The sequence below is a fragment of the Vibrio sp. DNB22_10_4 genome, assembly GCF_052879755.1.
This window is the reverse complement of sequence record NZ_JBNNXW010000002.1, coordinates 57672-115342: the sequence shown is the minus strand read 5'-3', so window position 1 is coordinate 115342 and position 57671 is coordinate 57672. Positions and strand designations below refer to the sequence as shown.

The following is a 57671-nucleotide window of genomic DNA, read 5'->3' as shown; positions in this document are numbered from 1 at the left end:
AAAGACTACCAACTTGGCACTGCGGTTGGGGTTGGGTTTAAAGCCACTAGCATCGACTGGCCAGAGGTATCCAAAAACCTCGACCTTATGTTTGCGATGACGTATGACTATTTGGGCGGCTGGGGCACACAAACAGGACACTTTACCAACTTGTTTGCGACTGACAACGGCTGGTGGGGAATGGGCACAGACGCTTTCATCAAGCAAATGCTCGACCTTGGAATGCCTGCAGATAAGATTGTCGTAGGTGCAGCGTTCTATGGCCGTGGCTGGGAGGGCACGAAGAACTTTGATGGCAAAACCTTACCGGCTGAGTTTACTTCAGCGAAAGGTGCATCATTTGGTACAGTCGAGCCAGCCTCATTCCAGTTCTGGGATCTAGTGCGTAACTACACCAGTAAAGAAGGATATGTGGCAGGTTACGATGAAAACGCTCATGCTCCCTACCTTTGGAATGCGGAAAAGCAGGTCTTCATTAGTTACGACAACGAACAATCCATTAAAGCCAAAGCCGATTGGGTGAAGCAAAACAAACATGCAGGTTTATTTGTATGGGAGTTGTCGGGGGATAACAATGGGGAGCTGACGAAAACGATGTCTGAGGCGCTCAGGAAATAGCCATCATAGATGATAAATTAAACCGGCCCAAGAGGTCGGTTTTTTAAAACCTCAATTTGAAAATCAATATGCTCCGTTATCACAGCTGCTTATATCGCGATGGTTTTCGTGTTATTTGTTCACAAAGCACGGTTGCTTATATTGGCTTGATGAATCTAAATCGATAAACTTCGCGCATGATAGGTGGATGTTCACGATAAGGAAGCTGTATTGAAATACCTAGGAACTGCCGCGCTTTGTTTATTTTCAACCATGGTGCAATCAAACGATTTATGTATGACCGAGGAACAGCGTGTTGCTGGCTGTGAATTGAGAAACGGTAAATCGGTCAGCTTTTGCAAGGCCAGCAATGGCATTACAACCTATCGATACGGGCGCGAGAGTAAGCTTGAACTGGAAATCGCGGAGCCAAAATCAGGGACTATGCTTACATTGAGTCAAAGCTACTCCAAAGGCGCCGCGCAAGAGTATCAGGCACAAAATGGCAGCTACCAATACACGTTTCTCGACGCGCTATATGGCGATATGGAAGCGGTATATTTGCTATCAGAAATGGATCATCGCGGTTACGATGTTCCTTGGATCAGTGAGAGTACGTTAACCCATCATGCAGTCGATAAGCACCTTACGGTATCTCACAGCAGCAAAGGTGATCTGGTTAGGCTTTATTGCCAAGATGATGACCATTTCTATGGGAAGCCACATAATCAAGCGCAGTATATTCATATCTTGCGTGATACGACGGACAAATACCGCACCACGATATCTGCAGAGATAGCAGAGTGTCAGTCTGATTCTAAACGTTGCTTTTCTATCTACGAAGACTATAAACAAGAGTTCGCTGTGCTCTATTTTCCGCCGATTGAGAATAGTGCGTACGTTAATAACAAAGCCTATTTGATAAAAATGAACAGTGGTGCGATGGTGAAGTTAGCGCTGGAAGCTGTTGATACTCAAAATCGAGCACCGCTGGACGGGAGTGGAACCATTCACCTTACACTCGACAATCAACAAACCGTGATTGGATTGGAAGTTAAATAGCCCATAGTAGTTTGAGTGGTTTTGGATTCAGTGTTAATGACAAAAAGTAAGCCGACCTTTTAGGTCGGCTTCGTGATTTATAAGCCTTGTTCCTTCGCCATGTTATTGGCAATTTTAGGCGCATACCAAAGACTTGGGGCGATAATGAATGACGCTGGTACCGCAGTAATCACAATGAAAGATTGCAATGCAGAAATACCGCCACTGCCCATTGAAATTAACACGATCGCCACTGCACCCATGATGACTCCCCAGAAAGCGCGAATCAGAGCATTGGGCTCCTTGTCGCCGGAGATCACCATAGTAATGGTGTAGGTCATTGAGTCGCCGGTGGTCACAATGAAGGTGGTGGTTAAAATTAAGAATAGGATTGAAATCAGCAACGGAAATGGCAGTTGCATAGTGATAGCCAGTAGCGCACCTGGCATATTGAACCCTTCAAAACCAGCTTTAATGATACCAGGTGTAGCCAGCTCAAAGGCCAGTCCAGAGCCACCTACGATGGTAAACCAAAAACACGTCACCAATGGAGCGGCAATGCTAATGGAGAGAATTAACTGTCGAATGGTGCGGCCGCGTGAAATACGCGCGATAAAAATGGCCATCATAGGTGCATAGCCAATAAACCAGCCCCAGAAGAATACGGTCCACCAACTCAGCCATTGAGTATCACCGCGGTACATTGCCATCGGTACAAATTGATCGATCATGGTACCGAGACCTTGAACGTAACTGTCGATGATAAAGCCGGTTGGTCCCGCGATTAAGATGAACAAGATAAGCGCCGCAGCAAGAATGACGTTGTAGCGGCTGACTAATTGAATGCCACGATTAACGCCGCTCAGTGCAGACAAGGTGTAAAACAGCATCGCAATGACGACCACCGTCGCCTGAGTGGCAAAGGTGTCGGGAATAGAAAACAGCGCTTGCATCGCATAACTTATCTGAAGGCCAAGAAAACCAATCGGGCCAATAGTACCTGCGGCAACAGCGATGATACTTAAAGCATCAATAGTATTGCCAATCCAACCTTCAATGGCGCGCTGTCCGAGCAATGGGTAGAGTAGTGTACGGGGTTTAAGTGGCAGGCCTTTGTCGTAATGCAGATGCATTAGCACGATTGACGATAACCCCCCTAATACTGCCCATGCGAGAAAGCCCCAGTGTACAAAAGATTGTGACAGCGCGTTGATAGCGTTGTTTTCTGGGGACGAAGAGCCGAATAGTGGTGGTGGAGACAAGTAGTGGGCGATTGGTTCGGCCGCCGCCCAAAAGACGCCGCCGCCAGCAAGTAACGTACAGAGCACAATCGACATCCATTTGAAGCTCTCTACATCGGGACGCGCCATACCACCAAGTCTCACATCACCAGTTCGACCAAAACAAAGGGCTAAGCCAATGATGAAGTTAGCCATTAAGAGTAGCTGCCAAAAGGCACCAAAATAACGAGTAGCGAGGTCAAAGCCGGAGTTCACAGCACTTGAGAGGGCAATAGGGTGTGTCAATGCAAGGAGGACAAAGAGGGTTAGGAAAGAACCGCTGAGCCAGAATACAGGGTTATTCATTTCTAGTTTTTCAGCAAGGCTCTTGATGCGTTCAGGTGGATGAATCGCATCATACGCTGATATCGATGCGGTTGAGCAAGCCTCAACCGTATTGGAATTTGACATTAAATTATCACTGTTCACGGAGCGCTGTTTATTTATCGCGCTGTGGATTTAAATGTGGCCATGCAGTTAAAAGTGTGACCCACATCATAAAATGGTCGAGCATCCTAACACAAAGCGTATTCAGGTTCAGAAGTTTTTTGAGAGTTCAAGCTGTTGCAATGAGTGTGGTGTGACATGATCGAGGGGACTTCGGAAGCTTGGTATTGACAGGTTGAATGGTATTATTTACCAAGACCAGTGAGTTAGGTGTTAGCGACCTTAAGGTCTTAGCTGCTCAAGAAAGCCTTGATAGTCGACATAAGCTTTTCGCACTCTGTCTGGAATTGGTTTTTCATAGACACGGGCGTCATCAATTTTTGCCATCGACCAACCCTGAAATATCGGCTCTTCATAACACTTTACAGCACCTTGACGAGGGCTAGTTAGCAGGGCATGACGCAAGTTCTGCACATGATACCAAGGAGAGCTTTTACCTCTAAAATGGTTGAGGATTGGAAATTGGATCAAAAAGATTTCGCAGCATAATAGTTGTGCCATTAGGCAATCAACACTATTGCGCGCTTCTTCCGGGTAATACTGGACAACTTTATTGAGTTCACGGTTGCATTCTTGAATAACGCTGGCCAAATTTCCCCCTACATGCTGTCCACTCGTGTTACTTCAGGAGTGATATCAAGTGTGCCTCTTATAAACAGTAAGCTAGGAGTTCGCTCTACGCCAGTTAAAATAAAGGATTAGCTTTAGCTGGCGCTTGAAGCGTGAGGTAGTTACCTCATTACCAGATTATTTGTGTGTCGCTAGCGGTTGCGTTGAGTGTGCATCGTCTTCGCGGAACGTTTTTGGCTTTTACTCACTTTATTGACAAGCGCAACAAGGCCGTAAGTGACAGTAAAGGGAACTAACGTAAGTACGAGCAATTTCACGAAGGACATCACGAGCATGAATATAAATGGCGCGGATTTTTCATCGCTATGTGATTCAGTCATCATGGCAGAATTGTTAATAGACTCCGCCCATGAAGAAAACTCTATCGTCCACATCAATCCACTGAAAATCAATGAAATAAGAACAATTATGATCGTTCTTTGCTGCCAGTTTTTTGCCAGATATTTCATTGAGCACCTGCCTTTGTATCGCGTTTCTGAATCATTTTTTTGGTCATTGTTTTGATCCAAGTCCAATGCAGAGCAAGGTGTACACCAAGCATCGGCATAACCAGATTGCCTAGGTCGTGGTGCAGCTTAGACCAAACAGGCAAGATATCGATAGGTAATCCTAATTGTGGAAGCAGTGCTTCTGAAACAAGGAAGCCACTCAATGTCGCCATCAGCATAACCAGATAGAAAAGGGCATCCCAAATAGCGTTAAATCGATCTTTATTGGATTGGCGATGAACAAAGTTCTTAGGCAAGGCAATCATCCAGTCCCAGTGCAGCAGTAAGTGGATAATAAGCGGGATAATGAACAGCAGGCTCAACCACTCGTGAGCCCACGTTCCGGTGACTTTTGGAATGCAGACCAAAATGAAGCCGATCAGCAATATGCTATCCATGACGTATTGTGTTTTGACTAAGCTGTCTTTCCAAGTTCTCGTTTTCATAATGAGCTGTCCGAATCAAACTGCGTGCGTTAAGAAGTCATGTCTTAACGCTACCAATTTAAAACCGTCATTCAATTTGTTTTACAGTGATTTACAAATTGAGCCATGTAGCCTCACCATCCGATGCACTTTGACAATGTCGTTAATTTTCGCCCTCTTAAAGGGCTCGCCACTCCCTAATTATCAAACTGAATAGCATACTGATTTTGGCCATTAAGGGAGACCCGTTGCAGCTGTTGCGACTGGTTACCATCTCTCGGCTGCCACTCGACGAGTAGTTCATTCCAATTATCATTGACCATCAGGTGATAGCTTTCGACAGAGTGAGGAAGTGAAGCTACGACGCTCGACGGGTCGACCATAAACATCTCAGAGTTTGGATCTTCTGCCAAGATTCGGGTATAGACCTGGAATGACCCCTTTTGCTGAGCTGGAGCCGATAAACTCAAGATGATTTCATGGTCAACTCTGAACTGAAAATCTTGCTCGGCCGACAAGGCTTGCTGTTCTGGCTCTGCTGGAGGAGTGGATTTTGGTGGCGTAGAGTTGGATGTTTCGCCGCCACCACCTCCACCGCCACAGCCAACTAATAAGAGCCAAGGAACCAAAAGGGTAATATTGAGTATCTTCATTGTCTGTTCCTCTTTTTATTCATACAGCAGTGATGAGTTGGCGTTAGAGCGCTTATACCAACTGGAATGAGCATCACCGTTTGATTGTACCCATTGATATATCAGTGGATAGACGTCGGTGATGCTTTGTTTCTCGGCAGGGTGATCCCAATCATCAGCAATGTTGATTGCCCACGGGATATTGTTGTTGTCGAGAAAGCAATATGACGCCTTTGAATCGTCGTCATGTGTGTTTAATAGAAGGGTGTCAAAGTCGCTCGTACCACAATAATCTTTTAGATGAACCTGCCAGCGACTTCCGGGATGACTGTCGTATCCCAGTGTCCCATGGTAGGTATCTTTCGCTGCAAAAATAAACGGATCAAAAGGGACTAATCCTGTTGCGGATTCTGCTACGGGTTGCTTCAGTGTCACGCTGAGTTGGAACTGAGTATTCTCTGACTCACGACAATTTCGTTTGCTGCGGAAGAAGCCGCAGCTTGTGTTCACGTCTTGGTGCAGATCTTCACTCAGTATAAACAGGGCGTCTTCGCCATCCATTTGAACAATGTTGTGTGACACAGGCGTGTTGTTGAGTGTAAGGGTGACCGTTTCAATATTGTCTGAGCCTAAGTTAGGAATTCGCCACGCAAGTGCATTGTGGTAATCCGCTCCTAAAGATTGAATCGTAGCATCCAGTTCTAAGGATTTAAGTTCGTTGGATGGCGTTTTTTGAAGTGTCATCTGGTAGCGGACGACGACATCGTTGTAATCAAAGTCACCCACGTAAGGCCAATGATCTTCAAAAGCGAGCGTCGCATAGGTGCTGGCCGTTGGATAATAAGTCGTTGTACTTTCATCCTGTTGTGAGTTTTCCGAAGCTGCTAAAGGTATGTATTGGCTGTCTGAAGCGTCATCAATTCCATCCAAAGCGGCAAACGGCGTCACGTTGACAGAGAATAATAAATCGTTGAAGTCCTTATCCCCACTGCTGTATAGAGTATCTTCAAAACCGATGACTAAGAATTCGTTTTCCTCATCGACAAAAACCACATTGTGATAGCGTTCTGCTTCACTTCTCTCAGGGTTGAGTGCCGACAAAGAGTAAAAAGGTTGTCGCCATGGTCCGTCATAAGGGACTTTGCCGTACTCTCCTAGCCAATCCCAACCCCAACCGTTAGGTACCACAAAAAAACCGAGGCTCTGACCTGCTTGAAGGGGGATTTGGTAAGTGAGTTGATCACCTTGTAGCATTTCCCCTGCGGGCGGCTTAGAGGCATTGGGAAAGACAACTTGGTGCTGCGCAACTTCGCTGCGTGTGGTGGGTGGTGTGTCCGTATCAAAAACAAAATAGCCAAACACATTGTTGAAGCTTGCCCCTTCATTGAGAAAGGTAAACGAAACATAAGCTGTGCCAGCAAATTCAGGATCAATCTCAATGTTACTTTTTGCATCCGTTGCAATGTAATCCGGATTTACTTTCTGTCCCGGCGGTAACATGCTGTCTATCCGTTCTAATAAGTCGGTAGGTAAGGAATCACCAACATTAACGGTTGCGTCAGGTTTGCCTTTTAAACTGTAACCAATTTCGGCACCGCCTGTTGGGTAATGATACTCAGTACTCCATGCCGATGTAACCGCACAGCTTACAAGGCCTACTCCTAGTGCTAATCCTTTCATAAAACGTCTCCTTTCTACGTTATGAAGTCTAAGCACGAAACGCGCCAAATATTTTTTCTATTAAAAACAGTTATTTAAAATCACATCGGAAAGGTTTTTTAATTTGAGTATTAAGTTGAGAATCAACAAAGGAACATCTCAAGAATTGAGGCAGCCGGAGAGAATATGGGGCGAAGGCCGCCTTGTTAGGCGACCTAAATAAGCGGATGAAAAGCCAAGTAATAACGTATTACTTCTCTGAGCTTTGAACTAAACTTGCATAACCGCTACGGTTCAAACAGGTCTCCATAACACGAACGACATTTCGACTCGTTTCATGGTTTAGGAGATCCGATTGGTGGACATTGTTTTGCAGCAATGATGAGAAGTGCTCGATTTCGTTGGCAAATCCACCACCTTTGATTGGCATAGTGATTTGGGTTAATTCACCTTGGTAGGTAATGTCTATTGTCGATGAACTCCACCATTTTTCGTGCATAACGATTTCTAGATCTGGCCCTCGAATAATGGCATTTCGTGGCAGGTCGCGTGTAATTGAAGCGCAAATGCGGCCTTTCAGTGGACCATCAAATGAAAAGGTAGCGTTCTCGTCGACTTCACTTTGTTCATTGTCTTGAACGTACTCAACAGTAGGAACGTTAATCGCACAACCTGTAAGTCGACATAGATCCGCGTATAGCCAAAGACCATAAACGCCGACATCTAACGTCGCGCCACCACAAAGCTTAGGGTTAAACAGATGCCAAGCACCGTCGTACTCGTGCCAGTTGCCAAACGATGCTTCAACTGAGGTAATTTCAACTTTATTGTCGAGGATAAACTGCTTCATTGCGCGATACGCCGGAAATGTAACGCTTTTCATCGCTTCAGCGAGAAGTAGACCATTGCTTTTCGCGAGCGCAGCCATCGCATCCCAGTCGGCCAAATTAGTGAGAGCGGGCTTTTCAACCAGTACATGTTTTCCATTTTTAAGAAAAAGCTTTATCAGCTCTTTGTGAAACGGATGGATAGTCGCCACGTAGATAGCGTCAATATTGCTATCGTTAGCCAACTCAACGTAAGAGCCATAGCTTGTTTCGCAGCCATATTGCTTAGAAAACTCTTCGGCGCGGCCGAGATCTCTTGCCGCAACGGCAAAGAGCTCTCCGTTTTCAACGTGAGCGATGAGATCTTTTGTAAATCGATGGGCAATGTTGCCTAGGCCTGCGATGCCCCAGCGTATTTTTTGGGTCAAGTGATTCTCCTATGCGCCTGCTCTGCAGGAATAAATGCTTTTTACGGTCTAATTCAGTTTAAAATAATGACTTAATTAGGTGATGTGAATCTGACTAAATAATTAGATGCTCGTCTCCTCAAACGATTGCCGTTTCTTGATTACTACGTTGAGCAACAGCAACAAACTTACTGGGAATAGCGAGGCAAGCAGCATCCATGTCCAGCCTTGAGTAAAGAGCACGATCCCAGCGCCGAGCGAACCAGAAGCTTGAAAGGCCGTGATTGAAAAATCGTTCACCGCTTGCACTTTAAAGCGCTCACTCGGTTTATAGGTTTGCGGCAATAGTGAGGTGCCACCAATAAACAGAAAGTTCCAGCCGACTCCTAGCGCAACCAATGCCCACCAATAATGATGTACAGAGTGACCCAATAGCGCAACTGCGATACAAGCGAGAAAAATCACACAGCCGAGTGTGATGAGCTTATAGACACCAATGCGTTTAATGATCAGCGGGGTGACGAGTGAAGGGAGGTACATCGCCATAACATGACTTTGGATAACCCATTTGGCACTTTGAATATCGTGTCCGTGTCCTGACATGGCGAGTGGGGTTGCTGTCATAAGAAAAGCCATCACTGCGTATGCTGTGAGACCAGAGCCTATCGCTAGCCACAGCATGGGTTGCTGAAATAGCGCCGACAAGGTTCTACCGTCACCCGCTTCAGTGACGTTCTCTTGGATATTCAGTGGCTTCATCGCAACAGCAAGTATAGCTGCGCCAATCAGCTCTAGAATACCGAGTGCAGCATACGCGCGCGCATATTCAGCATCGAATAGGGTGATTGCCTGTCCTAAGTTGAGTAACTCGGGTCCAACCCACGCCGCAGCGATACCACCGACTAAAACTAAGCTAATAACACTTGGGTGCTGAGCAGGACTTTCACAGCTTTCAATCGCGGCAAAACGATACTGACCCACATACGCCAATTGAGTGCCAAGCAAGAATGCACTCGCGCAGAATCCCCAAAAACTGCCACCTTCAATGCTCCAAGCGGCACCAAGCGCACTGATACTACTTACGATAGCGGCCAAAACGAATGCGTGTTTTCGGCCAAGCTTTTTTTGAACTCGAGCTGCGGGAAAAACATTCAGCGATACGCCGACAATCAAAGCCGTGACTGGCAAGGTAGCGAACGTAGGATCAGAATGAAGCTGGGCGCCGACAATCCCGCCTAAAAACACATTCAGTGCGCCAACAGACAAGACAAAAGGCTGGACTAGCGCGAGCAACCAGGCGTTCCATGGTAATGATTTCATTGTTTTTCTTATGTGGTACTTTGATGGTGTCCATGGTGACGGAATTTGACAGAAAAGCAATCTCACACTCTTTTGGAGAGAGTTTGCTAGGACACACACAGAGAAGTTTGCTAAGAGTTTGCTAGGACACACACCAAAAAGTATGAAAATAGTATGATTTTGCCTAATTTGGCGGCCTGTCAACGGTGTTTCTAGTGATTGACTGCTAGAGTTCCTTCAGACTAAACGGAGGATAAACGTTGACAACGGCTCGAAAAAAACTTGTTTCTATAGATGCAACTTCCTATTACCACTGTGTTTCTCGCTGTGTTCGCCGTAGTTTCCTATGTGGTGAGGATGCCTCAACCAACACGAGTTATGAACACCGACGTAAATGGATTGAACAAAAGATTTATGCGCTTGCTCAAGTCTACTGCATTGACATTTGTGCTTATGCCATCATGAGTAATCATTATCACTTGGTTCTAAATCTCAACAGGGAATCCGCCCAAACACTTACTCTTGATGATGTAGTGGAGCGTTGGGGCAGTGAGCATAAACTGCCTAGTCTAATTCAACGTTGGCAGACTCAGCAGCTCTCGTCTCACGCTGAGGAAGAAAAGTGTCTAGAGATAATAGAAACGTGGAGAGAAAGACTGTGGAGCCTCAGTTGGTTCATGAAAGAGCTCAACTTTGACATCGCCTGTAGAGCAAATCGAGAGGATAATTGTACTGGTCACTTTTGGGAAAGCCGATTCAAAAGCCAGGCATTGCTTGACGAAAAAGCATTGGCCGCCGCAATGGCTTACGTCGATCTAAATCCAGTGCGGGCTGGAATAGCCAAAACGCCAGAAGATTCGGAATATACATCCATAAAGCTCAGAATTGACACACTTAATCGTAATCAAGCAACAGCGCCTTGTCTTCATCCTTTTGTGGGCAACCCCGGCAATCGTATGTTGGATGGTATTCCGTTTCGATTAGTCGATTACATCGAGTTAGTGGATTGGACCGCTCGTCAACTTCGGGATGGGAAAGCTTCCATGAGAGACAAGATTCCACCAGTATTGGAGCGTCTAAACATCAATCAATTAAATTGGCTAAAAGTATGTACGCAGATGGAGAAATCTCGGGCAACCGCACTCGGGGCGCCCATGTTGGCTGAACAGACGAAAACAGTGTTAAACAAGCAGAAGCTCTATATGTATCGTTTAGAGTAAGCTAAAAGTTTCGAATCAATTTACAAGTCAAATCAAAGTACCCCTCAGTGCTTGCTTTATGCGCGCCTGATAAACGTCTTCACTTTCATCAAACTACTTCCTACACGTACTCACATACTCGAATCTTCCATGCTTTGTCTGAACGAGAGAGCTGTCTGCTAATGCTTCAATTTTGATTGAGTTTGGTTTTTAAGGTGTGTGTCCCTTTAATGCTTTCCTTTAATGCTTTACCTTTAATGCTTTACTTTTACAGTGGATACATTGCCAGTTGCTTGGTAATGTTTGCCCTAGCTACTGGCTTTCTAGCCTTTATAAGAGCAGTTCTTCTAAAGGTTAGAAAAGCGTAATCACCTTATTCGCCATTGGATTCAAAATGCAATTACAATCTATCGACAAGCAGTTATATCGCTCACGTCTAAACATCGTCATCGTTGCATGTATTGTGAGCTTAAGTGTCTCCAGCTTAGCGATATCTCAAAGCTTGATATTCTTTTTACCATCAGACACGGGCTCGCATTTTCATTGGAATCTTCTTGGCGTAGTGGTGAGTGCATTGGGTCTAGGTTTTACCCTGTTCAAACTTAAACAACACCCAAAAATGAAAGAAGTCGTGTATGTGTGGCAGTTAAAGAAAGAGCTTAACCTTATTTACCGGAAAAACAGAAAGTTGTTGGCTGCGGCAGAACAAGGCAATGCTGATGCCATGTTAGCGCTTCAGTTTAGTTACGAAGGATCACGCCAGTTGTGGGAACTTGATGATAATACGATTGTAATGACGAGCCTAAATGCAGCGCAGTCAAAACTGGATGGATTGACTGAAGCGTACAATTTGCAGCTTGATATATCGAGCTATCAGTCGGGGCTACTTCGTCAGTTTTGACAGATACAGCTCAACATAGGAAGGGATACGTACCAAACACCTCATGGGGTAGCATGTCCCTTTGTTCCTCACCACTATTTCTTCACTAACTAATTGAGTATAAGTAATAGTCTTATATGGTGAAGTGTGTGTCCCTTCAATGTTCTCCCTCCACAGCGCAGTCAAAACTGGATGGATTGACTGAAGCGTACAATTTGCAGCTTGATATATCGAGCTATCGGTCGGGGTTACTTCGTCAGTTTTGACCGAGACAGCCCAACATAGAAAGGGTTACGTACCAAACGCCTCATGGGGTAGCATGTCCCTTTGCTCCTCACCACTACTTCTTCACTACCTAATTGAGTATAAGTAATAGTCTTATATATGGTGAAGTGTGTGTCCCTTCAATGTTTTACTTTAATGTTTTACAAAAGCTATCTATTGGACTATCTCAATCGATTCCACATCAACCGCACTATCACTGTCGTTTTTATCAATTTCACCTTTGATCTTTATTGTATGGTCGGGGGTTACCGTTTGCCCACGCCATTCGTCGTCATCGATTTCGATTGTCATCGAGCCTGTACTGTCCGTGAAGGTATAGAGTTCATTACCAAGCGACATCGTGATTTTTCCGACAACCGTCACGTATGTGCCATCAGATAGCCATGTCGCATCCAAAATATCTTGCACCGTGTTTAAATTGTCCTCGGCGCTTGGTCCTTTGAAGCCACCGCCCGTGCTATTCTGCTGAGCGGATGCGTTTGTAACAAACAATAATGACATGACCAGTGCGGCTAAAGCGTACTTCTTCATTCGACCTCCTAAGTAAGGCGTGGTTGTTTTATCGAAAACAAACTTTCTCAACAATATCTGATCAACTCTAGGTCAAAAGCAGCGATTTCTCTAGAAAGCTAAATGATGGTGAGGTGTGTGTCCCTTTAGGTTCCATGGAAGTCGGATGTTACTAATCATTAGTGATTTGTTGAGGTGTGTGTCCTTTCAAAATCGTTTTAACAAAAAACTCAAGAACCACGGTTTGATTCAGCAATTGTTTGATGACTTGTAAGTTATGACGGAGTGCATCCAGAGTCATTTTCGAGTCGAGCATTCTTTGCCATAAGAATGTTGGTTTTTAAGGTGTGTGTCCCTTTAATGTTGTAAGTCTCGTTTTGTTGAGGTGTGTGTCCTTTCAAACTTGGGGCAGGTGTAGCACTGGCAACGGGGCATCCTGAACTATTGACGGCAAGTGTGACGCCAGAAGGCGTGCAAGTGGGTGGATTGATTGGTGTGGCTGCGCCTATTTTGGTTGGTTTGTGGGAAGCAATACGGGATGAATTTAATGGCTGAGTATCAAACTTTAATCGTGGCTGCAGTAAGTGCGCTTTCTAGTGGATTTGGTGTCGGAGTTGCATTAAAGACTGATGTAAAGTGGCTACGCTTGATGATGGAAAAAATGGATAAACGTCTAACAGAGTTGGAAAAACGCCCTTACTAAGAAGGGCGTAAAATGGCTGTTAATTAATCCAGTCTAAGAGTTCTTCTATTTCATTTTCGTCGGGGCAAATGGCATCTATGTTATTTGATTGACTTTCCAATTGTTGTTTAAAGTTAGCCCACGCCTGTTCATTTTTTTGTGTTAAACCCAAGTGAGCTTCGATTGCTCCTTTCTTCCACAACCAAATGTTGTGGGCTAAAAGCTTGTCATGTAGGCGTTTTATTATTTCTTTGCTATCGGGGTTAAGGGCAATTTTCGCACAGTGTTCTGCCTTTGGTAATGCTCCTGAAAGAATAATTTCACCTGTACTTACCATATGTTCCAAAATACTCTTGAGAGCTACGTAGTCGGTGTCAGTATCAGAAATTTGTTTATTGTGTATTGCACCTTTGAATACATAATCTAAGTCGACAATTGACTTAGATGGAATATCCATCGCGTTTAGTATTTGCATCGTTTTGTCTATGTTGTCGACGCTACCTGTCTGAATTAACGCATAGTTATCTTGTCCAAGAGTCTTGTTTTTTAAACTTTTGTACAAGTATGGTAGTAGTCTTACCTCGGTTTTCCCTTCGGTCAGAACAACCTCGTTCGCGAATAATACTTTTGAAGATTGACTTAGTTCAAAAAGATGAGCGATTTGTGCGTCAATTTTGTTTGGTAATACTGTTTTCAGGGCTTGTCGTAGCGTGTTTCGAACATTGGTTCCAGAGTGCGCGTTTTTTCGAACTAATAGAGCATTTTGTATCACTTCGAACTCAACCATTTGCGCGGAGTGGGTAGTAAAAATAATCTGATAACCTCGTTTAGATAGGACGGTAAGTGCCTCTCTAACTTGCTCAATGGCGAAAGGATGTAAGTAAAGCTCGGGTTCGTCAATTAAGAGAAGGGTAGTGGTTGCAGACTCCGCCCCTTTCATTACTTCTGACAATTGCTGTATCAGTGCCATTTGGACTGAACGCTGAGTACCGTGCCCGTACTCATTAACATTGCGTCCAATGTTGTGTTCGTAGAGTTTTATTGTGCCCGACTGAACCAGCTCGTCAAAGTCAGGAACTTCAAAGTGCAACTTAACATCAATACCGGGGAAAAAGCTGTCTAGCTTATTAGATATCTCTTTGTCTAATACTTGAATTTCATTGCTTCTTCTATCGCCATCCGCTGAAATTCGGCGTGAAACGGCATTCAGGTGTCTTGAAATTGCAGCGGTATTTTGATTGTTCACTTGAGTTGCTATTTCTTTCAATAGTTTACCTATTGTAGATGTGCTTTTAGCATTCGAGGCGTCATCTGCTGCATTTTCCATAGCTCGAATTTCAATAGGCTCAGGAAAGAGCGCTTTGATAGCATTCCATAGGCCACGAGGGTTTTTTTTGAGTTTCCCCTCTTCAAAGTTAAACATTTCGATAGTTATATCACTAGCCTTCTTTGCACCTACTTTTTGAGTTCGCACAATTCTCATTCTTCCTTTTTCACTAACAAAAGGACGTATTGGGTCTTGATGCTCCTCTGCCAACTCGGAAATGACGCTTTCAGTAACACCGGCAAAAGTACCTTCGACGATGATTGGTTGGTCTTTGTCAAAGTACCCAGTATCTTGAATCACTTTTGGTTTTAGAAGCCAATTTAAAGCGCTTAGAATGTTTGACTTACCTGCGTTGTTATAGCCGACTACGGGAGTAAAGTTAGCAAGGCTCACAGTGATATCTTTACATGATTTGTAATTTTGAATTTTTAGGGAGTCGACAAGATGAGACATAAACAATCCTTTTTGTATTTAGAGATGGATAGTTTACATGTTCATCCGGTTATATCTGCCACTCATTGCACATAATGCAATTGTAAGTAGGGCGAATTGTTAATTGGGTAGTAGGTTAAAGGTGTGGACATTTTATGGACACAAACAAAAAGGACTTAGCCGAAATTCGTGCTAAGTCCTTGTTCTATATGGCGCTCCCGACAGGATTCGAACCTGTGACCTGCCCCTTAGGAGGGGGCCGCGCTATCCAGCTGTGCCACGGGAGCTTAGGACTTATATTACTCAATTATATGAATAAGTTAAGCCCGTATTCGTACTATTAGTTTTGTTTGTGCATTACATCGCCAATCTGAATACTGTTGGCCAACGTTGGCTGATCAACCGTCGCTTCAGCATCACGCTCATAAACGCGTGAGACGGTTAATGTAATGTCGCTGCGGCTGACCTTATTGCGTGGTAAGCCGTTTTGGTCAATGAAGGAACCTGTGTGCCATAGGCGCAGTTGGTCGCCAGCTTGTACGCCGTGTACGCGGCCAAGGTCGATGGTTACTTTGTTGCCGTAAGTGGCCACCACTTCAGGTAGCGTCATCTTGCAGGAAATCTCTGCTTCCAAGTCGAGCATGATATTGCGACTGACTCGTTGCATCATCTCCCCATAGGTGGATGTCCAGAAGCGAGCGCTCTTGGTATCAACTTTACTGGTTTTCGCAAATGGCCATTGGGCAATTTCGCGATAGGTGTGCTGGAAGATCTCGTGGCCAGTTTTGCCATCAAAGATGGCCATGTCCATGGCGAACTGGCGGTTGATGCGATCATCTCTCAATAGGCCACCTGCATCGATTGTCGCAGTGAGATCTTTAATCGCGCCAGTGACAATGTACTGCGCACCAAGATCATCAGCGATCATCTTGATTCGTTCAGGCTGGCGCTTGTTGATTTCGTAACGGGTAGTGCCCACAGAAACGAAGCTGTAAGAGCGCGCGGCAAGCTGCTTATCGATGACGGCGCTGTAATCTTCACCCAGCTTATATATCTGACCCATGACCGCTTGCTGCGGATCAACAATGTCGAACATGGCAACGCCAATGGTCTTTTTATATTGCTCTTTATGGCAAGCCTTTGCCGTTGGGTAGATGTCGATACGCGCTTTTACCACCATCTGGTTGCCGCTTACGTATTTGTCGTCGATGACAATGTGGCGAACCTCGGAGTCAATGAACTGGTACTGTTCCTTATCGTCTTCTAGCATTGGCGCCAGTGTCGATAGGCTGCCGATGTCGGCGCCAGAGAAGTCGACCGCCTTATATACGGCATCTTCAAGCGCGTAGATCCTTGCCGCCTTTTCAGAGGAGACAATGGTCGACGTGCCCGTGACTTCATACCACTCGGCATAGGCATTACTGGCACTTAATGTCAGCAATGCTGTTGAAATTAAAGAAGAAACGATATTTTTCATACAACCTTTCCAAATGCGGAACAATATTTGCTTACTATTTTCTAGCGAATATTGGAGTGGGCTTTCTTATTTAGGACAGAATGAGAAAAGCAAAGATTGTTCCAACCTGAATCAAGGTTGCCATAATTGACCCAATTAATAACTTTTGGAGAGTGTGAAATGAAAAAGTGGCTACTGATGGCGTCAGTGTTAACGCTGACCGCTTGTGCCTACTCACCAATCTATAACGGTAAAGAGTCGTACTCGGGCAGCAAGTTTATGCTGATGGAGAGTCCTCGTCATACCATGGATTACTTTGTAGAGAGCTTAACGGAAGAGTTGGTGAATTCGAACACCAGTGTGTCATCACGCACGCCGGTTGCCGTGGCTTCTTTTGTTGACTTGCAGAATATGGATGCGACTAACTGGCTGGGTAACTCTGTGTCAGAAGGGTTTATTCATCAGTTGCAGCGTCGCGGCTTTAAGGTGGTGGATTTTAAGACTACAGGCTCCATCCAGGTGACGAGCCAGGGTGACTTTGCACTCAGTCGTGACTGGAAAGATCTTGCCCAAGAGCAGCAAATTCAATTTGTCCTGACTGGTACCATGCTGCGTCAAGAGGGCGGTGTGTTGGTGAACGCTCGTGTGATTGGGATGCAATCGAGAATTGTCGTTGCGTCAGCGCAAGGCTTTTTGCCAGCAGATCGAATTGGTCGTGACTTAGATACGCTTAATCAAATGCGTACTGAAGATGGTGTATTGATTCGTTCAGACCCAACTATGACAACGCCAACGACAGTGATTTTACGCCCATAGGACATGAAGATGAGAGTAATTTTTGCCGCCTTAATCGCGATGGTCATGATTGGTTGTACTCCAATTGGCGCGATGGATCAGAATACGTTGACCGCGGTGGGCTATGCCAGCATCAGTGAGCAGACTGGTCGTAATGATGAAGAGAAGCAAGTTCGCGCAATGCGCGCTTCAAAGATTGATGCGTATCGTGAACTGGCAGAGCAAGTTTATGGCCTGCGCGTGTCAGCAAGAGCGGATCTTCAAGACCAGCGTCTAGGTGTTGAGTCGACGACTGGTGCAGTGGATGGCGTTATCCGCGGAGCAGAAGTTGTACGCAGCTACAAAGTCGGCGACAGCTACGTCACTGAGCTAATACTGGATATTGAAAAAATGGACAGGTTGCGTGATTACGGTGAAATTCGCCGTGTTCCAGAGAAGAAGCGTCAAACCTTGTTCTAATACAGTGGTCTTGCTAAAGGCAGTTGGAATATGACGGGGCGGCAATGTAAACCATTGCCGCCCCGTTTGTTTATGGGTCAAGCCATCGCAATTTGCATCGGGGCGCCAAAAAACAGCATGTCTGAGATGCCAAGCTTGTCGGTGAACTGAATGCCAATCCGAAGTTGACGGCTGCCTAACATCTGGCTACCAAACACCACTTGGCCAGTGTACCTCTTGTTACCGACCTTCACCTCGACACGTTCCCCTACCATCAGCATTTTTTGACACTCCACACCGATGCCGCCTTTAGATATATCGATAATGTTCATCGTGGTATAGCTTGAAAATAGGCCAGTTTTCCTGATAGAGCCTTTTGCGTAACGCATAGCAAAGCGAGGGTGTTCCCTAAGCTCGCTAGAGGTAATGGCCTCTCGATATTCGGTAAGCGCTTTCATAGTGTAACCCCGCGTCCATGTGTTGTGGTAAACGATGACTTTATAAAATCATGATGACATTGACAACATTAGCAACAGGCCTTGCCGGCTGGCTAGTATTGGAATTCAATTTTGTGATCTAATAAATTAAGTAGTGTAAGTATCTAATTAAAAGGCAATATATGGGATTGTGTAAGGTATCAATAAAGCGATAATAGGGTATGAGAACGGTGGTCTATCATCTCAATGTTGTCACTATAGATGTGATTGAAAACACGGTTTCACGATCAGTTTCTATTGATTACGGGTAATTTAAAATCAGCTAATATACCCTACATATAGTAAGCGCTTTCTTTCAGGGAGGGAAGTATAGTGCATTGGCAGAGTATTATTAGAAGAGAGAATGGCTATGCGGTGCTGGCCGTTCTAAGTTTGAGCTTTCTGGCGTGGTATCACTGGGGAATGAACGTCACTCAGCGTATTGACCTTGATGTTCCAGGAATCTCGATGATGAATGATGCCATCAACGGCGGCAACTCTCTCGGACATTTTGTTCAGCGCGATAGCACCTTGAGTTTTACGTGTCAGACTCGCCGCTCCAATACGTTTCCTTTTTGCAGTGTGATGATCCCAACGTCTTCACGAGCAGTGCAAGGGCTGGATTTACGGCGTTTTCATTCTGTACAAATCAAGCTGTCTTATTCAGAAGCCTCCGATCTTCAGGATTCGGTACTGGTTTATTTGCTTAATGCCGAGCATGATGCAATATCAACCGCGACCATTTCTAGAGCCAATCTGCAAACCATCATTCCTGTTAATCAGCCCACTTATTCCTACTCGCTACCGATTGCCAACTTTTACGTGCCTTCATGGTGGTCATTTTTGCACTCTAAAATTTCTGACCATTCGGCGCGGCTTGATAATGTCACGGACATTCAAATTGCGACTGGCGATAGTCATGCCAGAAAAAACACCACGATAACGGTGCGCTCGGTGGAGTTTGTCGGTAAATGGCTAACGCTATTTGAAGTCCAGTTTGTTCTGGTGGCGGCATGGATGCTTGCCGTCACTGTCGATGTGTTAGTGCGTCTTATTGCTCTCAAACGTTCTCTTCAGGCAAATCAGAATAGAGCGTCATTTCTGGACATGAGTTTAACCCATGCCAATAGAGAGCGGGACAAATACAGAAAACTGGCCTCGCTAGATAAACTCACGGGTCTCTATAACCGTCAAGGTGTCCAGGAGCGTTATTTACATCGACTGGACATTAAAGAGACACTGTTTTTGATTCTGTTGGATATCGATAACTTCAAACGCATTAACGATACCTACGGACATAACGAAGGGGATGCGATACTGGTGAATCTTGCTACCACGTTGACAGCGCATTTGCGCGAAGATGCGGTAATTGGCCGCTGGGGTGGGGAAGAGTTTGTCGTGATCTGCAGTGCTAAAAACCACACCGTTGCCACTCGGATTGCTGAGCGTCTTCGAAAATCGATTGCCGACAGCCAGTTAAGCCTTTATTTGCCCGTGACGTGCTCGGTAGGGGTAACGAATGTCGATAGGAGTGCCACACTGCAAGACAATCTTGAGCGAGCAGACAAAGCCTTGTATCAGTCCAAAAAAGATGGAAAAAATCGAGTGTCGACGGGGTTTTATCTGGCTGCAGAGCCAATGGCATAGTGAGGATAAAGGTTCAACTCTAAGCGTTCGCTCTAAGCTTTTAGGTTAGTGCCGAGTGTCGATAAGGTATGCGTTTGCCCGCCAGCGTTATAGGTCATGCCTATTTTGCCGTGGCTTTGCTGCATTAGGTTGTTGAGTTTATTAAAACTTAACTGAGCGCGCTGCAAGCTTTGGCCGTTGATGTCGTTAAGTTGTTGGCAGTCGAGAACGATCGACTTAATGTCCGCCACTTTTTGGGCTAGTGGTGCTTCATCGGTGAGACGGTGAACGTCTTGGTGTTCACTTAAACGTTTATCGGTCTGTTGTAATTGGCCGACTAGCATCATCTTTTCTTTTGCAATGCGTTCGATCTCGCTGGATTCGCGCGCCGCGATGGCTTTGGTCTCTTCCGCAAGAAGAAGAGACAGGGCTTTTGCGTTTTTGAGTTGGTAGTCAATCAAATCAACAAGTGCTGCCATTACCTGTACCTAAAATTTAGTGAGTCTGCGGACGCGATTATCGTAATCCGCCAAGTTCGTCTTCAAACTTGATCATGTTATCAGCCAGCTTTTCTGCATCAACGGTGTAAGAACCGTTTGCGATCGCGTCTTTGATTGCTGCGACTTTTGCCGAGTCAAAGCTAGGTTGGCTAGCCATTTGCTGATGCATTTGACCAATGGCTTTACCGCCTTGGCTCAATGTGACAGCGTCTTGCTTTGCTGAAGGTTGACCAACTTGAGTTGACGCGCTTTCTTTGCTGGCGTCCGAACGAGCAGGTGCGCGACTTGTCGTCGTTAGCGTCTGTCCAGATCGAATGTTATCAATGCCTGCCATAGTTTCGCCTTATAAAATTGCTCAATATTGCGTTGGTTGTGGCCACGTATTGTAGCCCTGAATGTCACACAATGTATTTGTGTATACCGTCCATATCGACGTGCAAATCAAAATCTTTAGAAAAAAATCAAAAATTAACGGTAATTTCTGCAACACCGGTGACAATTCCCTCAATTATACGCTGAGACTTGTCATTTTTCACTCTTACTTGATCGCCATGAGCGCCATCCGACAGTGCCGTGCCCCTAGTGGAGATGGTCATCTCGTTTTTTACAGCCCGAATCACTACTTTTTCGTTGCGACAAACTACGCAGACATCGTTGCGCTCGATAACATCACCCAGTTTTACGTTGCGCTTAAGTTTAGCACCAACGACACTATTCATGTTGCTAAAACCGCCACGTCGTGCGCGGTTCTTATCCACCATGGTCATGGAGACATCGTGAGCTTCCACCAAACTGCCGCGAGAGAGTGGCCTTGTCGCCGTCACCAGAGGCATCGAAATAGACATTCTAACCGGCACGTAGATACGCCAGTTATCTTCTGGGCATTCAACCAATACAGTTACATTGCTACTGGTATTTCTCGTTGTCGACGATGAGGTTTCGAGTGGTGAAGGGCAATCAGTTGCATGGATGCGACTGTCTATCCGGCCAGGGGTTGCCACGATTTCACCACCAAGGGGCTGCTCAATGGTCTCTAAAACATGAGCTTGGGCAGCCTTTTGAATGTTTTCTATTTGCTCAGGCGTTGCTGCGTGCGTTAATACGCTAAAGAATATCGCGTGCCAGACGATAAAGAGGCAAAGCCAGTGACACTTTTGCCTAAAAGTGCGGCTGGAAGTATGCAAAAAAGATGTCTTATAATACAGCATTCTGTTTCTCGGATTCTCTGAGGCCGAGATAGACTATCACTTTTTTAGCTTAAAAGTTTGAGATGGAGATGAACTTATGACCGGTATCTTGGATTCGGTGAATCAACGAACTCAGCTAGTAGGTCAAAACCGACTAGAGTTGTTGACCTTTCGTTTGATGGGCCGCCAGCGTTACGGTATTAACGTGTTCAAAGTTAAAGAAGTGCTGCAGTGTCCAAAGCTCACCCGTATGCCTAACCTCAATCCGTTAGTCAAAGGGGTCGCGCACATCCGTGGTCAGACTATTTCAGTGATTGATTTGAGCTTAGCAGTAGGTGGTCGACCAACCACCGATATTGAGAATTGCTTTGTTGTCATTTCCGAGTTTAACCGCAGTGTACAAGGCTTTTTAGTCAGCTCTGTTGAACGCATTATTAACATGCACTGGGAGTCGATTTTGCCGCCACCAGAAGGTGCTGGTAAAGAAAACTACCTGACTGCCGTCACCAATATTGATAATGAGCTGGTTGAAATTCTTGATGTAGAAAAGATCCTTGCGGAGATTTCACCAGTGCGTGAGGAAATGGATCATCGCATTGTCGAAGAAATTGCTGTGGCAGAGCAGAAAAAGCAGAAGCCAATGGTAAAACGCATTATGATTGCAGATGACTCGGCTGTTGCGAGAAAACAGGTACAACGAGCGATTGAGTCTATTGGCTTTGAAGCCATTTTGGTTAAAGATGGCAAAGAAGCGTACAACAAGCTGGTAGAAATGGCCGCTGCAGGTAACATTCACGACCAAATTTCGCTGCTTATCTCTGATATTGAGATGCCAGAGATGGACGGCTACACGTTAACGGCAGAGGTTCGCCGTCACGCTGAGCTGAAAGATTTGCACATTATCCTTCACACCTCGTTAAGTGGTGTATTTAACCAAGCGATGGTTGAGCGAGTGGGCGCCAATGAGTTTATCGCCAAGTTCAACCCAGAAGAGCTTGGAGGCGCTGTAAAAGCCGCAGTCATCGCTGACTAAAAGTAAAAAATGAGAGCTTGTCGGCTGTGTAAAATGCAGCCTTAAAAAGCAAGCCTTTAGTAAAGTAGTATAGAGAATTGAATGACAGCGATAACCATTAGCGATCAAGAGTATCGTGAATTTAGCCGCTTTTTGGAATCCCAATGCGGCATTGTGCTTGGTGATAGCAAGCAATATTTAGTGCGTAGCCGTTTGAGCCCATTGGTATCAAAGTTTGGTTTAGGCACTTTGTCACAGCTGTTAAAAGAGGTTGTCATTGGACGTAACCGCGAGTTACGCATTGCCGCAGTAGATGCCATGACCACCAACGAGACTTTATGGTTTCGCGATGGTTATCCGTTTACGGTGCTTGCCGATAAGCTCCTACCTGAAGCGGCGGCAAACAAAAGACCAATAAAAATTTGGTCAGCGGCAAGCTCATCAGGCCAAGAGCCGTATTCGATGGCCATGACCATTTTAGAGACGCAAACCAAGAAGCCTGGTTTACTTCCAAATGTGTCGATCACTGCCACGGATATTTCCAATACCATGCTCGACATGTGCCGAGTCGGTGAATATGACAATCTAGCGCTAGGACGCGGATTGTCGCCTGAGCGTCGCCGCGTGTTTTTTGAAGATGCCGGCAACGGTAAGATGAAAGTCAAAGACAACGTCAAGCGTTTGGTCAACTTTAGGCCTCAGAACCTAATGGACTCTTACGCGTTGCTGGGTAAGTTTGACATTATTTTCTGTCGCAACGTATTGATTTACTTCTCGCCGGATATGAAGGCCAAAGTACTCAACCAAATGGCACGTAGCCTAAACCCTGGCGGTTATCTGCTGCTAGGCGCGTCAGAGTCGTTGACGGGTTTAACTGACCAATTTGAAATGGTGCGTTGTAACCCGGGCATCATTTATAAGCTCAAACCCTAACAATTTCCGTTAATGGTTATCCCTTCTCAAAGCCTTGGTGTATCACCAAGGCTTTTTTATTTGCTATGCTCACCCATAGTGCCGCTTTGGATGAGCGGTGCGATGACATTCCTAATTATCCAACGCCTTATTGGCGCAGTGTTTGCTAGACAGTTTTCGTTATGGCACTCACTAAATCGTCCGCTTGCACGAAAATGAAGGCAATTTTTACATTGGCAAACATTTTTGGCGCGGATATTGCTTTATAACTATGACAGGCACCTGTTTTTGAACGATGAGGTTTAAATGGCCATCTCTTTTAACAATGCACTAGGCATTCACCAACATACCGTCGGGGTACGTGAAAAGAATGCAGAAGTCATCTCTACCAATATTGCACAGGCAAATACTCCTGGCTTTAAGGCGAAAGGGATGGACTTTGACCGTGCGTTAAAAGCGGCAAGCTCAGGGGCAAGTATTGGTCTTAGTCGCACCGATGGACGGCACATTTCTGCCTCCACCAATGTTTCTGGCGAAGTGTTGTACCGCACGCCGACTCAACCAGATACGGGCGACGGCAATACCGTCGATGTGGATCTAGAGCGAAACTTGTTCATGCAGAACCAATTGCGTCACCAAGCTTCTATTGATTTTCTAGGAAGCAAGTTCAAAAACATGACCAAAGCGATCAAAGGGGAGTAATTTAGATGAGCTTATTTAACGTTTTCAATGTAACGGGTAGCGCGATGAGCGCCGAATCGGTTCGTCTAAACACCACCTCAAGTAACCTCGCCAATGCCGACAGCATTAGTAGTTCAGCGAAAGACACCTACAAGGCACGCCATGCCGTGTTTGGTGCTGAGCTGAGCAAAGCAAAATATAACCGCGACCACACCGTGCCTGTGAAAGTGATGGGCATTGTGGAAAGTGATAAACCACTTAGCGCGGAATACAACCCAGATCATCCATTGGCGAACGACGAAGGCTACATCTACAAGCCGAACGTTAACGTGATGGAAGAGATGGCAAACATGATCTCAGCATCTCGCTCTTACCAGACCAATGTTCAGGTGGCGGATGCGAGTAAGCAGATGCTCATGAGCACACTGCGAATGGGTAAATAGAGATAGGAGATAGCACATGGCTGGAATCAACAATGTTGGTCAAGGCAGTTTATCCTACCTTGACCAATTAAAAAAACTGCAAGATCAAAGCAAGACTGAAGAGAGCACGGGTAAACAGGATCTCAAGCAAGAAGACTTCCTGTCACTACTCACTAAGCAGTTGTCTCAACAGGATCCGTTTAAGCCGGTCAGTAATGACCAAATGATTGCGCAAATGGCGTCGTTCGCGACCGTTGATGGCATTGGCAAAATGAACACTCAGTTCGAAAGCCTTAACTCATCAATGACCTCTAACCAAGCGTTGCAAGCGTCTTCGTTAGTAGGACGTGACGTTCTGGTGCCGGGGGCAGCAGGTATCAAACCCGCTGATGCCGGTATGGCTGCAATGGTGAAGCTGCCGCAATCAATGGATAACGTGCTTGTTCGTGTAGAAAATGAAATGGGTCAATTGGTTCGTACCTTCGATGTAGGTGCACAGCCTGGTGGCGATGCACGTGTAGAATGGGACGGCAAAGATGATCAAGGTAATCCAATGCCTGCTGGCAAGTACAGAGTGAAAGCTTCTGGCTTGATGGAAGGAGAAAGCCGAGAGTTTGAAGTGTCGACGTACGCCAACGTCAACAGTGTACTTCTTGGCAAAGGCGATGGAAACGTACTGCTCAACCTAGCTGGCTTTGAAAGTCCAGTTCGACTAGCAGAAGTACTGGAAGTCGGCAAAGCATAACCGCTGGTTAGATTAGGAGATTAGGAATGTCATATGTATCTTTAAGCGGTCTATCTGCGGCACAGCTAGATCTGAACACCACCAGTAACAACATTGCCAACGCCAACACATACGGCTTTAAAGAGTCGCGTGCTGAATTTGGTGATGTGTACTCAAACTCTTTGTTCACTAACGCAAAAACCACTCCGGGTGGCGGTGCGCAGGCGAGCAAAGTCGCGCAGCAGTTCCATGAAGGGTCAAGTATTTATACCAACAACCCAATGGATCTTCGTATCAGCGGCACAGGTTTCTTTGCAGTGGCAAAAGATCGCCTTACTCCGCAGCAAAACGAACTGACGCGTAACGGTGCGTTTCACTTAAACAAAGATAACATGCTCGTAACGTCTAACGATGAGTTCCTGCTCGGTTATAAGGTCGATCCAAAAACTGACCAAGTGACTTCTTATGAAGCAGAGCCGATTGAAGTTCGAGCGGAATATGGTGTTCCTGAAGCGACGAAGAACGTTGAACTAGGTGCGAACCTGCCAGCGAGCGCGGAAGAAAACGATCCGACACTGTTTAACTTTAACGATGAAACGTCTTATGACCGTGCAACATCGGTAACAGTGACCGATTCAAAAGGTCAGTCTTACAAGATGACCACCTACTACCTTAAGTCAAGCAACCCAGCCACGCCAAACACTTGGAATGCGTTCTACACACTAACGGATGGTCAGGGTGAAAAGCCACTGAACATTGACGGTGGTGATACGGCGGCAGCAAACGGCCACGTGGGTCACTCCATTACATTTAAAAATGATGGCACCTTTAACCAGGTGAATGGTGGCGCGCCAGTGAAAACCGTTGATTTCGCGACCGCAGGTATTGATTTGAACGACGCTGATCCTTCACAGGCAATTAACCTGAAGCTGGGCACACATACATCATTTGCTGCTCCGTTTGAAATCACTAAGCTGGATGAAGATGGCGCGATGCCAGGCTTTTTGACTAAAGTTGATTTTGATGAAGCAGGCAACGTGTTGGGTACTTACTCAAACGGCAAAAACGTGAACCTTGGCCGTGTGGCATTGGTTCGAGTTGCAAACGAGCAAGGCCTTGACAAGAAAGGCGGTACTCAGTGGGATTCGACTTCTGCATCTGGTGAAAAGATCTGGGGTGAATCCAACAAAGGCTCTTTTGGTACCGTTAATAACGGCACCCTTGAGCAGTCGAACATCGACATGACTCAAGAGCTGGTGGATTTGATTTCAGCGCAGCGTAACTTCCAAGCGAACTCTCGTGCATTGGATGTACATAACCAGCTGCAACAAAACATCCTGCAAATTCGTTAATCGAACCTAGCTCGACAATTGATTGACCGCGTGATGGGCGTTTGCCTGTCACGCGGCTTTGTGCGTTTTTTCAGCAATGCTTTGCCGCCCGGTGCCGCGTTGCCGTTTTCCTTTGCCATTGCCGCGCCTGCCGCCCTTGCCGATCTGGCAATTATCCCTACAAAATCTTTCTATCTCACTGATAAATATAAATAATACTTTTTGGCACAGAGATTGCTTTAACGCTCTAGTACTTTGAATGTTGGAGCTATCAATGGATCGTGCCCTGTATCTCGCCATGAGCGGAGCGAAGCAAAATATGCAAGCTTTGCAGCTAAGAGCGAACAACCTTGCTAACGCAAACACACCTGGCTTTCGTGCCGACCTTGCCCAAGCGCGCTCAATGCAAGCGTATGGCGAAGGGTTGCCAAGCCGTGTGTTTAGCATGACAGAGCGTCCAGGCCATAGCTTTGAGCAGGGCAGTGTTGTGACCACAGGTCGTGATCTCGATGTCACCATTGAAGGCCAAGGTTGGATTTCTGTGCTGGATAAAACTGGCAAAGAAGGCCTCACCCGTAACGGCAGTTTGCGTGTTGATCAAAATGGTCTTCTAGCGAACAGCAACGGCCATTTGGTTCTTGGTGAGCGTGGTACACCGATCACGGTGCCAATCCCACTAAGAAAAATCGAAATCGGTCGTGATGGCACGGTATCGGTTATTCCTCAAGACGCGCCAGCAGATGAGATGGAAGTGGTGGATCGAATCAAACTCACCAACACAGATAACCGCTCACTATTCAAAGACACTAACGGTTTGTTCCGCAGCAAAGATCCTGCGCTTGGTTTTGAAGCGTCTGCCGCTGTGCAAGTGATGACCGGCGCGGTTGAGGGCAGTAACGTGAATGCCGTTGGTGAGATGACAAGTTTAATTGATCTGCAGCGTCAGTTTGAGATGCAGGTGAAACTCATGAGCACAGCAGAAGACATGGACAAAGCGTCTGATTCACTGCTTCGCATGGGTTAATTGGTAAGGACATAGGGGAAGAATATGCATCCGGCACTTTGGGTAAGTAAGACTGGCTTAGACGCGCAGCAAACCAATATTTCAACCATCTCAAACAACTTGGCGAACGCCTCAACCGTTGGCTACAAGAAAAGCCGCGCGGTATTTGAAGATCTGTTTTATCAAAACATTAATCAACCTGGTGGTCAGTCATCGCAAAACACAGAGCTGCCAAGTGGCCTAATGTTAGGTGCGGGTTCAAAAGTGGTTGCGACCCAGAAAATCCACACACCAGGCAATGCACAAACCACCACCAACAGCCTAGATATGATGATTGAAGGCGATGGTTTCTTCCAAGTACTGATGCCAGACGGCAACATCGGTTATAGCCGTAATGGTCAGTTCACGTTAAACGATGAAGGCATCATTGTGACCTCGGGTGCAGGTTATGCGCTAGAGCCAGAAATTGCCATTCCAGAAGATGCAATTTCGATTACCGTGGGTACGGATGGTGAAGTGTCAGTACGTGTGCGTGGCCAACAAGATAATCAAGTGGTCGGTAACATCACGACCGTTGATTTTATTAACCCAGGCGGCCTTGAGCCGATTGGTCAAAACCTTTACTTGCCAACGGGCGCCAGTGGCGATCCAAACGAAGGCATTCCAGGTCTTGATGGCTTTGGTAAAATTCGTCAATCAACACTAGAAACATCAAACGTGAACGTGACGGAAGAACTGGTCAACATGATTGAAGCGCAGCGCGTGTATGAAATGAACTCCAAAGTGATCTCGTCAGTCGACAAGATGATGAGCTTTGCTAACCAGCAGCTGTAGCTAGAGGTCTGACTTATGAAAAAACTGTTTTGTATCTCGCTATTGGCTGTGTTGTCTGGTTGTGCGCAGTTTGGCCCGCAAGAAACTGTCGACGAAGTCGCTGATAGCACCACAGCGGTTGATGCCGTCGAGGGTGATCGCTCTCAATCAACTGGCATTGTGGATACGCTACGCGGCCGAACGGATCCGGTTGCTGACGATCCTGCCTGGGCGCCGATTCACCCAAAAAATAAGCCAGAGCATTACGCGGCGGCGACAGGTTCACTGTTTAACACCAATTACGCTCGCGATTGGTATGATGATTCCAAACCACGTGGTATTGGCGACATCATCACTGTCGAGCTGAATGAAGCCACCAAAGCGGCAAAAAGTGCCGATGCCGATTTGTCGAAAGCCAATGACTCATCCATGGAGCCATTAGCGGTGGGTGGTCGTCCGGTGACGATTAACGACTATGACTTCTCTTATGAGCTTAAAAACGACAATAACTTTAAAGGCAATGCATCAGCAAACCAAAGCAACAGCATTTCTGGTTCAATTACCGTTGAAGTCATTGAGGTACTCGCAAATGGCAATCTGGTGATTCGCGGCGAAAAATGGTTAACATTGAATACCGGTGACGAGTACATTCGACTTAGTGGCACCATTCGTCCAGATGACATTGAGTTTGATAACACCATTGCGTCAAATCGTATTTCTAACGCACGAATTCAGTATTCTGGCACTGGAACTCAACAAGATATGCAAGAACCTGGATTCTTGGCACGATTTTTTAATGTCTCCCTATAGGAGTGGATTAATCGAATCGTAAGCGGCAAACCCTCTCCTAAGAGGGTTTGTTTGTTTTTAGGGTAACATCATGAAAAAGTTTACGTTTTTACTATTGGGTTTGTGCTTTGCCGCGGCAAGTGTGCAAGCGGCACGCATCAAGGATGTGTCAGAAGTTGCCGGTGTGCGTAGTAACCAACTGGTGGGTTATGGTCTGGTAACGGGTCTACCAGGTACCGGTGAAAAAACGCCGTTTACCGAGCAGAGCTTTCGTTCAATGCTGGAAAAATTCGGTATTCAAATGCCGATCGGTTTCAAGCCTAAGTTCAAAAACGTGGCCGCGGTGATTGTAACCGCAGAGTTGCCGGCTTTCTCAAAGCCGGGGCAAAAGATTGATGTCACCGTGTCCTCTATCGGCGCGGCAAAAAGCCTCCGCGGCGGCACACTGATGCAAACCTTCATGCAAGGTTTGGATGGTGAGGTTTATGCGGTCGCTCAGGGTAACCTGGTTGTGAGTGGCTTTAGTGCCGAAGGTCTCGATGGCTCAAAGATTGTTGGTAACAACCCAGTTGTAGGTATGATTTCAAGTGGTGCGACGGTCGAACGTGAAGTACCAAGCCCATTTTCTCGCGGTGACTACATCACCTTTAACCTACTAGAGTCAGACTTTACCACTGCACAAAACATGGCGAATGCCATCAATGACTTCTTGGGGCCGCAAATGGCGAACGCATTGGATGCAACTTCGGTACGCGTTCGTGCGCCACGTGACTTAAGCCAGCGCGTTGCCTTCCTATCTGCGGTTGAAAACGTGGAATTTGATACCGCCGACAGCGGTGCAAAAATCATTGTTAACTCTCGAACTGGCACCATCGTTGTGGGTAAACACGTCAAGCTAAAAGCAGCGGCAGTGACTCACGGCGGTATGACGGTCGCCATTAAAGAAAACCTACGTGTTAGTCAGCCTAACGCATTCGCTGGTGGTGAAACGGTGGTTGTGCCTAATTCAGACATTCAAGTGACTGAAGGCTCAGGCAAAATGTTTAAGTTTGAGCCGGGTTTAACACTGGATGATTTGGTGCGTGCGGTGAATGAAGTAGGCGCGGCGCCATCGGATCTCATGGCTATCCTACAAGCGTTAAAACAAGCAGGCGCTATCGAAGGCCAGCTGATCGTAATCTAGGAGCGCTAACATGATGAAAAATCCCAACGATATCGGATTTATTCACGATATCGGTAGCCTAGACAAACTTCGTCAGCAAGCTGTCAGCGGTAAAGAAGGGGACGATGACGCAGCGCTGAAAGCGGCAGCGCGTCAGTTCGAGTCAATCTTTACCACCATGATGCTTAAGTCGATGCGTGATGCGAATACCCATTTCGAGTCAGACTTATCCATGAACCAAAACAACCAGTTTTATCGTCAAATGCTCGATGAACAGATGTCGAGTGAGCTAAGCGCGAATGGCTCTCTTGGGCTTGCGGACATGATTGTTGCTCAGCTTGGTGCGGCACGTGCGCCTGAAGCTCAATCGGCAAGCAATCATGAACTTCGTGTGCGCAATGAGTCGTTTGATTTACCAGAGCGTGAAGCCAAGTACGATGAAGCTAAGGCGCGTCGTACAGCTGCAGCATTGGGACTTGATGGAACAAGAACGAACGCCAAACAAGTCGATTTTGCAACGCCAGAGACTTTTGTGAGTTCACTGAAACCTTACGCCGATCGCGCCGCGAGTTCTTTGGGTGTGGACTCTTCACTCCTTCTAGCGCAAGCGGCACTGGAAACGGGCTGGGGGCAAAAAGTGGTCAACAATAGCCAAGGTAGCAGTAACAACCTATTCAACATCAAAGCAGATCGCAGCTGGGGTGGTGACAAGGTGGCAACGCAAACTCTGGAATACCACCAAAATGTGCCAGTGCAAGAGCGTGCCGCATTCCGCTCTTATCGCACCTACGAAGATAGCTTCAATGACTATGTGAAGTTCTTGAATGAAAACCCACGCTACCAGTCGGCACTAAATCGCAGTGAAGGCTCTGAGTCGTTCATTCGTGATATTCATCAGGCAGGTTACGCCACCGACCCAAGCTATGCCGATAAGGTACTTAGGGTTAAAAAACAGATTGATGACATGGCGCTTTAGTCGTCATCAAGATTCTAATAACCATCGCTCGGCATCGTTGCCGAGCGATGTCGTTTCTAGCTTAAGAAAATGGTCGTTCGTCGGTCGTTTTTTATCCATAAAAACATTCGTTTCCGGCATTTTTTAGCAACTGGCATACATGTTGCATTTTAACTATCAACGACGGGCAAATCATGATGATTATTGCCCGATTTTGAGGTTTTTGGGGGCGATATGGCGTCAGATCTTCTGAACTTAGGGTCACAAAGTGTACTCACAGCTCAGAGACAGTTAACCACGACTGGTCATAACATTTCTAATGCAAATACAGAGGGTTACAGCCGTCAATCTGTGGTTCAGGGTACCAGTGACCCTAGGCAGTTTGGTGGGCAAACCTACGGTATGGGTGTGCATGTGGAAAATGTTCGCCGCTCTTGGGATCAGTTTGCCGTCAAAGAGCTCAATATGGCCACCACCCAGATGAATTTTCGCAATGAGAGCTTGTCCAATCTCGATTTGTTGTCGGGCATGCTGTCATCGGTGGCGTCGAAAAAAATTCCAGAAAACCTTAATGACTGGTTTGATTCAGTCAAAACGCTTGCCGATACACCGAATGATATTGGTGCTCGTACTGTGGTGCTTGAAAAGGCGGATTTGATTCGTCAAACCATGAACAACTTTCACGAATCGATGCGTCAGCAAGCCGATACCGCCAACAAAAAGTTGGATATGGGTATTGAGCGTGTCAACCAGCTTGCTCATGAGATCCGCGACGTTCATCGTCTAATGGTGAGAACACCAGGGCCGCACATTGATTTGATGGATAAGCACGAGCTGCTTATCAAAGAGCTATCGGAGTACACCAAAGTAACGGTGACACCTAAGGCTGAATCAGAAGGGTTTAATGTTCACATTGGCAATGGCCACACTCTAGTCTCTGGCACAGAAGCAAGCCAATTAAAGATGATCGACGGCTCGCCCGACGTTCACCAAAGACGCTTAGCCATGGTCGAAGGCAAGGGGATCAAACCAATCAAAGCCGATGACATTGGCGGTAAGATCGAAGGGATGTTGGATCTGCGTGATAAAGAGATCCCATTCATTATGGACGAGTTAGGTAAGCTCGCCACCGCGTTCTCTTTTGAAGTCAACAAGTTGCAAAACCAAGGTTTGGATCTTAATGGTCAAGTGGGTGCCGACATTTTCGTTGACGTAAATAGCGAAGTGATTGCCAAATCACGCGTGGTGACCGCGCCAAACTCTAAAGCCGATATGGCGGTATACATTGCCGATACGAGCGAATTGAAAGGCGGTGAATACGAGCTGCGATTTGATGGCAATAACTACTTGGTCACCAAACCAAATGGTGAAAAGCAAACCGTGGACGTGAATGTTAGCTCGGGTGCGTTTTATCTAGATGGCATGGTGGTCAACATCAAAAACGCCCCTGAAGTAGGTGAGCAAGTCCTGCTAAGACCGACGCGAAATGGCGCTGCGACGATGAAAATGGCGACCGATGATCCAAAAACTATTGCTGCAAACAGCTTTGAGGCTTCTTCTACACGTGCTCAAGGTAACGCTAAATTTACCATTCTTGGTGCAGGCCAACTTCGCGAGTTCGAAGTCCATGTATCGCCAACCGGGAAAGAATTTGCGGTCACAGATAAGCAAGGCAATGTATTACTGACGCCTCAGCTATATCCGCCAACCGATCCTGTTACCGTCTTGGGTACGACCTTTGAGCTGACTGATGGCGCGCTACCTAACGACCGGTTTGCCGCAAACCTAAACCCAGCGCAAGGTGATAACGGTAACCTTCGCAAAATGATCAACATTCAAACAGATAAAACGTTGAATGGTGGTAACTCGACGGTAATCGATGTTTATCACAATCTAAATACCGAGGTTGGCCTGAAAGCGTCTACGGCAACTCGATTGCAAGAAGTGGCCAATCTTGAACACGAATCGGCGAAAAGCCGTATCGCGTCCATTTCTGGGGTAAACCTAGATGAAGAAGCGGCAAATATGATGAAGTTTCAGCAGGCGTATATGGCCTCATCACGCGTGATGCAGGCGGCCAATGAAACCTTCGATACCATTTTGGCATTGCGATAGGAGGTAATGGAACATGATGAATCGCATTTCTAGTTTTCATAACTATCAAACTGTTCAAAATGACCTGCGTCGTCAGGAAAACAAAATTCACCACAACCAGGCGCAGCTAGCGTCAGGTAAACAGCTACAAAAGCCTGCGGATGATCCGCTAGCGGTGCACTACCTGCAGAAAGTGGGTCAGCAAACCGAACAGCTAAACCAGCATACTGACTCAATCGTGCTGTCTCGTAACCGTCTAGAGCATCAAGAAGTGATGCTGCGTGAAACCGAGCAATTTGCCGACCACGCCAAGCGCTTAACCATGGAAGCGATCAACGGTGCTCTGTCGCCACAAGACCGCGAAGCTAAGGCGCGCCAAATTGAAGAGTTGGCGGTGAACTTTTTGGCACTAGCAAACACGCAAGATGAATCCGGCAACTACACGTTTGCAGGTACTAAGAGTCGTACTCAGCCGTTTTTTGTCGATAGCAATGGCAAGATGTCGTACGCCGGTGATGACTACCAACGCAAGATGCGTATTTCAAACAGCATGGAAATTGCGACCAGCGATCCTGGCAGCAAGCTGTTTATGGAAATTGAAAACCCATTTGGCGACTATTCAGCAAACTATCAGCTGCAAAATGCTTCAGAGCTGCTATTGCAACGAGCCACCAACAGTAACGCCAGTGATGAGAGCCGCTACAAAGTGACTTTTGTCGATATGGGCAATGATAGCTTTGGCTATCAGCTAGAGCGCGATGGCGCAGTGGTGAAAGCGGACGACTACGATCCGAAAACTGGTGTTGAGTTCGAAGGGTTGAACATTCGCGTTCGAGGTCAAATCACGCCGGGTGATGCCATTGAGCTTGAACCACAAAAAACCTTCAGTGTTTTCGATACGTTTCGCGATGCCATTGTCGGAATGGATAACGATGTCGCCGATGCCAGTGCCAGTGCTGAGCTGCATCAAGCCACAGAGCAATTTCATACTGCGTTTATGCATTTGACTAAGGCGCGTACTGATACCGGCGCAAGGCTCGGGACATTAGATATTCAAGAGGCGCAGCATGAAGATTTCAAAATCTCGCTAGCGCGCTCGAAAAGCAATTTTGAGGATCTGGATTACTCAAAAGCGGTGATTGAATTTGAAGAGAATTCAAGAGCGCTGCAAGCCTCGCAGCTTGCGTTTGGTAAGACCAAAGATCTGACTTTATTTAACTATTTATAATTCTTCGCTTTGTGTTCTCGGTTGCCCTATGTGCCAAGCCTTAGGAGCAGGAATGCAAAGTTAAGAGCGGCAAAACAGCGTACAGCCACATTGCCACTCTTATCAATAAGTTTTCCACAACACATCTGTGCGATGAATGCTATGGGTTTAACTTATTGATTGTTAATAACTTAAGCGAAACATGATTCAGGTTCCAAAACTTGGCACGTGATTTGTATTAACTAAATTGAACCACTGTGCTTTGCCGTTTTGGCAGGGCTCAGGCAGAGAATTTGAACAGATACTCCATCTGATACGGGGTATCAGGTGGATGTAGACGGTCAGTCGTTGCCAACGGCTATCTGGCCGCGTCGCAATCCAACTTGAAGCGCTTGCGAACTCATTTAGGAGAGCAAAATGGCAATTACAGTAAGTACTAACGTTTCTGCGATGACCGCGCAGCGTTATCTCAATAAGTCTTCGAATGACTTAAATACGTCGATGGAACGTTTGTCATCAGGCCACAAAATTAACAGTGCCAAAGACGATGCAGCGGGTCTGCAAATTTCTAACCGCCTAACTGCGCAGTCTCGTGGTTTGGACGTGGCAATGCGAAACGCTAACGATGGTATCTCGATTGCACAAACGGCAGAAGGGGCGATGAATGAGTCGACCAATATTCTGCAGCGTATGCGTGATCTCGCGATTCAATCGTCAAACGGCACTAACTCGCCATCAGAGCGTCAGGCTATCAATGAAGAGTCGACAGCTCTGCAAGCGGAACTAAACCGTATTGCAGAAACCACCTCGTTTGGTGGTCGTCGCTTGCTTAACGGCTCGTTTGGCGATGCATCATTCCAAATCGGTGCTAATTCTGGTGAAGCCATGATCATGGGACTAACTAGCATCCGTGCTGACGACTTCCGTATGGGCGGCACCACGTTTACTGCAGCGAATGCAAAAGATTCAAGCTGGTCGGTAGCACCGAATGCCGCTGACTTAAAATTCGAGTTCACCACGAAAGCGGGTGAAGCGGTAACCGTAGACATTGCTGCGAAAGCGGGTGATGACATCGAGCAGCTAGCGACCTACATCAATGGTCAGTCTGACTTGGTAAATGCATCGGTGGGTGATAACGGTGAGCTGCAAATCTTTATCGCGGAGCCAGACTTAGAAGGAGATGTAACGATCTCTGGTGGCCTTGCGTCGGACTTAGATCTGACTAACACTGGACTGCAAACCACGGTACAAGATATTGACATGACCACGGTAGCCGGCTCGCAAAACGCTATCTCGGTACTCGATTCAGCGCTTAAGTATGTCGACGCGCAGCGTGCAGACCTTGGTGCGAAGCAAAACCGTCTGAGTCACAGTATTAATAACTTGGCGAACATCCAAGAAAACGTTGAAGCGTCGAATAGCCGCATCAAGGATACCGATTTCGCTAAAGAGACAACCGCTATGACCAAGAACCAGATCCTGCAACAAGCAGGTACCTCGATTCTTGCTCAAGCGAAACAGTTGCCTAACTCTGCGATGTCTCTACTACAATAGTAAGACATCCAGATAAAGCAGAAGATACCTAGCCAGACGTGGCGCAATTATCTTAATGCTTGGCAAGCATACCTTGTGAAAGTGTTGGGGCTCTCTCTCTCAACCTGCCCTGATACGGCCATGAAGTATGTCGGAACGCCGGATTGTGTTCATTTCTCTTGATCTCCACACAGGCCATGGCTTCCATCCAGCCCCAGTTCTCTCAAAGGAATAGGGGCTTTTTCTTTTTTTGTGTTACCAGAAATCTGTTTATCCACTCAACCTTTTGCCACCTCAACCTCTTCCATTCCGTACTCTCTAAGCCAATTTTAAAGCGAAAAATCTGATTGTTTCGGCCGCCAATGAGAGATCTTTAGCACTTTTTTTGCAATCTATTGCTGTTTGCTCATTTCGTAATCAAACGGATGTTTTATTTAAATTTTTTCCGTTTTTTCCTAAAGGTTTTTTTCACCGTGTCGTTAAAAGATTAACTTTGAGAGAACTACTTGGTTTTCCGAGACGTCGGAAACCGCTACACCGGAAAATCAATTGGAGAAACAACATGGCAGTGAATGTAAATACAAACGTATCAGCGATGACAGCGCAGCGTTACCTAAACAACGCAAACCAATCTCAGCAAGCGTCAATGGAGCGTTTAGCTTCAGGTCATAAAATCAACAGCGCGAAAGACGACGCTGCGGGTCTACAAATCTCTAACCGTTTGAACGTACAAAGCCGTGGTCTTGATGTTGCTGTTCGTAACGCTAACGATGGTATCTCAATCGCACAAACCGCTGAAGGTGCGATGAACGAGACCACCAACATCTTGCAACGTATGCGTGACCTATCACTTCAATCATCAAACGGCTCTAACTCAAAAGCTGAGCGTGTTGCGATTCAAGAAGAAGTGACAGCGCTAAATGACGAGCTAAACCGTATCGCAGAAACCACGTCTTTCGGTGGTAACAAGCTACTTAACGGCACACACGGTACTAAGTCATTCCAAATCGGTGCTGACAACGGTGAAGCGGTTATGCTGAGCCTACGTGATATGCGCTCTGACAACGCACAAATGGGTGGCACTAGCTACCAAGCTGCTAACGCGAAAGACAAAGACTGGAGCGTAGCGGCAGGTGCTAACGACCTAACGATTGATCTAACAGACAGCTTTGGCGACGCACAATCTATCACCATCAACGCGAAAGAAGGTGATGACGTTGAGCAACTAGCGACGTACATCAATGGTCAAACTGACATGGTGAAAGCGTCTGTTGACCAAGACGGTAAGCTACAAGTATTCGCTGGTAACAACAAAGTTGATGGCGCAGTAGCATTCTCTGGTGGTCTAGCAAGTGACTTAGACATGCAAGCAGGCCAAGCGGTAACAGTAGACACGATTGATGTAACATCTGTTGGCGGCGCGCAAGAATCGGTTGCTATCCTAGACTCAGCTCTAAAATACGTGGACAGCCACCGTGCAGAGCTTGGTGCATTCCAAAACCGCTTCAACCACGCAATCAACAACTTGGATAACATCAACGAGAACGTGAACGCGTCGAAGAGCCGTATCAAAGATACTGACTTCGCGAAAGAAACGACGGCGATGACTAAGAACCAAATCCTATCGCAAGCATCAAGCTCAATCTTGGCGCAAGCGAAACAGGCGCCAAACGCGGCACTTAGCCTACTGGGTTAATCAAATACCTAACCAGTTATACAAACCAGAGCTTCGGCTCTGGTTTTTTTTCGCCCTTTTAACGCTCCCATGATTTCTCCCAGCCTTAGTCATTTCCTACTGTCAATACGCCTGGCTTATCACGATCAAACTCACATTTATTCAATCAATTGAATTTGCGATAAAAAAAACACATTTTTTTTCTAAAGCTTCTAAATGAATCGCCGTTACAGGGATTGAGAGAAATGAAATCAGATGTGCCAACGTGAGGTGAGAGACACAGAGGCCATCTACCCCTAAATGCCTAAGGAGATCAATATGGCAATTAATGTAAACACTAACGTGTCTGCAATGACCGCCCAGCGTTATCTGAATACCGCTGCGGAAGGTACACAAAAATCAATGGAGCGTTTGTCTTCTGGCTATAAAATCAACAGCGCAAAAGATGACGCTGCGGGTCTACAGATTTCTAACCGTTTGACGTCGCAAAGCCGCGGTCTAGATATGGCGGTGAAAAATGCGAATGATGGTATTTCTATCGCGCAAACTGCAGAAGGTGCGATGAACGAGACCACCAATATCCTGCAACGTATGCGTGACCTATCGCTTCAATCTTCTAACGGCTCAAACTCAAAGTCAGAGCGTGTTGCTATTCAAGAAGAAGTAACTGCGCTTAACGACGAACTTAACCGTATCGCAGAAACTACCTCTTTCGGTGGTAACCGTCTTCTTAACGGTACTTACGGCACACAATCTTTCCAAATCGGTGCCGACTCTGGTGAAGCAGTAATGCTTTCTATGGGTAACCTACGTTCTGATACAGCTGAAATGGGTGGTAAGAGCTACGGTTCAACAGTCAGCGCAGACGCAGATTGGGCTGTTGGCACAGGCGCTAACCTGACGATGTCTTACACCAACAAACAAGGCGACGCTGTTAGCTTAGATATCACCGCAAAAGAAGGTGATGACATCGAGCAGCTAGCGACGTACATCAATGGTCAAAGTGAAGATGTGAAAGCGTCTGTTGGCGATGATGGCAAACTGCAGCTTTACGCTTCAACGCAAAAAGTAACGGGCGATGTGACATTTGGTGGCTCTCTAGCTTCTGATCTTAGCATCGGCGCGGGTCAAGATGTGACAGTGAAAGATATCGATGTAACATCGGTAGCTGGCGCTCAAGAAGCGGTTGCAGTGCTTGATGGCGCACTTAAGAGTGTTGACTCTCAGCGAGCTGAACTTGGTGCTTTCCAAAACCGTTTCAACCACGCAATCAACAACCTTAGCAACATCAACGAGAACGTGAATGCGTCAAACAGCCGCATTAAAGACACGGACTACGCAAAAGAGACGACGTCTATGACTAAGAATCAAATCTTGCAACAAGCAAGTACATCGATTCTTGCTCAAGCGAAACAGTCTCCATCGGCGGCACTTAGCCTACTAGGCTAATTTCGTCGTAGACCTTAGGCAGGTTGGTTGGCGGTAACATCCCTTTACCGTCAACTTCCAATTTCAATGTTATTGCTCAACAAGAAGTACCTTTGTTGGAGTTGGACAATATGAGGTTAGAAACGGGAGAGCGAGAATGGACATTTCATCCTACGCATCGAACCTTCAGCCTTTTGCCTCATCGAGTGGCACAGAACTTGCTTCAAAAAATACTAAAGATGCCGCCTCGCAACAGCTAACGACCGAGAATAAAGAGAAATCTCAGTCGGTTGACGAGGTCAATAAAACCGAGACGCCGGAGCTGACTAACAAGAAAGCCACCGAAGTCATTCAACGCATTGCCAACGAGCGACAGCAACTTAATGATGTTGAGCGCGAGAAAATGGTCGAGCGACTGGATAAATTTTTAAGCGACATGAATACGGGATTAGCGTTTAGTGTCGACGAAGAATCTGGACGCAACATTTTCACGGTGTATGCCAAGGAAACGGGGGATGTGATCCGCCAGTTTCCGGATGAAGAACTGCTCGACGTTTTACGCCGCATCGAACAGCATGGCTCGTTAACCATAGACATGCTGGTGTAATGCCTGACTCAATTGAGTTCAGGTGGGTATAGATTTGAAGTAGTTTGGTGAATAATGGGCCCGATAGGGATGTCATCTGGCATGGATATCAATTCCATGGTGAGCAAAATCGTCGATGCGGAGCGCATACCAAAGCAGCAACGTATTGATTTTGAACGCGTAAAAATTGATACCAGTATCAGTGCCTATGGACGGCTCCGAGAATCACTCGATACGATGAAAAACCTGATGGCAAATTTTCGTCAGGAAAAAGCGTTTGCACTGCGAAGTGTAAACAGCACTGAAGAAAATATTGTCACAGCCACAGCGACCACAGATGCGATCGCTGGCAAATACGCTGTCGATGTCTTGCAGCTTGCACAAAGCCACAAAATTGCCTCAGATGTCATCCCTGATGACACGCGATTTGGGCCGGGTAAGCTGCAAATTTCCCTTGGCGACGAGCAATTCGATTTATCCCTTCGTAAAAATTCCAGGCTCACTGATGTGGTGAGAGCCATCAATGGCGCCAGTGACAACCCCGGCGTTCGAGCCTCAATCATTAAAGACCGTAATGGACCAAGGCTCATTGTTGCCTCTGATCAATCTGGTGCTGAGAAGGCGCTCACGATTGGCGTTGAAGCTGAGCCAGGCAATGATCTGTTCCGTTTTGAGTTCAAAACCATAGAACAGCGCGTGCGCGATCTCGAACAAGCGCAAGCAGAAGCGTTAAGTGTACTTGGCTTGCCGCCACAAGACGGTGAACAAGGGCAAGCTGTAGGTGAGGCTCAAGAGTCTCTGCCAGGTGAAGAAACCGGCGATGGTCAAACCGTTGATGGGAAAGCGGCTGAAGACACGCAAAGTGCCGAGCAGGCAGCGCAAGAAGGCGAAGCCAATCCCGAAAACCCTCAGGAGGCAAATTCTGGCCGCCCTGAAGATACCATTCCTGGTTGGACCGAAACGGCGTCTGGCACCCTAATGGATTCCTATCAAGCTCCAGAACCTGAGCTTGATGAAAAAGCGATTGAAAAATCGAAACAAGTTCCGGGTTGGTCGAACACCGCCTCTGGTACCTTAACCGACTCTTACGTCACCCCTGAAGAGGCGCAAGCCAAACTCGAAGAGGAGCTTGCCGCTGAGAAAGCGGCGATCGCGAAGGCCGTGGCCGATGGCGATATGACGGAAGAAGAGGCCAAAAAACTAGAGCGCGAAAAACTGTCGCCAGAAGAGCGCGAACGGTTAGAAAAAGTCGAGGCAATCCAGTCAGAACTCGCTGAAGCTCAACGTTCAATGCAAATTTACATGGGGATGTCTGAAGTCCAATCTGCGCAAGATTCGGTCGTCCTTCTTGATGGTGTTGCTGAGCTCTCTAGCCAAAACAATGTGATTGAAGATGCGATTGAAGGTGTCGACTTAACCTTAAAAGGTACCACCAAACCTGGCGAGCGAGCGGCCGAAATCGGCGTTGAGTACGATAGAGATAGTGTGCGTGCCGACATCGAACAGTTCGTCAATGCTTACAACCAGTTCTTCCAAGTCTCTCAGGACTTATCCAAAGTTGACCCGACCACGGGAAGAGCAGGGCCACTCGCGGGTGACAGTATCGTACGTAGCGCCGATTCCAGGCTAAAAAGCGTATTTTCAAGCAGTGTCGAAGGCGCACCAAAAGATCTGCAATCCCTCACTGAGTTCGGTATTACCACGACACGGGAAGGGCGTCTTGAAGTTAACTATCAACTGCTTGATAAGCAGCTCAACAATAACTTTGGCAATTTAGGTGATTTCTTTGGTGGTAATAACGGTTTTGCCAAGAAGGTCGAAGATGCCATTCATAGCATGACGGGAATGACCGGCTCTATCCGTACTCGAGAGAAGAGTTTATCGGAGCAAAACTATCGCCTCAATGACGACCAAGCTTCGCTAGACAGGCGTATGGAAGGCATTGAAAAGCGAACCCAAGACAAATTCGCCGCGATGCAAGATGCGACCGGAAAAATGCAGGCGCAGCTTGCTGGCATGATGAATGCACTATCATAATGTTTATCCGTACGGAGTTAATTAAATGCTTATTTTCAATGAGTTAAGTGATTTAGATCACCGTTTATTATCTCTGATAGAAAATATTGACCCAGAGACTGAAGAAATTCATCAGTTGGTCGATAAAAGAGAACAGTTAATCAAAACCATTATTGATGTCTGCAAAAGGAATCCGAACCTGCAGCAAAGTGCTCAGTGGCAGCATGTGGTCGAGTCGACTCACCATATTGCCCAGCTGATGGAATCAAAAACGGAACAACTGGGACAGTCGTTAAGAAAATACCGACACGGTAAACGTTCCTTACAGCAGTACAAAAAATTTATTTGAGAGGATAGTGATGCGTGGTTCATTGCAAGCATACAAGAAAGTTTCTGTAGACAGTCAGTTGACGGCTGCCTCACCGCACAAAGTTATCCAAATGCTGATGGGTGGTGCTATTGAAAGGCTAATCCAAGCAAAAGCAGCGATGGAGCAAGGCAACATTCCTGTAAAAGGTGAGCGTATTGGTAAAGCTCTCGACATCATTATTGCCCTGCGTAGCTGCCTTTCTATGGACGATGGTGGCGATATCGCTAAAAACTTAGATCAATTGTACGAATTCATGATCGGTCAGATTACCGAGGCAAACCATGAAAACAACCCGCAGCCAATTGATGACGTAATTGAGATCATCCGTGAAATCAAGTCAGCGTGGGACCAAATCCCTGCTAACTATCACAACCTAACTGCTCAAGAAGTAGGTATTTAAGCGGAATAAACCTCTTAAACTGGCGGTGTGTCAGTTGCCTTCTTATATTAATGCCAATAGAATAGACGCCATTCTTAGCCTAATGGCGCTTTTTTTGTACCTAAGCATCTGTTTTATAAAACTCTTATGACGTTTATAAAGCGCATTTTTCGCACGAATTGTGCGGCTGTGTGCAGATGAATAGGTTGACTTACCAAGGCATTATTCCTGACACATGCAAGACTTAGCTAAACTTCTTGTTATTGCTGACGACTCGCAAGTGCGCAATAACCTTCAGACTATCCTTGAGTTTGTAGGTGAGCACTGCGTTGCAATTTCATCGAGCGACATCAATCAAATTGATTGGACTCAGACCTGGTCTGGGTGCATCGTCGGTGCACTGCAAAGCGCGACCCTCTCCAACGCCTTGCTGGCTCAGCTTGCTGTGTCAAATCACATCCCACTCCTTGTCACTAGTGAGTTTACGGGCGCTGTTGAATCACTGACCAGTTTTGTTGGTGAACTTGAATTCCCGCTCAATTACCCGCAGCTCAGCGATGCTTTGCGTCATTGCCGCGAGTTTTTGGGGCGTAAAGGCGTACAAGTCCCATCCGCGACGCGCAAGAATACCCTGTTTCGCAGCCTAGTTGGCCAAAGCTCTGGTATCCAAGAGGTTCGCCATCTAATTGAGCAAGTCTCTGGTTCCGAAGCGAATGTGCTGATTTTAGGTGAATCGGGTACTGGTAAAGAAGTGGTGGCGCGCAATATTCACTATCATTCCAGTCGTCGCAAAGGCCCGTTTGTACCGGTTAACTGTGGTGCAATCCCACCAGATCTGCTGGAGAGTGAACTGTTTGGTCACGAGAAAGGGGCGTTTACCGGTGCAATTACTGCACGTAAAGGGCGCTTTGAGCTCGCTGAAGGCGGCACTCTATTTCTCGATGAAATTGGCGATATGCCAATGCCAATGCAAGTGAAGCTTCTGCGTGTACTTCAAGAGCGAGTATTTGAACGTGTTGGCGGTACATCAGTGATCAAGGCTAATGTTCGCATTGTAGCGGCGACGCACCGCGATCTTGAAACCATGATTCAAGAGACTCAGTTCCGAGAAGATCTCTACTATCGCCTAAATGTGTTCCCAATTGAGATGCCATCACTTCGTGAGCGCAAAGACGATATTCCACTGCTACTTCAAGAGCTTCTAGCACGCATGGAAGCGGAAGGTGGTCAACCAATCTGCTTTGCACCGCGCTCAATTAACTCATTGATGGAGCACGATTGGCCCGGCAATGTTCGTGAACTCGCTAACCTAGTAGAGCGTATGGTGATCCTGTATCCAAACAGCCTAGTTGATGTAAACCATCTTCCGGTGAAGTATCGCTACAGTGACATCCCGGAATTCCAACCAGAGATGAATACACTCAAGACCATCGAAGAGCAGGAGCGAGACGCACTGGATAGTATCTTCTCAGATGACTTCTCTTTTGATGATGAACCTGAGTTTGACTCACAACATGCGCCTCAGTCACTGCCTCCAGAAGGTGTGAACCTGAAAGAGATGCTGGCAGATCTTGAAGTTAATATGATTAACCAAGCGCTGGATGCGCAAGATGGCATCGTTGCTCGTGCGGCTGATATGCTGGGTATGCGCCGTACCACCCTAGTTGAGAAAATGCGTAAGTACGCCATTCATCGCTAGGTGTTCATCGCTTTCTCTTCACCAGACAGAGTAAATTTGACGCAGCTCACGCTTGAAAATTGACGACAAATAATTGACGCCACTAAGTGTCTGAAAAACAACAAATATAGCTCGGCATGTCTTTTGCATGGTCGGGCTATAGTCTTTTATGGGCTTACGTATTTCTACGAGCAGTATTAATGGAAGGAAAGCCTCGTACATGAATCAGATGGTCAACGAAACCTCGCAGTCTGAACCTGAATCCAGTTCGCACTTAGATTCTCTTGAGTCACAAGTTGAGCGTTATCAGCAAGTCATTGAAGCGATGCCCGCCGGTGTGATTTTGCTCGATAGCCAAGGGGTAGTGCGTGAAGCGAATCCAGAAGCACACCGCATTCTCGAGATCCCGCTAGTGGGTCAAAAGTGGTTTCATCTTATTCAAGTCGTATTCGACCCAAAAGAAGATGACGGGCATGAGGTATCTTTGCGTAATGGCCGCAAAGTACGTTTGGCTATTTCAGCGTCATCGACTGGGCAACTGATCCTGATTACCGATTTGACGGAAACTCGTTTATTGCAATCACGGGTCAGTGATTTGCAGCGACTGTCGTCATTGGGGCGCATGGTGGCTTCATTGGCACACCAGGTTCGCACGCCGCTATCGAGTGCAATGCTATATGCATCAAACTTAGCCGCACCGAACCTTCCACAAGCGACGCGCGAGCGTTTTCAAGTCAAATTGGTCGATAGACTGCATGATCTCGAAAAGCAGGTTAACGACATGCTACTGTTCGCTAAGGGCGGCGACAACAAGGTGATTAAGCCATTTACTATTGGTGATCTGGTTGCCGAATATCAGCCTATGGTCGAGACAACGCTTAAAAGCAATCAAATCGACTACTGCTTGGAAGTCGAACAAGAACAGACACCGCTGTTAGGCAACGTGAACGCGCTAGCGTCAGCACTGAGTAATCTAGTGCTTAACGCGGTGCAAATTGCAGGCAAGGGCTCTCAGGTCGATGTTTTCTTTAGACCGGTAAATAACGAGTTGAAAATCTCGGTACAAGACAGCGGCCCTGGTATACCGAAAGAGCTACAACAAAAAATCATGGAACCATTTTTCACCACACGCTCTCAAGGCACGGGTCTTGGACTTGCTGTGGTGCAAATGGTGTGTCGTGCCCATGAGGGACGATTGGAATTAATATCAGAAGAGGATGATGGTGCTTGTTTTACCATGTGCTTACCACTGGCAAAAACACCGTCGGATCAAGAAGTAACGGACGAAGGACATAACTGATGGCTCAGAGCAAAGTATTGATCGTTGAAGATGATGAAGGTCTTCGCGAAGCATTAGTCGATACGCTGGCGCTTGCTGGCTATGAATGGGTTGAAGCGGATTGCGCGGAAGATGCGTTAGTGAAACTAAAAACGCAACCTGTAGACATAGTGGTTTCTGACGTTCAGATGGCTGGCATGGGTGGTTTGGCGCTGCTTCGCAATATCAAGCAGCACTGGCCGAATCTGCCTGTTCTTCTAATGACGGCATACGCCAACATTGAAGATGCCGTAGCAGCAATGAAAGAAGGTGCTATCGACTACATGGCGAAGCCATTTGCCCCTGAAGTTCTGCTCAATATGGTTAGCCGTTACGCGCCCGTTAAGTCGGACGACAATGGCGACGCTGTGGTAGCGGATGCGAAAAGTATTCAGTTGTTGACCCTCGCGGAAAAAGTGGCCAAAACCGATGCCAGCGTGATGGTGCTGGGTCCAAGCGGCTCAGGTAAAGAAGTAATGTCTCGTTACATTCACAACAAGTCACTGCGTGCTGATGGTCCCTTTGTTGCGATTAACTGTGCAGCCATCCCAGACAACATGCTAGAAGCAACGCTGTTTGGTTACGAAAAAGGTGCCTTTACCGGTGCCATCCAAGCTTGTCCGGGCAAGTTTGAACAGGCGCAGGGCGGCACTATTTTGCTTGATGAAATCAGTGAAATGGATCTTAATCTGCAAGCAAAACTGCTGCGTGTTCTGCAAGAACGCGAAGTAGAGCGTCTTGGAAGCCGTAAAAGTATCGCTCTTGATGTTCGTGTTCTAGCAACCAGTAACCGTGACCTCAAACAGTACGTTCAAGAAGGCAACTTCCGTGAAGACTTGTATTACCGTCTTAACGTGTTCCCAATTGCGTGGCCTGCGCTGCGCGAGCGTACGGGTGACATCGCGCCTCTCGCTCGCCACTTAACGGAGCGTCACTGTAAGAAATTAGGTATGCCGGTGCCAGAGTTTACTGAACAAGCTTTGGCGAAACTGCAAAGCTACCCTTGGCCCGGCAACGTACGTGAGCTCGACAACGTGGTGCAGCGCGCTCTGATTCTTTGTGATCAAAGCCAAGTTGCGGCTGAGCATATTTTGCTTGAAGGCGTGGATTGGCAAGATGCATCGAGCCTACAAATAGCAGTATCCGACCCAGTATCCATCGCTACTCCAATGGTTGCTCCGGTAGCCGAAGTCGAGTCTGAACTGGCTCGTCCGGTGGCGAGTGGTGAAGGACTTGGCGGCGAGCTTCGTGACCAAGAGTTTGCGATTATCTTAGACACATTAAAAGAGTGTGAAGGTCGTCGCAAAGAGATGTCAGAGAAGCTGGGCATCAGCCCGCGCACTTTACGCTACAAGCTCGCTAAAATGCGCGATGCGGGAATTGAGATCCCTAGCTAAACGTCACAATTTATTTGACCTCGGTGCTGGTCAGCATCGGGGCAAGCGTGGCATAATTTTTGCTGTTTTATTTCAATCAACCAGAAAAATCAGATTTTAGAAAGGAAACTGTCAATTTATTGACAGGAGATGGTACAGCATGAAAGTTGACGGACTAAACCATGAAATGCAGGCGATGATGTTTGAAGCCTCAAACGCAAAGCCGACAGCGACCGCCCATCAAGTGGGTGCCAACTTTGGCGACATGTTGTCCCAAGCAGTGAATAACGTAAATGGTCTTCAAAAAACCTCTGGTGATCTACAAACTCGTTTTGACCGTGGTGACGCAGATGTCTCATTGTCAGACGTCATGATTGCTCGCAACAAGTCGAGTGTCGCTTTCGAAGCAACCATCCAAGTGAGAAATAAGCTCGTCGAAGCCTATAAAGAACTCATGAATATGCCCGTGTAATCTAGGTAATAATAAGTGGCTCAAGATAACCAGTCGACCGACGTCGCAGTCATGGACAGTGGTGCGGATACCGCAATGGTCTCCAGCACAGACATCGCAAGCGATAGTCAAAATCCTGACATTAATGAAAAAAGCAGCTCCAAGTTTGATTTGGCCGTCGGCGATCTCGATCTGCTACGACAAATTGTACTGGTGCTGTCTATCTCAATCTGTGTCGCTTTGATTGTGATGCTATTTTTCTGGGTCAAAGAGCCCGAAATGCGCCCACTTGGGGTATACGAAACCGAAGAATTGATCCCGGTTCTCGATTACCTAGATCAGAAAAAAGTCGCCTATAAGCTTAGTGGCAACTCTTTGAGCGTACCTGCAAGCGAATACAACAGCCTCAAACTCGATATGGTGCGTGCCGGACTTAACCGCTCGTCGAACGCTGGTGACGATATCTTGATGCAAGATATGGGGTTTGGTGTGTCTCAGCGTCTTGAGCAAGAGCGCCTCAAACTCAGCCGTGAAAGGCAGCTTGCTAAAGCCATCGAACAAATGAAGCAAGTGCGTACCGCGCGCATACTGCTCGCACTGCCAAAACAAAGCGTGTTTGTTCGCCATAACCAAGAAGCGTCTGCTTCGGTATTTTTGACACTGGCGATGGGGGCGTCTCTCAAACAGCAAGAAGTCGATTCTGTGGTCGATATGGTAGCGAGTGCTGTACCTGGTATGAAGCCATCACGCATTACCGTTACTGATCAGCATGGCCGTCTTCTTAACTCAGGCTCTCAAGATGCGACGTCAATGGCAAGACGCAAAGAGCAAGAGCTTGAGCGTAACCAAGAACAAGCATTGCGTGAGAAAATTGATTCAGTCCTTATCCCAATTTTGGGATTGGGCAACTACACCGCTCAAGTAGATATCGAACTCGACTTTAGTGCTGTAGAGCAAACGCGCAAGCGTTTCGATCCTAATACCCCTGCTACACGAAGCGAATACACGCTAGAAGATTATAACAACGGCAATGTGGTTGCCGGTGTGCCAGGTGCGCTGAGCAATCAACCGCCCGCCGATGCGTCGATTCCGACTGATGTGGCGCAGATGAAAGATGGTTCTGTGATGGGGCAAGGCTCAGTACATAAAGAAGCCACGCGCAACTTTGAACTCGATACCACCATTAGCCATGAGCGTAAACAAACAGGTGTTGTTAACCGCCAAACCGTTGCGGTTGCCATCAAAAACCGCGCGAAAGTCAATCCCGATACCGGTGAAGTGACTTACGAGCCGCGCTCTGAAAGTGAGCTAGCAGCACTGCGTCAAATTCTCGTGGGTGCGGTAGGCTTTAGTGAAAATCGTGGTGACTTATTGAATGTTCTTAGTATGACCTTCGAAGAGCCAGCAGCTGAGCTTCTGCCAGATGTGCCAATTTGGGAGCATCCAAACTTCAATGATTGGATCCGCTGGTTCGCAAGTGCGCTCGTTATCGTGGTTGTCGTGATGGTGCTCATCCGTCCTGCGATGAAGAAACTGCTTAACCCTGCCGCAGCAGAAGAAGACGAGCAGTTATACGGCCCTGATGGTCTACCGCTTGGTGCGGATGGAGAAACTAGCTTGATTGGCACCGATATCGACGGCAGTGAACTGTTTGAATTTAGCTCCGGCATTGATTTGCCGAACCTACATAAAGATGAAGACGTGTTGAAAGCGGTGCGTGCACTGGTGGCCAACGAACCTGAACTGGCTGCGCAAGTAGTGAAAAACTGGATGGCTGAGAACTAATGGCAAACGATATTGTAGCGGCCAATGGTGGCCAAATAGTGGAATCTAGCGTTGATATTTCCTCGATTGGTGGCGATGAAAAAGCGGCTATTTTGCTGCTGAGTCTGAATGAATCTGACGCGGCGAGTATTATTCGCCACCTTGAGCCTAAGCAGGTTCAACGTGTTGGTAGCGCAATGGCGAAGGCAACTGACCTGAGCCAGGATAAAGTCGGCGTTGTACACCGCGCATTTTTGGAAGACATTCAGAAATACACTAACATCGGTATGGGCAGTGAAGACTTCATGCGTAATGCACTGGTTGCTGCACTCGGTGAAGACAAAGCCAACAACCTGGTTGATCAAATCTTGCTGGGTACCGGTTCAAAAGGCCTCGATTCATTGAAATGGATGGATCCACGCCAAGTGGCGAGCATCATTCATAACGAACACCCACAGATCCAAACCATTGTACTTTCTTATTTAGAAGCAGACCAATCAGCCGAAATCTTGTCACAGTTCCCTGAACGTGTTCGCCTTGATTTGATGATGCGTATTGCCAACCTCGAAGAAGTTCAGCCGTCTGCATTGGCAGAGCTAAACGAAATCATGGAGAAACAGTTCGCAGGTCAAGCCGGCGCTCAAGCGGCCAAGATTGGCGGCCTGAAGGCAGCGGCCGAGATCATGAACTACCTAGACAACAACGTCGAAGGTATCCTCATGGATCAAATCCGCGACCAAGACGAAGACATGGCAACCCAGATCCAAGATCTCATGTTTGTGTTTGAAAACCTGATCGAAGTCGACGACCAAGGTATTCAGAAGCTGCTTAGAGACGTTCCACAAGATGTGTTGCAACGTGCACTGAAAGGTGCCGATGAAGGTCTGAAAGAGAAGATCTTCAACAATATGTCGAAACGTGCTGCTGATATGATGCGTGAAGACATCGAAGCGATGCCGCCAGTGCGTGTCGCGGATGTGGAAGCAGCGCAAAAAGAAGTGCTGACCATTGCAAGGCGTATGGCCGACAACGGAGAGCTCATGCTATCCGGTGGCGCAGACGAGTTCTTGTAATCCCAGTTAAAGGAAGGTTTGCCGATGTCTGGTGATCGAAAACGCGGCTTTTTACGCCCATCTGAAGATAACACTGTAGAGCAAGCTCACTCATGGGGCTTGCCTGATTACACCTCTCAAGTGACTCAAGAAGCCAGAGAAACGGCGCTTAACTACGACCCAAGCTGGACTCCACGTGAAGAGGCCGCTCAGGAAGAAGAGCCGTTGATGCTCACCGAGGAACAAATCGAGCAAATCAAACAAGGCGCTTACCAAGATGGTCTTTTCCAAGGCCAAGAAGCAGGCTTTAAGCAAGGATACGACAAAGGCAAAGAGGAAGGTCTTGCTGCCGGTCATAGCGAGGGTTTAGAGCTGGGTAAAGCGGAAGGCGTTGCAGCAGGTGAAGAGTACATCAAACAGCAAGTCGACACCTTCATGGAGTTAGCCAATCAATTCGCTAACCCGCTTGAGCTAATGAACAACCAAGTTGAAAAGCAGCTGGTGGACATGGTGCTGGCACTGACCAAAGAAGTGGTGCATGTCGAAGTTCAAACCAACCCACAGATCATCCTCGATACCATCAAACAGTCTGTGGAAGCTCTGCCTATCTTAGGTCATGCGATCACCTTAAAACTCAACCCAATTGATGTTGATATCGTGCGTGCCGCTTATGGCGATGATGAGCTAAACATTCGCAATTGGACATTGGCCGTTGAGCCGTCGCTCAATCGCGGTGATGTGTACATTGAAGCGGGCGATTCTAGCGTGAGTTACAAACTGGAAGATCGCGTTAAAAACGTTCTGCAAAGCTTTTGCGGCGCCAATCGCCACCAAGGGGGCGAGTAATGCAGCCGCTGGCTCAGCGACTGGCCAACTATAAGCTCGAAGGCCATAAATCCAGGGCGACTGCGTCAGGAAAACTGGTTCGTGTGGTGGGCTTAACGCTCGAAGCGATCGGTTGTAAAGCGCCTATCGGCAGCCTGTGTAAAGTGGAAACCATGCATGGTGATATGGATGCTGAAGTAGTTGGCTTTTCTGGCGAACATCTCTATCTAATGCCAAGTGAGCAAATCACGGGTGTATTGCCGGGGGCAAAAGTAACCCCAATGGCGTCGGAAACGGGTTTGCCTGTTGGAATGGAGCTTCTTGGTCGCGTCATTGATGGCGTAGGGAATCCACTCGATGGCCTAGGCGATATCTACACCGAAAAGCGCGCTTCATTTAATGCTGAGCCCATTAACCCATTGGCTCGAAAGCCAATTACTGAGCCTTTGGATGTTGGTCTTAAAGCCATAAATGGCCTGTTAACGGTTGGTAAAGGTCAGCGTATTGGTCTATTTGCAGGCTCCGGTGTGGGTAAGTCGGTGACGCTTGGCATGATGACTCGCGGCACGACAGCGCAGGTGGTCGTGGTTGGTCTCATTGGTGAGCGTGGCCGCGAAGTAAAAGAGTTTATAGAAGAGATTTTGGGTACCGAGGGACGTCAGCGCTCAGTAGTGGTTGCAGCTCCTGCTGATGCATCACCGCTGATGCGCCTGAAAGGCTGTCAAACGGCTTTGACTATTGCGGAGTATTTTCGTGATCAAGGGCTGGATGTATTGCTGCTCATGGACTCGCTAACCCGTTTTGCCCAAGCGCAGCGTGAAATTGCCCTCTCTGTTGGTGAGCCGCCAGCGACTAAAGGCTATCCGCCATCGGTGTTCGCTAAACTGCCCGCCTTGGTCGAGCGTGCCGGTAATGGTGACGTCAATCAGGGCTCGATTACGGCATTTTTCACGGTACTTACGGAAGGGGATGACCTACAAGATCCGATTGCCGATGCTTCGCGAGCCATTCTAGACGGCCATATTGTGCTATCGCGTGAAATGGCGGATGCCGGTCACTACCCAGCCATTGATGTCGAAAGATCGGTGAGTCGTGTCATGCCACAAATTACCGATGATCAGCATGTCCTGATGTCCAAAGCCGTGCGACAAATTCTGTCCGTTTGCCGTAAAAATCAAGATTTGGTATCGATTGGTGCCTATAAGCCGGGAACCGATCCGGCCATCGATAGCGCGTTCACCTTGAAGCCAAAACTCGATCAATACTTACAACAAAGTATGCGAGAAAGCGTGCCTTACGATATGTGCCTTGGCATGTTGAAACAGCTTCTGTCCGTAGAGTCGTAATTGTATGGAAAACGCCCTAGAATTTTTGCTTGAGCAAGCGAAAGATAACGAACAACAAGCCGTGCTGGCACTAAACAAAGCTCGCACTGAGCTTGAAGGATACTATCAGCAAGTTCAACAAATCGAGCAGTACCGACTCGACTATTGCAACCAGTTGGTCGCTCGCGGACAAGAGGGATTAACGGCTAGCCAATATGGACACCTCAATCGCTTCCTCACTCAGTTAGATGAAACACTTACTAAGCAAAAATCAGCCGAAGGGCATTTTAAGCAGCAAGTGGATGACTGTGAAGAGTATTGGCACAACACTCGCAAACAGCGCCAGTCTTACGAGTGGTTGATTGAGAAAAAAGCCAAAGAGAAAGCTCAGCTCGAAGCGAAGCGCGATCAAAAGCAAATGGATGAATTCTCCAATTTGTTGTTCGCCCGCCGTCGCCAGGCACGTTAATTTCCCTACCTAGACTTTCTGGCCTCCACTTTCCGACGAAACTAGGCATGATACTCGGTATAAAAATTGCATCGACCTGCCTAGAGAATATGGGCGGCAAGTTTCCGCCGAGTCAGCAACCTTTTTAAATAACGGGCGTAAATGGAATGAGTCTGTCGATTTCAAATAACAGCGTATCGAGTAGCGTGCTACCAAAGAGTGAAGGAAAAACTTCAGTCTCTGAGAGTGATGCGGCCGAAAGCCCGGGATTTTGGGATAAGTTCAAAGACGCGCTATCTCCAGAAAAGTCTGAAGCTGATCAAAAGGTTGAGGGCAGTGTAGCCAAATCAAAGACCAGCTCTCAGTCAACAGATGCCATGCTGGAAGATGCGGCAACGCAGACGAAATCCAGTAAAGAAGACTCCTCTGATGAAGAGGTATCTGATGTAAAAGCGGCAAAGACGGATAAGGTTGAGAGTGCTGCGAAGGGTGAAGACTCAGAGTTACCTGTCAAAAAAATGACAGATGAGGCAGCGCTGGCGGGTGCTACTCAAATTAACGCTGAAGAGTCCGCGGATTTAGCCGCAGCCAAGGCTTCATCAGAAAACAAGGCTTCAGCAGACCAGCCTGGCAACAATGCGACGAAAACTGGCGCAGATGCCGAGCAAGCCATGTCTGAAAATGCAGAACTGCTTTCGCGTCTAGACGAATCCAATAAAGCCCTAAAAAATCCCGTTGATGGTGAAACTGAGAAAGTTGCAGGCGCAGTAGCAGCAGGCGTTGTCGCTGCCGAGCAAGCGCAGCCTTCTTCGCAGACAGCGGAACAAATAACCTCTTCGCTAACTGGCGATAAGACAGAGCTAGCCAGTAAACAGGCTCAAGGTTCGAATACATTACTCGCGGCATCAGCGGCGGGTGCCCACGCTTCTGACGGTAAATTGACGCAAGCCTCTGAAGCTAAAACTCCGCTCGCCGCTGAAGGCGAGGGCAAGCCGCAAGCAAACATTGCTTGGAGTAAATCCGACGCGGAACTTGCCGCCAAATCAGAAGCGAAAGCAGCACTTACAGGTACTGCTTTGGCAGCGGATAAAATGCCGTCTGCAGCAACGTCTCAGGCTGGCACACTTTCTGCTGGCGCTGCTCCTCAAGCTGCCAGCCAACCCGCTGGTGAAATGGCCGCTGCCGCAGCGATGATGGCGGGTGGTAAAGAGCTTGGTGGTACCGATGCAACCAAATTAGGTTCGCCGATGGGCACGCAAGTGGCTGGGGCGAATATCAATGGAATTAAAGGCGCTAATAAAACTCAAAATCCGGCTAGTTTGGGTAATGACACCGCGCTACAAGCAACAGGCGCATTAACGGCGACCCAGCAATTGCGTGCTGAGCAGCAGACGCCCGCCGCCTCTGCGGTTCAATCACCAATGGTACTGACAAAAGAAAATGCCAGTGACCAGGTTGCTGAGCGTGTACAAATGATGATGTCGAAGAACTTAAAGCACGTCGATATTCGTCTTGATCCACCTGAGTTAGGACGCATGCAAATTCGCATGAGCCTTAACAACGATTCGGCAACGGTGCACTTTACCGTTCAAAACCAGCAGACTCGCGATATGGTTGACCAGGCGATGCCAAGGCTGCGTGAAATGTTGTCACAGCAAGGGATTCAGTTGGCGGACACGTCCGTACAGCAGCAAGGTCAGCAGCAGCGCCATGCGTCAAATGGGTCTGGTACGGGCGACTCTGGGAATAGCGCATCAAATGGCAGCGGTGACGTAGACAGTGTTGAAAATGGCACGAGCGTTGAAGTCGCAGTAAAACAGAATAATGATGGCATAAGTTACTATGCATAAAGTAAAAATTACGATGCATAAAGTAGAAGTGACTATGTCTAAAACAAAGTAACGCAGTAGTTGAAGAGTTATGGCTGAAGAAAGTTTACAACCCGCAAAAAACAACAGCAAAAAGATGCTGATTATTATTGTTGCCGCTGTCGTGGTACTACTTGGTGTCGGTGGTGGCGCATACTGGATTTTGAGCTCAGATGACACAGTGAGCGCATCATCGCCTACGCAAAGTGCTTCTGGAGGTGCTGCGGTACCTGTTGACCCGATTTCTTATGTCAATCTCGCCCAGCCATTTGTGTTTAATGCATCTGGCAAGCAGCGCGATCGTATGGTGCAGATCAAAGTTCAGCTTATGGTGCGTGGCTTAGATAACGAGAGCCAAGCGCGTTACCATTCACCATTGATTGAAAGCACTCTACTTTCAACGTTTGCCTCTGCGACGGTAGAGCAACTGCGCAGTTCGACAGGTCGTGTCGAGCTTCGTGATCAGGCGACCACTGATGTTCAAGCAAGCCTCAGCCAAGTAGTAGGTTCACCAGTGGTTGAGCGTGTGTTATTTACCGATTTTGTAATCCAATAGGTGCATTGTGACCGATTTATTAAGCCAAGATGAGATTGATGCGCTACTGCACGGTGTGGACGACGTTGATGAGGTAGAGGACGACCTGGGTCAGGATCCGGCTGATGTCGTCCATTTTGACTTCTCATCCCAAGACCGCATTGTTCGCGGTCGTATGCCAACGCTTGAGCTGATTAACGAGCGCTTTGCGCGCCACATGCGCATCAGCTTGTTTAACATGTTACGCAAAACAGCCGAAGTGTCGATTAACGGCGTTCAGATGATGAAATTTGGTGAGTACCAAAACACTCTGTACGTTCCGACTAGCTTAAACATGGTGAGATTCCGTCCACTAAAAGGTACGGCACTGATCACCATGGAAGCACGTTTGGTATTTATCTTAGTTGAGAACTTTTTCGGTGGAGACGGCCGTTTCCACGCCAAGATTGAAGGTCGTGAGTTTACGCCAACCGAGCGCCGTATCATTCAGCTGTTAATGAAAACGGTCTTCGAGGACTACAAAGAAGCGTGGTCGCCGGTGATGGGCGTTGAGTTTGAGTACTTAGACTCAGAAGTTAACCCGAGTATGGCGAACATCGTCAGTCCGACCGAGGTTATTGTGGTGAGTTCTTTCCACATTGAAGTCGATGGTGGTGGCGGTGACTTCCACGTTGTCATGCCTTATTCCATGGTGGAACCCATTCGTGAACTGCTCGATGCGGGTGTCCAATCCGATAAGATGGAAACCGACGTACGCTGGAGCAGCGCGCTGCGTGAAGAAATCATGGATGTTCCGGTTAACTTTCGCGTCAACTTATTAGAGAAAGATGTGTCGCTGCGCGATCTTATGGAGCTGCAAGCAGGCGATATTATCCCAATCGAGATGCCTGAGAACGCCACTATGTTTGTCGAAGATTTGCCAACTTTCCGAGTGAAGATGGGGCGCACTGGCGAGAAAGTCGCAGTGCAAGTGTCGGAGAAAATTCGCCGACCAGATGTAGTGAAAACTGACCTAGCTTTCCTTGGTAAAGACATCATGGCAGAGCTTGAGCACGTTGAAGGTTTAGACCAAGAATAATCAAACTGCGCAGGCGCGCGGTGCAACAGAATAACAGAAGTAGAGATAACCAATGACAATCAGTGATGACCAAAAATTAGCGGACGAGTGGGCAGCGGCACTGGGTGAAGATCCAATGGCGCCTGATGTAGATGTGGATGAAGTTCTGGCGGCGCCACTGGATGAGCTAGAAGATTCACCTGCACCAATTACTGATGATGAGCGTCGTAAGCTCGACACCATTATGGACATTCCGGTCACTATTTCGATGGAAGTAGGGCGTTCGCAGATCAGTATTCGTAACCTGCTACAACTTAACCAAGGTTCGGTGGTTGAACTTGACCGTATTGCAGGTGAGTCGCTCGATGTCATGGTCAACGGCACCTTGATTGCCCACGGCGAAGTGGTTGTGGTAAACGATAAGTTTGGTATTCGTTTAACGGACGTGATCAGTCAAACAGAGCGCATTAAGAAGTTGCGCTAATCAAATTTAGTGAATGGAATTAGGCTGATGACATTGAATCGATATTGGTTGTCCACAATAGGGGCGGCGCTGTTTATGACTTCTGGAATCGCGAATGCCGCGGCAGAAGTTTCAGCTAACGGCGGTTCGCCGTTTGATTTTGCTGCCACGCTTGGCTCACTCGTATTAGTGATTGCTGTGATCTTGGGTTTGGCATGGGTGTTAAAACGCATGAAAGTGCCCTCTTTGGTCAATCAGCAAGGGCTTAAGATTGTTCGCCAAATCCCTGTTGGTACCAAAGAGCGCATCGCGATCGTAGAAGCGGGTGAAGAGCAGTTTTTAGTGGGCATTACCTCACAATCGATTCAACTTATCTCAAAGCTTGAGAAGCCGCTTGAAGAGAGTGAAGTCTCTCAACCTGCATTTGCTAGTCAGTTGTCGAAAATCATGAAAAAGCAGACTCACAATGACTAACTCTATTCGACTTGTTGTTGTTTGTTTATTGCTGATTGCTGCGCCACTGTTTTCTGTTGGCGTGAGTGCTGCTGAAGAAGAGTTAGCAACGCCTATCTCAAGCTCTGCTGCTCCAAGTAGCAGCGTTACCGTCAGCGAAATGCGCAGCGACCGAGGCGCAGCCGGTGCAACCACATCCAGTGCCTTTGGCACGGGGCCTGGTATTCCAGCATTTACTATGACGACTAATCCAGACGGCAGCGAAGACTATTCGGTCAACCTACAAATATTGGCACTGATGACCATGCTAGGCTTCTTGCCTGCTATGGTGATTTTGATGACCTCCTTCACCCGAATTGTTGTGGTGATGTCCATCTTGCGCCAAGCAATGGGTTTGCAGCAAACGCCGTCCAATCAGGTGATCATTGGCATTGCCATATT

The 57671-nt window shown here is 47.1% G+C and carries 60 protein-coding genes and 1 tRNA gene (2 of these 61 cut by a window edge); 45 read left to right on the top strand and 16 right to left on the bottom strand.

What is annotated here, in order from left to right; genetic code table 11:
• Positions 1-618 carry the final stretch of a glycoside hydrolase family 18 protein gene (locus ACVA6Q_RS08540; RefSeq protein ID WP_446647254.1) on the top strand. It extends 678 nt beyond the left edge of the window, so 618 of the gene's 1296 nt are visible here — the last part of the coding sequence; the start codon falls outside the window, past its left edge; its stop codon occupies positions 616-618.
• Between the two features lie 276 nt (positions 619-894).
• Positions 895-1659: a hypothetical protein gene (locus ACVA6Q_RS08535; protein WP_446647253.1), complete on the top strand. Its 765-nt coding sequence runs from the start codon at positions 895-897 to the stop codon at positions 1657-1659.
• A gap of 77 nt (positions 1660-1736) precedes the next feature.
• On the opposite strand, the gene ACVA6Q_RS08530 is transcribed toward ACVA6Q_RS08535, so the two are convergent.
• From ACVA6Q_RS08530 to ACVA6Q_RS08495, 8 genes are all read right to left on the bottom strand, one after another.
• Positions 1737-3329, bottom strand: a complete 1593-nt coding sequence (locus ACVA6Q_RS08530; RefSeq protein WP_353496776.1) for a BCCT family transporter — start codon at positions 3327-3329, stop codon at positions 1737-1739.
• 258 nt (positions 3330-3587) lie between these two features.
• The gene (locus ACVA6Q_RS08525; RefSeq protein ID WP_446647252.1) at positions 3588-3956 is read right to left on the bottom strand and encodes a hypothetical protein; all 369 of its coding nucleotides are present in this window, start codon (positions 3954-3956) and stop codon (positions 3588-3590) included.
• Between the two features lie 170 nt (positions 3957-4126).
• A complete protein-coding gene (locus tag ACVA6Q_RS08520; RefSeq protein WP_353496774.1) occupies positions 4127-4444 on the bottom strand; it encodes a hypothetical protein in 318 nt (105 codons plus the stop codon).
• Positions 4441-4929, bottom strand: a complete 489-nt coding sequence (locus ACVA6Q_RS08515; RefSeq protein ID WP_446647251.1) for a DUF4405 domain-containing protein — start codon at positions 4927-4929, stop codon at positions 4441-4443. Before ACVA6Q_RS08515 ends, ACVA6Q_RS08520 begins: the two co-directional genes overlap by 4 nt.
• A 176-nt stretch (positions 4930-5105) precedes the next feature.
• Positions 5106-5561: a hypothetical protein gene (locus tag ACVA6Q_RS08510; RefSeq protein ID WP_446647250.1), complete on the bottom strand. Its 456-nt coding sequence runs from the start codon at positions 5559-5561 to the stop codon at positions 5106-5108.
• A gap of 15 nt (positions 5562-5576) precedes the next feature.
• On the bottom strand, positions 5577-7220 hold the full coding sequence (locus tag ACVA6Q_RS08505; RefSeq protein ID WP_446647249.1) for an LruC domain-containing protein: 1644 nt from the start codon (positions 7218-7220) through the stop codon (positions 5577-5579).
• 229 nt (positions 7221-7449) lie between these two features.
• A complete protein-coding gene (locus ACVA6Q_RS08500; RefSeq protein ID WP_446647248.1) occupies positions 7450-8454 on the bottom strand; it encodes a Gfo/Idh/MocA family protein in 1005 nt (334 codons plus the stop codon).
• 102 nt (positions 8455-8556) lie between these two features.
• Positions 8557-9753: an MFS transporter gene (locus tag ACVA6Q_RS08495; RefSeq protein ID WP_446647247.1), complete on the bottom strand. Its 1197-nt coding sequence runs from the start codon at positions 9751-9753 to the stop codon at positions 8557-8559.
• 239 nt (positions 9754-9992) lie between these two features.
• Between ACVA6Q_RS08495 and ACVA6Q_RS08490 the strand changes: the two genes are divergently transcribed.
• Both ACVA6Q_RS08490 and ACVA6Q_RS08485 read left to right on the top strand, forming a co-directional pair.
• Positions 9993-10952, top strand: a complete 960-nt coding sequence (locus tag ACVA6Q_RS08490) for a transposase (RefSeq protein ID WP_418642035.1) — start codon at positions 9993-9995, stop codon at positions 10950-10952.
• 373 nt (positions 10953-11325) lie between these two features.
• A complete protein-coding gene (locus ACVA6Q_RS08485) occupies positions 11326-11832 on the top strand; it encodes a DUF3087 domain-containing protein (RefSeq protein WP_446647246.1) in 507 nt (168 codons plus the stop codon).
• 417 nt (positions 11833-12249) lie between these two features.
• Here ACVA6Q_RS08485 and ACVA6Q_RS08480 read toward each other — a convergent pair whose 3' ends face one another.
• Positions 12250-12627: a YgiW/YdeI family stress tolerance OB fold protein gene (locus tag ACVA6Q_RS08480; protein ID WP_446647245.1), complete on the bottom strand. Its 378-nt coding sequence runs from the start codon at positions 12625-12627 to the stop codon at positions 12250-12252.
• A 366-nt stretch (positions 12628-12993) separates the two neighbouring features.
• On the opposite strand from ACVA6Q_RS08480, the gene ACVA6Q_RS08475 reads away from it, so the two are divergent.
• Together ACVA6Q_RS08475 and ACVA6Q_RS08470 are read left to right on the top strand one after the other, a co-directional pair.
• Complete coding sequence (locus tag ACVA6Q_RS08475) at positions 12994-13161, top strand: hypothetical protein (RefSeq protein WP_446647244.1); 168 nt, start codon at positions 12994-12996, stop codon at positions 13159-13161.
• Positions 13154-13309, top strand: a complete 156-nt coding sequence (locus tag ACVA6Q_RS08470; protein ID WP_446647243.1) for a hypothetical protein — start codon at positions 13154-13156, stop codon at positions 13307-13309. The genes ACVA6Q_RS08475 and ACVA6Q_RS08470 overlap by 8 nt, the downstream gene beginning before the upstream one ends.
• Positions 13310-13328: 19 nt before the next feature.
• Here ACVA6Q_RS08470 and ACVA6Q_RS08465 read toward each other — a convergent pair whose 3' ends face one another.
• The 3 genes from ACVA6Q_RS08465 to ACVA6Q_RS08455 form a co-directional block, all read right to left on the bottom strand.
• Positions 13329-15068: an ATP-dependent nuclease gene (locus ACVA6Q_RS08465; protein WP_446647242.1), complete on the bottom strand. Its 1740-nt coding sequence runs from the start codon at positions 15066-15068 to the stop codon at positions 13329-13331.
• Between the two features lie 189 nt (positions 15069-15257).
• Positions 15258-15334: transfer RNA gene (locus ACVA6Q_RS08460), tRNA-Arg, on the bottom strand.
• A 53-nt stretch (positions 15335-15387) separates the two neighbouring features.
• Positions 15388-16524 carry a flagellar assembly protein FlgT gene (locus ACVA6Q_RS08455; RefSeq protein WP_353496765.1) on the bottom strand — a complete coding sequence of 379 codons (1137 nt, stop codon included), beginning with the start codon at positions 16522-16524 and terminating at the stop codon, positions 15388-15390.
• Between the two features lie 159 nt (positions 16525-16683).
• Here ACVA6Q_RS08455 and ACVA6Q_RS08450 point away from each other — a divergent pair, with 159 nt between their 5' ends.
• Positions 16684-17319, top strand: a complete 636-nt coding sequence (locus ACVA6Q_RS08450; protein ID WP_353496764.1) for a FlgO family outer membrane protein — start codon at positions 16684-16686, stop codon at positions 17317-17319.
• A 9-nt stretch (positions 17320-17328) separates the two neighbouring features.
• The gene (locus ACVA6Q_RS08445; RefSeq protein ID WP_338165006.1) at positions 17329-17757 is read left to right on the top strand and encodes an LPP20 family lipoprotein; all 429 of its coding nucleotides are present in this window, start codon (positions 17329-17331) and stop codon (positions 17755-17757) included.
• A 77-nt stretch (positions 17758-17834) separates the two neighbouring features.
• On the opposite strand, the gene ACVA6Q_RS08440 is transcribed toward ACVA6Q_RS08445, so the two are convergent.
• Positions 17835-18194: a PilZ domain-containing protein gene (locus ACVA6Q_RS08440; protein ID WP_446647241.1), complete on the bottom strand. Its 360-nt coding sequence runs from the start codon at positions 18192-18194 to the stop codon at positions 17835-17837.
• Between the two features lie 351 nt (positions 18195-18545).
• On the opposite strand from ACVA6Q_RS08440, the gene ACVA6Q_RS08435 reads away from it, so the two are divergent.
• Complete coding sequence (locus tag ACVA6Q_RS08435) at positions 18546-19859, top strand: GGDEF domain-containing protein (RefSeq protein WP_446647240.1); 1314 nt, start codon at positions 18546-18548, stop codon at positions 19857-19859.
• A 32-nt stretch (positions 19860-19891) separates the two neighbouring features.
• Here ACVA6Q_RS08435 and ACVA6Q_RS08430 read toward each other — a convergent pair whose 3' ends face one another.
• The 3 genes from ACVA6Q_RS08430 to flgA form a co-directional block, all read right to left on the bottom strand.
• Positions 19892-20317: a flagella synthesis protein FlgN gene (locus ACVA6Q_RS08430; RefSeq protein WP_446647239.1), complete on the bottom strand. Its 426-nt coding sequence runs from the start codon at positions 20315-20317 to the stop codon at positions 19892-19894.
• Positions 20318-20354: 37 nt separating this feature from the next.
• Positions 20355-20672 (bottom strand): flagellar biosynthesis anti-sigma factor FlgM, encoded by a 318-nt coding sequence (flgM, locus tag ACVA6Q_RS08425; RefSeq protein ID WP_429761360.1) that lies wholly within the window; start codon positions 20670-20672, stop codon positions 20355-20357.
• 127 nt (positions 20673-20799) lie between these two features.
• A complete protein-coding gene (gene flgA, locus ACVA6Q_RS08420) occupies positions 20800-21546 on the bottom strand; it encodes a flagellar basal body P-ring formation chaperone FlgA (RefSeq protein WP_446647238.1) in 747 nt (248 codons plus the stop codon).
• A gap of 76 nt (positions 21547-21622) precedes the next feature.
• Between flgA and ACVA6Q_RS08415 the strand changes: the two genes are divergently transcribed.
• The 36 genes from ACVA6Q_RS08415 to fliP all read left to right on the top strand — a co-directional run.
• Entirely contained in the window at positions 21623-22558 is a 936-nt protein-coding gene (locus tag ACVA6Q_RS08415; protein WP_446647237.1) for a chemotaxis protein CheV, read from the top strand.
• Positions 22559-22639: 81 nt separating this feature from the next.
• Positions 22640-23470 carry a CheR family methyltransferase gene (locus ACVA6Q_RS08410; protein WP_429761366.1) on the top strand — a complete coding sequence of 277 codons (831 nt, stop codon included), beginning with the start codon at positions 22640-22642 and terminating at the stop codon, positions 23468-23470.
• Between the two features lie 285 nt (positions 23471-23755).
• Positions 23756-24151 (top strand): flagellar basal body rod protein FlgB, encoded by a 396-nt coding sequence (flgB, locus tag ACVA6Q_RS08405; protein WP_042496988.1) that lies wholly within the window; start codon positions 23756-23758, stop codon positions 24149-24151.
• A 5-nt stretch (positions 24152-24156) separates the two neighbouring features.
• Positions 24157-24573, top strand: a complete 417-nt coding sequence (gene flgC, locus ACVA6Q_RS08400; RefSeq protein WP_042496991.1) for a flagellar basal body rod protein FlgC — start codon at positions 24157-24159, stop codon at positions 24571-24573.
• Positions 24574-24589: 16 nt separating this feature from the next.
• Positions 24590-25297, top strand: coding sequence for a flagellar hook assembly protein FlgD (gene flgD, locus ACVA6Q_RS08395; protein ID WP_338164997.1), 708 nt, complete (start codon positions 24590-24592; stop codon positions 25295-25297).
• 26 nt (positions 25298-25323) lie between these two features.
• Positions 25324-26628, top strand: coding sequence for a flagellar hook protein FlgE (gene flgE / locus ACVA6Q_RS08390; RefSeq protein WP_446647236.1), 1305 nt, complete (start codon positions 25324-25326; stop codon positions 26626-26628).
• Between the two features lie 18 nt (positions 26629-26646).
• Positions 26647-26823: a hypothetical protein gene (locus tag ACVA6Q_RS08385; RefSeq protein ID WP_446647235.1), complete on the top strand. Its 177-nt coding sequence runs from the start codon at positions 26647-26649 to the stop codon at positions 26821-26823.
• 58 nt (positions 26824-26881) lie between these two features.
• Positions 26882-27631: a flagellar basal-body rod protein FlgF gene (gene flgF, locus ACVA6Q_RS08380; protein ID WP_446647234.1), complete on the top strand. Its 750-nt coding sequence runs from the start codon at positions 26882-26884 to the stop codon at positions 27629-27631.
• Between the two features lie 24 nt (positions 27632-27655).
• On the top strand, positions 27656-28444 hold the full coding sequence (gene flgG / locus ACVA6Q_RS08375; RefSeq protein WP_112462175.1) for a flagellar basal-body rod protein FlgG: 789 nt from the start codon (positions 27656-27658) through the stop codon (positions 28442-28444).
• A gap of 15 nt (positions 28445-28459) precedes the next feature.
• Positions 28460-29233 carry a flagellar basal body L-ring protein FlgH gene (flgH, locus tag ACVA6Q_RS08370; RefSeq protein WP_353496754.1) on the top strand — a complete coding sequence of 258 codons (774 nt, stop codon included), beginning with the start codon at positions 28460-28462 and terminating at the stop codon, positions 29231-29233.
• 70 nt (positions 29234-29303) lie between these two features.
• Complete coding sequence (locus ACVA6Q_RS08365) at positions 29304-30395, top strand: flagellar basal body P-ring protein FlgI (RefSeq protein WP_338164992.1); 1092 nt, start codon at positions 29304-29306, stop codon at positions 30393-30395.
• 10 nt (positions 30396-30405) lie between these two features.
• The gene (gene flgJ / locus ACVA6Q_RS08360) at positions 30406-31350 is read left to right on the top strand and encodes a flagellar assembly peptidoglycan hydrolase FlgJ (RefSeq protein WP_446647233.1); all 945 of its coding nucleotides are present in this window, start codon (positions 30406-30408) and stop codon (positions 31348-31350) included.
• A 213-nt stretch (positions 31351-31563) separates the two neighbouring features.
• The gene (flgK, locus tag ACVA6Q_RS08355) at positions 31564-33444 is read left to right on the top strand and encodes a flagellar hook-associated protein FlgK (protein WP_446647232.1); all 1881 of its coding nucleotides are present in this window, start codon (positions 31564-31566) and stop codon (positions 33442-33444) included.
• Between the two features lie 13 nt (positions 33445-33457).
• On the top strand, positions 33458-34651 hold the full coding sequence (gene flgL / locus ACVA6Q_RS08350) for a flagellar hook-associated protein FlgL (RefSeq protein ID WP_353496751.1): 1194 nt from the start codon (positions 33458-33460) through the stop codon (positions 34649-34651).
• A gap of 396 nt (positions 34652-35047) precedes the next feature.
• Positions 35048-36184 (top strand): flagellin, encoded by a 1137-nt coding sequence (locus ACVA6Q_RS08345; RefSeq protein WP_353496750.1) that lies wholly within the window; start codon positions 35048-35050, stop codon positions 36182-36184.
• 541 nt (positions 36185-36725) lie between these two features.
• Positions 36726-37859, top strand: coding sequence for a flagellin (locus ACVA6Q_RS08340; protein ID WP_353496749.1), 1134 nt, complete (start codon positions 36726-36728; stop codon positions 37857-37859).
• Between the two features lie 297 nt (positions 37860-38156).
• Positions 38157-39287, top strand: coding sequence for a flagellin (locus ACVA6Q_RS08335; protein WP_353496748.1), 1131 nt, complete (start codon positions 38157-38159; stop codon positions 39285-39287).
• A 136-nt stretch (positions 39288-39423) separates the two neighbouring features.
• Positions 39424-39873 carry a flagellar protein FlaG gene (locus ACVA6Q_RS08330; RefSeq protein ID WP_446647231.1) on the top strand — a complete coding sequence of 150 codons (450 nt, stop codon included), beginning with the start codon at positions 39424-39426 and terminating at the stop codon, positions 39871-39873.
• A 54-nt stretch (positions 39874-39927) separates the two neighbouring features.
• The gene (fliD, locus tag ACVA6Q_RS08325; protein WP_446647230.1) at positions 39928-41889 is read left to right on the top strand and encodes a flagellar filament capping protein FliD; all 1962 of its coding nucleotides are present in this window, start codon (positions 39928-39930) and stop codon (positions 41887-41889) included.
• Between the two features lie 25 nt (positions 41890-41914).
• Complete coding sequence (locus ACVA6Q_RS08320; protein WP_446647229.1) at positions 41915-42217, top strand: flagellar protein FliT; 303 nt, start codon at positions 41915-41917, stop codon at positions 42215-42217.
• Positions 42218-42227: 10 nt separating this feature from the next.
• On the top strand, positions 42228-42638 hold the full coding sequence (gene fliS, locus ACVA6Q_RS08315) for a flagellar export chaperone FliS (protein ID WP_112461804.1): 411 nt from the start codon (positions 42228-42230) through the stop codon (positions 42636-42638).
• A 214-nt stretch (positions 42639-42852) separates the two neighbouring features.
• Positions 42853-44316: a sigma-54 dependent transcriptional regulator gene (locus ACVA6Q_RS08310; RefSeq protein ID WP_353496743.1), complete on the top strand. Its 1464-nt coding sequence runs from the start codon at positions 42853-42855 to the stop codon at positions 44314-44316.
• A 208-nt stretch (positions 44317-44524) separates the two neighbouring features.
• Positions 44525-45595, top strand: a complete 1071-nt coding sequence (locus tag ACVA6Q_RS08305) for a sensor histidine kinase (RefSeq protein WP_446647494.1) — start codon at positions 44525-44527, stop codon at positions 45593-45595.
• Entirely contained in the window at positions 45595-47010 is a 1416-nt protein-coding gene (locus ACVA6Q_RS08300; RefSeq protein ID WP_353496742.1) for a sigma-54-dependent transcriptional regulator, read from the top strand. Before ACVA6Q_RS08305 ends, ACVA6Q_RS08300 begins: the two co-directional genes overlap by 1 nt.
• 139 nt (positions 47011-47149) lie before the next feature.
• Positions 47150-47461 (top strand): flagellar hook-basal body complex protein FliE, encoded by a 312-nt coding sequence (gene fliE / locus ACVA6Q_RS08295; protein ID WP_353496741.1) that lies wholly within the window; start codon positions 47150-47152, stop codon positions 47459-47461.
• A gap of 15 nt (positions 47462-47476) precedes the next feature.
• Positions 47477-49225 carry a flagellar basal-body MS-ring/collar protein FliF gene (gene fliF / locus ACVA6Q_RS08290; protein ID WP_418642040.1) on the top strand — a complete coding sequence of 583 codons (1749 nt, stop codon included), beginning with the start codon at positions 47477-47479 and terminating at the stop codon, positions 49223-49225.
• A complete protein-coding gene (fliG, locus tag ACVA6Q_RS08285) occupies positions 49225-50277 on the top strand; it encodes a flagellar motor switch protein FliG (protein WP_338164978.1) in 1053 nt (350 codons plus the stop codon). The genes fliF and fliG overlap by 1 nt, the downstream gene beginning before the upstream one ends.
• A 24-nt stretch (positions 50278-50301) precedes the next feature.
• Complete coding sequence (gene fliH / locus ACVA6Q_RS08280) at positions 50302-51102, top strand: flagellar assembly protein FliH (RefSeq protein ID WP_446647228.1); 801 nt, start codon at positions 50302-50304, stop codon at positions 51100-51102.
• On the top strand, positions 51102-52427 hold the full coding sequence (gene fliI / locus ACVA6Q_RS08275; protein WP_353496738.1) for a flagellar protein export ATPase FliI: 1326 nt from the start codon (positions 51102-51104) through the stop codon (positions 52425-52427). The genes fliH and fliI overlap by 1 nt, the downstream gene beginning before the upstream one ends.
• Positions 52428-52431: 4 nt before the next feature.
• Complete coding sequence (fliJ, locus tag ACVA6Q_RS08270) at positions 52432-52875, top strand: flagellar export protein FliJ (RefSeq protein ID WP_112480503.1); 444 nt, start codon at positions 52432-52434, stop codon at positions 52873-52875.
• Between the two features lie 146 nt (positions 52876-53021).
• A complete protein-coding gene (locus ACVA6Q_RS08265; RefSeq protein WP_446647227.1) occupies positions 53022-54704 on the top strand; it encodes a flagellar hook-length control protein FliK in 1683 nt (560 codons plus the stop codon).
• Positions 54705-54774: 70 nt separating this feature from the next.
• On the top strand, positions 54775-55278 hold the full coding sequence (fliL, locus tag ACVA6Q_RS08260; protein ID WP_353496736.1) for a flagellar basal body-associated protein FliL: 504 nt from the start codon (positions 54775-54777) through the stop codon (positions 55276-55278).
• Between the two features lie 7 nt (positions 55279-55285).
• Positions 55286-56335 (top strand): flagellar motor switch protein FliM, encoded by a 1050-nt coding sequence (fliM, locus tag ACVA6Q_RS08255; RefSeq protein WP_353496735.1) that lies wholly within the window; start codon positions 55286-55288, stop codon positions 56333-56335.
• 52 nt (positions 56336-56387) lie between these two features.
• A complete protein-coding gene (fliN, locus tag ACVA6Q_RS08250) occupies positions 56388-56798 on the top strand; it encodes a flagellar motor switch protein FliN (RefSeq protein WP_042497033.1) in 411 nt (136 codons plus the stop codon).
• A 27-nt stretch (positions 56799-56825) separates the two neighbouring features.
• Entirely contained in the window at positions 56826-57251 is a 426-nt protein-coding gene (fliO, locus tag ACVA6Q_RS08245) for a flagellar biosynthetic protein FliO (protein ID WP_418642041.1), read from the top strand.
• Positions 57244-57671: the 5' end (the start) of a flagellar type III secretion system pore protein FliP gene (gene fliP, locus ACVA6Q_RS08240; protein WP_353496734.1), read on the top strand. 451 nt of this gene lie beyond the right edge of the window; the window shows 428 of its 879 coding nt (coding positions 1-428); the start codon lies at positions 57244-57246; its stop codon lies beyond the right edge, outside the window. The genes fliO and fliP overlap by 8 nt, the downstream gene beginning before the upstream one ends.

Coding starts and splice junctions, on each gene's coding strand:
- ACVA6Q_RS08410 (WP_429761366.1), top strand. CDS start 22,640: ATGACAGCGATAACCATTAGCGATCAAGAGTATCGTGAATTTAGCCGC.
- fliS (WP_112461804.1), top strand. CDS start 42,228: ATGCGTGGTTCATTGCAAGCATACAAGAAAGTTTCTGTAGACAGTCAG.
- ACVA6Q_RS08510 (WP_446647250.1), bottom strand. CDS start 5,561: ATGAAGATACTCAATATTACCCTTTTGGTTCCTTGGCTCTTATTAGTT.
- ACVA6Q_RS08445 (WP_338165006.1), top strand. CDS start 17,329: ATGAGAGTAATTTTTGCCGCCTTAATCGCGATGGTCATGATTGGTTGT.
- fliL (WP_353496736.1), top strand. CDS start 54,775: ATGGCTGAAGAAAGTTTACAACCCGCAAAAAACAACAGCAAAAAGATG.
- ACVA6Q_RS08335 (WP_353496748.1), top strand. CDS start 38,157: ATGGCAATTAATGTAAACACTAACGTGTCTGCAATGACCGCCCAGCGT.
- ACVA6Q_RS08330 (WP_446647231.1), top strand. CDS start 39,424: ATGGACATTTCATCCTACGCATCGAACCTTCAGCCTTTTGCCTCATCG.
- ACVA6Q_RS08530 (WP_353496776.1), bottom strand. CDS start 3,329: ATGTCAAATTCCAATACGGTTGAGGCTTGCTCAACCGCATCGATATCA.
- flgG (WP_112462175.1), top strand. CDS start 27,656: ATGCATCCGGCACTTTGGGTAAGTAAGACTGGCTTAGACGCGCAGCAA.
- flgF (WP_446647234.1), top strand. CDS start 26,882: ATGGATCGTGCCCTGTATCTCGCCATGAGCGGAGCGAAGCAAAATATG.
- fliE (WP_353496741.1), top strand. CDS start 47,150: ATGAAAGTTGACGGACTAAACCATGAAATGCAGGCGATGATGTTTGAA.
- fliG (WP_338164978.1), top strand. CDS start 49,225: ATGGCAAACGATATTGTAGCGGCCAATGGTGGCCAAATAGTGGAATCT.
- ACVA6Q_RS08265 (WP_446647227.1), top strand. CDS start 53,022: ATGAGTCTGTCGATTTCAAATAACAGCGTATCGAGTAGCGTGCTACCA.
- ACVA6Q_RS08535 (WP_446647253.1), top strand. CDS start 895: ATGACCGAGGAACAGCGTGTTGCTGGCTGTGAATTGAGAAACGGTAAA.
- flgD (WP_338164997.1), top strand. CDS start 24,590: ATGGCTGGAATCAACAATGTTGGTCAAGGCAGTTTATCCTACCTTGAC.
- fliD (WP_446647230.1), top strand. CDS start 39,928: ATGGGCCCGATAGGGATGTCATCTGGCATGGATATCAATTCCATGGTG.
- ACVA6Q_RS08345 (WP_353496750.1), top strand. CDS start 35,048: ATGGCAATTACAGTAAGTACTAACGTTTCTGCGATGACCGCGCAGCGT.
- ACVA6Q_RS08310 (WP_353496743.1), top strand. CDS start 42,853: ATGCAAGACTTAGCTAAACTTCTTGTTATTGCTGACGACTCGCAAGTG.
- ACVA6Q_RS08305 (WP_446647494.1), top strand. CDS start 44,525: ATGGTCAACGAAACCTCGCAGTCTGAACCTGAATCCAGTTCGCACTTA.
- ACVA6Q_RS08340 (WP_353496749.1), top strand. CDS start 36,726: ATGGCAGTGAATGTAAATACAAACGTATCAGCGATGACAGCGCAGCGT.
- fliO (WP_418642041.1), top strand. CDS start 56,826: ATGACATTGAATCGATATTGGTTGTCCACAATAGGGGCGGCGCTGTTT.
- flgA (WP_446647238.1), bottom strand. CDS start 21,546: ATGCTGTATTATAAGACATCTTTTTTGCATACTTCCAGCCGCACTTTT.
- ACVA6Q_RS08320 (WP_446647229.1), top strand. CDS start 41,915: ATGCTTATTTTCAATGAGTTAAGTGATTTAGATCACCGTTTATTATCT.
- flgK (WP_446647232.1), top strand. CDS start 31,564: ATGGCGTCAGATCTTCTGAACTTAGGGTCACAAAGTGTACTCACAGCT.
- ACVA6Q_RS08485 (WP_446647246.1), top strand. CDS start 11,326: ATGCAATTACAATCTATCGACAAGCAGTTATATCGCTCACGTCTAAAC.
- ACVA6Q_RS08520 (WP_353496774.1), bottom strand. CDS start 4,444: ATGAAATATCTGGCAAAAAACTGGCAGCAAAGAACGATCATAATTGTT.
- ACVA6Q_RS08300 (WP_353496742.1), top strand. CDS start 45,595: ATGGCTCAGAGCAAAGTATTGATCGTTGAAGATGATGAAGGTCTTCGC.
- ACVA6Q_RS08495 (WP_446647247.1), bottom strand. CDS start 9,753: ATGAAATCATTACCATGGAACGCCTGGTTGCTCGCGCTAGTCCAGCCT.
- ACVA6Q_RS08430 (WP_446647239.1), bottom strand. CDS start 20,317: ATGGCAGCACTTGTTGATTTGATTGACTACCAACTCAAAAACGCAAAA.
- ACVA6Q_RS08480 (WP_446647245.1), bottom strand. CDS start 12,627: ATGAAGAAGTACGCTTTAGCCGCACTGGTCATGTCATTATTGTTTGTT.
- flgC (WP_042496991.1), top strand. CDS start 24,157: ATGAGCTTATTTAACGTTTTCAATGTAACGGGTAGCGCGATGAGCGCC.
- ACVA6Q_RS08450 (WP_353496764.1), top strand. CDS start 16,684: ATGAAAAAGTGGCTACTGATGGCGTCAGTGTTAACGCTGACCGCTTGT.
- flgM (WP_429761360.1), bottom strand. CDS start 20,672: ATGGCAGGCATTGATAACATTCGATCTGGACAGACGCTAACGACGACA.
- fliJ (WP_112480503.1), top strand. CDS start 52,432: ATGGAAAACGCCCTAGAATTTTTGCTTGAGCAAGCGAAAGATAACGAA.
- ACVA6Q_RS08415 (WP_446647237.1), top strand. CDS start 21,623: ATGACCGGTATCTTGGATTCGGTGAATCAACGAACTCAGCTAGTAGGT.
- fliH (WP_446647228.1), top strand. CDS start 50,302: ATGTCTGGTGATCGAAAACGCGGCTTTTTACGCCCATCTGAAGATAAC.
- flgL (WP_353496751.1), top strand. CDS start 33,458: ATGATGAATCGCATTTCTAGTTTTCATAACTATCAAACTGTTCAAAAT.
- flgB (WP_042496988.1), top strand. CDS start 23,756: ATGGCCATCTCTTTTAACAATGCACTAGGCATTCACCAACATACCGTC.
- ACVA6Q_RS08470 (WP_446647243.1), top strand. CDS start 13,154: ATGGCTGAGTATCAAACTTTAATCGTGGCTGCAGTAAGTGCGCTTTCT.
- ACVA6Q_RS08365 (WP_338164992.1), top strand. CDS start 29,304: ATGAAAAAGTTTACGTTTTTACTATTGGGTTTGTGCTTTGCCGCGGCA.
- fliI (WP_353496738.1), top strand. CDS start 51,102: ATGCAGCCGCTGGCTCAGCGACTGGCCAACTATAAGCTCGAAGGCCAT.
- ACVA6Q_RS08440 (WP_446647241.1), bottom strand. CDS start 18,194: ATGAAAGCGCTTACCGAATATCGAGAGGCCATTACCTCTAGCGAGCTT.
- ACVA6Q_RS08515 (WP_446647251.1), bottom strand. CDS start 4,929: ATGAAAACGAGAACTTGGAAAGACAGCTTAGTCAAAACACAATACGTC.
- flgJ (WP_446647233.1), top strand. CDS start 30,406: ATGATGAAAAATCCCAACGATATCGGATTTATTCACGATATCGGTAGC.
- flgH (WP_353496754.1), top strand. CDS start 28,460: ATGAAAAAACTGTTTTGTATCTCGCTATTGGCTGTGTTGTCTGGTTGT.
- ACVA6Q_RS08505 (WP_446647249.1), bottom strand. CDS start 7,220: ATGAAAGGATTAGCACTAGGAGTAGGCCTTGTAAGCTGTGCGGTTACA.
- flgE (WP_446647236.1), top strand. CDS start 25,324: ATGTCATATGTATCTTTAAGCGGTCTATCTGCGGCACAGCTAGATCTG.
- ACVA6Q_RS08455 (WP_353496765.1), bottom strand. CDS start 16,524: ATGAAAAATATCGTTTCTTCTTTAATTTCAACAGCATTGCTGACATTA.
- ACVA6Q_RS08465 (WP_446647242.1), bottom strand. CDS start 15,068: ATGTCTCATCTTGTCGACTCCCTAAAAATTCAAAATTACAAATCATGT.
- fliN (WP_042497033.1), top strand. CDS start 56,388: ATGACAATCAGTGATGACCAAAAATTAGCGGACGAGTGGGCAGCGGCA.